Origin of the sequence: Phyllobacterium sp. 1468, assembly GCF_031455525.1 — a bacterium.
In the GTDB taxonomy this organism is placed as follows: Bacteria; Pseudomonadota; Alphaproteobacteria; order Rhizobiales; family Rhizobiaceae; genus Phyllobacterium.
Genome location: NZ_JAVDSX010000006.1, coordinates 287,015 through 344,685 on the forward strand (window position 1 = coordinate 287,015; position 57,671 = coordinate 344,685).

The window sequence follows — 57,671 nt, forward strand, 5'->3', positions numbered from 1 at the left end:
GATCGGACTCTTCGCCTCAGGTGATTTAGCCGGCTGTCTGGAAGCGCTGAAACCGCTTGCGTCACACAAAAAATTGATCGCGGTGCTCTTTGCCGACTACCGCGATACGTACAGCGAAAATCTGTTTGCGGAGCTCTCTTCCGCCGGGTTTCACGGCGTGATGATCGATACGGCCGACAAGTCGAAAGGGCGGTTACTCGACCACATGACCCCTGACCACATCGGCAAATTCATCAAGGATGGCCAGTCGCACGAATTGAGGGTCGGCGTAGCCGGATCGCTCGAAGCGCCGGATATTCCGCGCCTGCTGGCATATGCGCCGGATTTTCTCGGTTTCCGCGGTGCGCTGTGTTCCGGTCTCGATCGCACCGCGGCGATCGATGCGCAGGCAACAGCGAAGATTCGCGGCCTCATCCCCGAGGCTCTTGAAACAGCCGCCCCTCCCGGCGTCGACTACAAGTTGCTCGCCGCACGGGGCTACTTCCCGGATCCTGCTGAAGCGGGGCTTGGGACCGACAAGATATTCGTCCGCGATTTCGTTTTGCCCGTCCATATCGGCGCCTATAGTTTCGAGCATGGCAAGGCGCAGAAGGTGCGTTTCGATGTGTCAGCCGATGTCTTGCGGGTGACGCGCAACCCGGAAGACATGCGCCACGTCGTTTCCTACGATCTCATCATGGACGGCATTCGTGCCATTGTCGCGCGCGGTCATATCGAGCTTGCCGAGACGCTGGCTGAACAGGTGGCGGCTTTCGTTCTGGAAAATCCGCGGGTGACCCGCGTTGTCGTGCGGGCCGAAAAGCTGGAGCTTGGACCCGGCGGTGTCGGTGTAGAGATCGAGCGGAAAAACGATGTGAAGAATTCATCGGCCAAACCCCGGCCGATCCATGCGCATGGAGGCCGGAAATCCCCATGAAGCCCATCGTCGTCAAGCTTGGAGGCAGCACGGCGGGCCATGCGGAAATGCAGCGCTGGACCGACCTTCTGGCGAGCGCGACCTTTCCGCTGGTTATCGTGCCAGGCGGCGGTCCTTTCGCCGATCAGGTACGGACCTCACAGACGCGTCTCGGCTATTCCGACGTAGCGGCGCATGTGATGGCCATCCTTGCCATGGACCAGTTCGGCATCGCCATTGCCGAGCGGCATCTGCAATTGCGGGTGGCGCGGTCGACTTCGCAGATCGGCGAAGTGCTGGACGCCGGCGCAACGCCGGTCTGGCTTCCATCGACGATGACGCTCGGTGCGGCGGATATACCGTGTTCGTGGCAGATCACATCGGACAGTTTGAGTGCCTGGTTGGCCCGGCAATTGCACGCCGACGACTTGCTGCTGGTCAAGCAGACCGACGAACATAACGATTACGAAGGCCTGCGGGAACTTGCCGCCGCCGGCATCGTCGACAGCATGCTGCCGGATATGCTGGGCGAGGGAACAAGGCTCCATGTCGCCGGTCCCAGGATATTGAATACGCTCGATTTGCCCTTGGCATCCATCCCTGGTCGCAGGATCATGCGGCACAGACAGACCGAAGCCATGGGTGCGCAATGACGAGACTGCATACGCCGCGCTGGGCTTGGGCATTGACCGGTTCGGGCCATTTCTTTGTGGAAAGTTTCGAACTGATCCGCACGCTCGAGCACTGCGATGTGTTCGTCTCGAAGGCCGCGAACGAAGTGCTGCGCATGTACAAGCTTGAGCTGGATTTTCCCGAAACGACGCGAGTGCTGCATGACAAGACGGCAAGTTCCGTGCCCATTGGCGGGTTTTACACCGGGGTCTACCACACCGCCGTGATAGCACCGGCCACGTCCAACACAGTGGCGAAGTGTGTCGTCGGTATTTCGGATTCTCTTCCCACCAATGTCTATGCGCAGGCGGGGAAGTGCCTGGTGCCGTCCATCGTCTTTGCCTGCGATACGGCGCCCGAACTCGAGACCATGGCGCCGAGCGGCGTGGTCAAGGTCTATCCGCGCCCCATCGATCTGGAAAACACCGCAAAGCTCAAGACCTATGAACGCACCACGGTCGTCGAGTCGCTGGCCGAACTCATAGAAACGATCACCGCCCGCCAGAAGGTGATTTCAGGTGGCTGAGCATCTGCTCTTCTTGACCGGGCATCTTGCCCGTGCACGGCTGGAGCGGATTCTCGCCGATCTCGGCAAGACGGCGTTTACGCACGAGATTGTCGATATCGGTGTGAAGGTCGCGGCGCTGATGACCGAGGAGATCATTTCGCGCCGTCTGAAGCCGCCTGTTTTAGCAGACCGAGTCGTCCTGCCCGGGCGCTATCGAGGTGATCTCGACAGTCTGAGCCAGCGTTTCGGTATTCCATTCGTGCGTGGTCCTGATGAGGTCGCCGATCTCCCGGTCTTTCTCGGGCGTGTCGGCAAGCCCATCGATCTTTCAAAGCACGACATGCGCATCTTTGCCGAAATTGTCGATGCTTCGGCGTTGTCGCTCGATGGGCTCATGCAACGTGCAATACATCTTGCCGGTGCCGGCGCCGATGTCATCGACCTTGGCTGCCTGCCGGAAACCCCGTTTCCGCATCTGGCCGATGCCGTTCGCGCCCTGAAACGCCAGGGGCTCAAGGTCAGTGTCGACTCAGCCAATCTCGAAGAGCTCGAAACCGGCGCTGCGGCCGGTGCCGACTATCTTCTGAGCCTTACCGAGCACACCATCGGCCTCGCCATCCAATATGGCGTCACGCCCATTCTCATTCCTTCGAAGTCCGGCGATCTGGATTCGCTTGGCCGCGCCATCGCCGCAGCCAAAGCTGCCGATATTTCCTTCATCGCCGATCCGGTCCTCGACCCGATCCACTTCGGCTTTTCCATCTCGCTCGGGCGCTTTCTTGAAGCGCGCCGCCGCTGGCCGGATATCCCCATGATGATGGGCACCGGCAACCTGACCGAACTCACCGACGCCGACAGTTCCGGTGTCACCGCCCTGCTTGCGGGTATCTGCTCCGAGCTTTCGATCGGCAATGTGCTCGTCGTCAATGTCAGCCCCCATACGATTCGCACGGTGGAGGAGCACGATAGCGTACGACGTACCATGTTTGCAGCCAAAGAGGATCATGCCCTGCCGCGCGGCTACGATGCCGGTCTGCTGCAGGTGCACGACCGCAAGCCTTACCCCAACAGCGTCGAGGATATTGCCGCGCTTGCCGCTGACGTCCGCGATGCGAATTTCCGCATCATGACAGCGCCGGATGGCGTGCATATCTTCAACGCCAAGGGTCACAGCATCGCCCACGATGCGTTTGAACTTTTTCCTGGTCTCGGCGTTGAGAATGACGGCGCCCATGCCTTCTATCTGGGTGCGGAGCTGACCAAGGCGGAGATCGCGTGGAAACTCGGCAAGCGTTACACGCAGGATGAGCCGCTTTCCTGGGGCATGGCTGTTCCCGGCAAGCAACAGGACCGATTGCGTTTGGCAGAGGCGGGGCACACGTTCAAAGCGAAAAAGGATAGGCCGCAGTGACCTATATCAGGGAGACCATTGTTACCACGGTCGACAGCAGGGGGGTCGCGCACATTGCGCCGCTTGGTATCATCCAGCATGAGGATGGCTGGGTGATCGCGCCGTTCCGCCCGTCGAAAACGCTTGAAAATCTCGCCGCCATTCCGTTTGCGATCGCCAATTATACCGATGACATGCTGATCTTCGCCGGCTGTCTGACCGGCCGCAAGGAGTGGCCAACCGTTGCGGTCAAGAACTGCCCGGTGCCCCGATTGGAGGCAGCACTCAGCCACGCGGTGCTCAAGGTCGTCTCCGTCGATGAGGATGCCTTGCGTCCCCGCCATTATTGCAAGGTGGTTTCCGGGGCCACACACGCGCCATTTACCGGGCTCAATCGTGCCAAGGCAGCCGTGCTTGAACTTGCAATTCTCGTCAGTCGACTTTCCATGCTGCCACCGGAGAAGGTCGAGGCGGAGATCGCCTATCTCGCCATCGCTATCGAGAAGACGGCGGGACCCGATGAACATCAGGCCTGGTCCTGGTTAATGGAGAAGGTCAAGGATCATCAGGATGCCGCCGACGCGAAAGGCAAGGAAGCCCTGCATCATCATGACAGGCTCTAAGGCGGACAAGCTCTAAGCTTTCGTTTGGCGATCCAGGTACCCGAGCAACGCGACAGCCGCCGCCGGCGCTGCCTTGCTGGCATCGTCGCGCGCTTCTTCGATTGCAGGTATCAACGACCCGAAATCGAGGTAAGGGCGATCCATGCGTTTCGCCAGCCGCCTGATTTGCGGCCGCCCGATACCCGCGCCGACCACAGGCGCGGCGTGATCCAGCTTACGTGCCACCCGGAACGCACCGTCATGGATCATGCGCAGCTGGTGTTCGCTGAACCAGCGCGCAATATCGATCCATTCGTGCTCTTCGAGATCGCCGCTGTCGCGCCCGACCATGCGCGCTAGGCGTTGAATGGAACCCGCGACGGTCTTTGGCAGCCGGTCCGCCGAAGGATATTTGTCATCCACTTCGTCCAGCGTGCCGAGAATGCGGCCGAGATCAGCAGTATTGGCGAAATATTCGTTCATCAAAGGCGTCATGTGCCGACGCACGGGAACCAGCGCTGCGATGCCGATCAGCGCGGAACGGGCAAAACCCGTATAGACCAGCTCCCCGGACAAAAGCCGCTCGGCATCGGAATACCCATCATTCACCAGCGCGCCATCCCTGAACGCAAGGATGTCGGTGGTCGTCGAACCCATATCGACGAACAGGCCGGTGCCGGTCAGCTTCGCGCTCAGGCTTGCGGTCGCGTGCCAGTTGGCAGAGGCGATATCGCTGCCGAGGCTGCGCGCCGCACGGACATCGCAGAACCCAGCTCGACCCGCATAGATCAGTGTGTTCGCAACGCCGAATTCTTCCTCGATAAAGTCCAGCAAGCCGGCAATTCCCGCGTCGCGCGAGGCGAATGTATCGGACAACTCGCCGGTCATCGTGAAGACGTTGATATTGCCTTCACCCCGCAGCGGAGCGATCTCCCGCATTGCCTCGCGCGTCTGCTCCAGTCCGAGCCAGAGCGATGTCTTGAAGATTTTCGCCGCGATGATTTCGCCATCGCGGCACTGCGCCACCTTGAGATGAGCGCCGCCGATATCCCAACCGGTAATGAGAACGGAGGACATTTAAATGGAACCCATTGTGGAAGTTCTCCGCCCCCAGGGCTTTCCTTCGTTGGCAAATCGGGATTTCATGGCTGCATCAATCCGTAAGGTTACCCGTGCATATCATTCCGGTACTCGACATAAAAGATGGTCTCGTGGTGCGCGCGCGCCTCGGCGATCGCGATTCTTACCGGCCCATCGAAACCCCCCTTAGTGCAACTGCCGATATAGGCGATGTCGCGACTGGCTTGCGCAAAGTCTATCCCTTTTCGGCTTTCTATGTCGCTGATCTCGATGCGATAGAGCGCCGCCGGACAAGTTCCCTCGGCCAATTGCAGCCTTTATTGTCGAACGCGGATATCTGGCTAGACGCCGGCTTTAACGATCGGGAGCAACTGGAAAGCGCTCTCGCGACAGAGGGCATCTGGCCCGTTCTTGGCTCCGAATCCCAAGTCGATCCGTTGTTACTGGAGGCCTGCAATGCGAACCCGCGTCTCGTGCTCTCGCTGGATTTCCGGGGCGACGCGTTCCTTGGTCCCCCATCAATTCTTGAAAACGCAAACCATTGGCCATCGCGCATTATAGTGATGACGCTTGGCCGCGTCGGGGCCAATTCCGGTCCCGATTTCAAACTGCTGGCAGAGATCAAGCACCGTGCCGGACATCGTGCGGTGATCGCCGCCGGCGGGGTACGCGATGCGCATGATCTCGAACAATTGCAAGCTATCGGCATCTCGGCTGCGCTTGTGGCAACGGCGCTGCATAGCGGCGCACTGACATCAGCGACGATCCGGTCTCTGATGCGGTATGAAGATCGGGGATGAACCAGTGGAAGAAGGGGGTGTCCCCCTTCTTCATGTCTAGAAGCCCAGACTTTTTGCCAACCGGCGCAACAGACCCTCCGGTTCCACAGAGGGTTTGCTCTGTGCGGGGTTGTCTCGTGTCTAAGCGCTGAATGGATGCTTGACTGAATCGCGTTGCGCAGTTGCTTCGGCGGCAGTCGGCTTGCCCGTCACTGCGCGCTGAAGCGCTTCCTTCGTCGCACGATAGTTGAAGTCCTGGATCTTCGCGTCGTCTTCTGCTTCCCAATGGATGAAGACGCCGACGCAGATGAACAGATCGTCAGCCTCGTCCGCTGGAATGGTGCCATCGGCAACACTATCCTGAACCGCTTTAGCCACTGCATGCTGCGCAGGTCCGAACATCTGCACCGCCTGTTTGGCGCCCTTGATCGTGACCTTGTTGAACAAAATCGTATTCGGCTTGCACGCCATATTCGGCGCAATAACCGCAAGAAGGGAGGTGAACCCGTCCTTGTTGTTCGTCAATGCATTGCAGAATGCCGTCTCGACAGCGCTGCCACGCGGCCCGATCAGAAGATCGATATGCGCGACTTCATTTCCATCGCCCACCAGCGATTCGCCAACCATAACCTTATTGATTTTTGCCACGGCCAATTTCCTCCTAAACCGTTTTCCCAATGGTTTGTCCAAAGACGCCGCACCTCGAGACACGACTCTCGATGGACAGCTATCCTTGTTCACAGCACCCTTCGAGCGGGGTCGGTTGGCCAGATAGCAGCGGACGAAATCCGCTTGGGAAATTCAAGCATTTACCTCGCCATTATGCAAGAGAGAGTTGAGTCCAAATGCAAAAAGCGTCGCGACTGTCAGGTCCGCGGAGGTTCCGGGATTGATGTTGTCGGCCTTCAATTGCGCGTCGAAAGCAAGAAGCAGTTTTTCGCGCTCTTTTCCATCGTTGAGGACTTCGACCCGCGTCAGAATTTGTTGCGCTTGCTTTTGTGTTTTTCCGGCAATTGCATCGCCGTGCTTGCGGACGATATGGCTGTCGGGAAATGCCGAAAGGAAAAACAGATAGGTAAAAACCACTGGCCACATCGCGCGCTCGCCGCGTTTCGCAGCGGCTTCGTGAGCCCCGAGTCCACCATCGAAAATATCGGCAAATCCGGTGACATATTGCCGGGCGATCATATCGCGATCCGCGGCTTCCCCCATCGCTTCCAGCAGGGATACCTGCGGGATAGTCGACACATCATGTTTGGGCGCGGAGCCAAGGCCACCTGGCTGCGCTAGCATGATCGCCGAAAAAACATCGCGCGCATCGTCGACGCCGAGTTCTTGAAGGATCGTCGCAAGGCCGCTTTCAAGGTCTGGCCCGCCATTTGCCGCCGCTTTGGCCAAGGGAGCGCATAAAAGCAGGATACCGAGATTGGTATTGGTTCCGACCTTACGACGCGTCTCCCGAACCGCCGCGAGAATACGTTGTCCCGTGGAAAGGGCAGGGTCCGTCACCGCGTGCGATGAAGCCTGGGCGCTTTCGAAAAACTGTTCGGCGCTCATGCGATGACCGTCGGCAAAACGGTGCACATTGCCGGGTTTCAAGGCGTCGATCTCCTGATAACAGGCATCGATATAGGCGCGCCTTATCTGTTCGCGCGTCGCGGTCACGCCGCCGGTCTCTCGTCCAGTTCGTCCTCGATCCAAGCCGCAAGAGCATTGGCGATGCAATCGGCAATGCGCACGGGGACGACGGATTGTAGCCCGGTCCAGGCCGGCATGCTGTTGACCTCGAGAACAAGCAATTTGCCATCGGCCGCCGGGATTATGTCTATACCGGCGAAATCGGTGCCGATGGCTGCGGAGGCCGCGAGCGCGAGGCTCTCCAGCTTGGCGCGCAACGGGCCTTCGACAGCCTCCGCCTTCGCCCCTTTGGCAATATTGGTTATCCAGCCTTCAGCCCGCCGCGCCATCATGCCCAACACTTCGCCATCGCAAGTGAAAACGCGATAGTCGCTGTAAGGGGGCCCAGGGCGCGCCACGAAACGCTGCAGATAATACACGTCGTCGACCTCTTCCGGTTGCGGCAGGTCCTCGACGCTGCGAATCAGGCGAATACCTTTCCCCTGGGAGCCAAACAACGGCTTCAGCACCAGCGGACCGTGCACGAGCTCACGTTCGGCGACCAACCGGGCATTGGCAAGGCTTTCCACCGCGAAGGTTTCCGGCGTCGGCAGTCCTGCCTGTGCCAGCAGGAACGTGGTCGTGGATTTATCGACGCAGCGCTCGATCGCCTTGGCCGAGTTCCAGACCGGCACGCCAAGATGCGCAAAGGAATGCAGGATGCCGAGACGGCGGGTGATCGCCTCGAATGTGCCCGAGGAAATCGACCGCACGATCACTGCTGCGGGCAGGGCGCCATTCATGCGCGGGACCGCAATGCCGGAGGGATAGCGGCTGTCGAAGCCGATATCCACCAGCGGCAGCGCCAGGACGTTGAACCCGAGCTTTCGCAAAGAGGCGCGCAACTGTTTAACCTGGCGGTCGGGCCGGTCCGAAAGGATCAGTATCGTATCTGTCATGTCTGCGTCTCGGTGTCCGTGGTGAAGTCCGCTGCGGCGACTCAGCCTAAGGATTGTTCCAGCATTGCGTCGTGAATTCCGCCGTGGCGGAAGGTATCACCGGTTTCGATCGCTGTAACGATCACCTCGGCGGGGCTGAACAGACGCGGATCGATGGCATAGAAATCCCCTTTGAACTTCTTGAAAATATCGGCAAATGGCTGGCCATGGTCGCGAGACGTGTGGCTCGGAAGTTGCTCCGCCAGGTTGCGTGCCGCTTCCGCGCTGCCTTTTACGAAAAGCTGGACGGTTCCGCCGTAGATGATGGCATCATTGGTCCGCCCCATGGCTTGCAGAAAGTCAGGATGCGGCGCCGGGATCGGCGCTCGGCCCGCACCATCGACAATATCGGCCAGCGGGAATTTGAGGTCGTGTGCCTTGTGCAGCGCGACTTCGAGCACGCGCCCGACAATCTGCACTGCGCCCGTCAGGCTTTGCGTCGGAGCATAGATGAAAGTCAGCTTGTCAGGCGCTAGCCCTGTCGCCTTCGACACTTTATCGATGATTGCTGCCGGCGGGGGTGTCGCGGTCTCAAGCACGATCACCGATGATTGAGCTTTGGGTTCGCGGTAGGCGATTTCCTCGAAAAGCGGCTCCACCCGGGCCAGCGCGCGGACAGGACCGGACCCCATGGCGAAGTACTTTTCGTGCGAGAGATTCCATCCGGCATACTGGCTGGCGAGGCAGGCGAGAACCGGTTGCGACGAGCGTACATCGACCGAATAGGGCCACTTGCCCGAGCTCAGCCCTGCCGAAACGGTTCCAAGCCCGCCGAGGCAGATTTCGACGATGCGCAGCGCGGCTTCAATGCCGCCTGGACTGTTTGCGCCGGCATCGATCAAATGCTCGCCAAGGCTCCCGCGACTGTGACTGATGCCGAGCCGGTCCGCGTCCTCGATCATGCTGTCGGCTATGCGTTGCGCGTTTCTGTTCAGATAGGCATGACCGTCCCTCATGGAAAATCCCCCCTCCAGTTAACCGCGAGTTCCTTGACGCGGCTCTTCACGGCGCGCATCGCCGCAGCAGCGGAGGGCCCCGTGGCAAAAACCGTGCAGACAGGGTCGCCTGCTTCAAGTGTTGTTCCTGACATCTGATGATCCGCCGTCAGCGCCGGCCAATCGATTTTCGGAAAGGCGCTGATTGCTTTCGCCGTGTAGGCGATTGCCGAAGCGGTCGAGCCCTTATAGGCGGGCAAGGTTATGTTGGTTTCCATGACGGCGCGTAAGTGTTCGCGCAGCAGCGGGGTCTGATCGCAATCGAAAATGTCGAGTGTGGCGCCGGGGCGCGGATTGATTTCGATCAGATGAAGGCCTGCATCGCCATCGATGAAATCGGCACTGTTGAGCCCGGCAAGCTTGGTACGCTTCGTCAAAGCGGTCAGCCATCCCTCAATCTGTGCTGCCTTGACCTTGTCGTAGCGCCGCAGCCGCACCGCACCGCCATAGCGAAATGGTGTGTGTGCCGACGGCGATGACCATTGCCGGCTGAAGCCCACAATGTGCGCCTCCTGCCTGTCGGCGAGAAACAGCGCGGAAAGGTTCCTGCCTGGAATGAAGCGCTGGAAATAATGCTCGTGTCCGGACACATGGCCATTGGCGGTCTTCACATGCGAACCGCCTGCACCGCCGGCGAGCTTGGTCAGCCATTCCTGTGGACGTCCCGGCGCATCGAATCGAATATCGGGATGCGGTATCGAGAGCTCCGAACACAGCCGCGCCAAGCCGGACGGATCCTTCACCAGGCGGACCGTTTGTGCAGTATTGCCGGCGATCTGGAACTGGCGTGACATCGCCTCGATCATCTCCGGCCTGCGCTCGAAACCCGAGCCGTAGATCACAGCCACCGGCTGGTCATCGCTTGCAAGGTCAGCCAGCGCCCGGCTGATCCGTTCCTCGTCAATCCCACTCTGCAGGCTGCCGGAAAGTTTCAACGCGCGGTCCGCCAATGCCAGCGTATCGGCATCGTTGAAAAGGTCGGCGACCAGCGGCCGGAATCCGGCACGCCGCGCCGCCGCTGCCAGAGCGCGTCCGGAAATCGCGGCGATCAGGATCGCGGGATTATTTGGCGAGGTCGCGAGCAAGGGTAAATGCGTCCCGAAAATCAAAGATAACCGGCTTTTTCGCCTTGATCATCTGTTCGAACAAACCGGCTTGCGTCTTGTATTTGACGTTGCCAATGGAGAGTGGGCCAATGCCGACAGCCTGTGTCGCATCGAGCGGCTCGCCATTGGCATTGACTTTCAGGCCCTCGATACCCGCCGGCGGAACGGCATTCACATCAGCGGCAACGAGAAGCCCGCCCGCGGAGCCGAGCTGCGCCCGCGAAATCACTTGAATGCCGGCCTTTGCCGCCGCCAGCACGACTTCCGTACCCTCGACAATTGCGGCCTTTTTGGCTTCAGTCGAACCGTCGGCGGGCTCGACTGTTACGTCGAACCGCTGCTTGATCGACGCGGCAATCTCCTGCACGCGCTCGATACCGTCGTGACCCACAATCGTCACCCGTGCGCCCTGTTCGGCCGCGATGACTGCCGTGCAATAGCCGACGACACCCGTCGCACCGAAGACCGCCACCGAAGTTCCATTCAATTCGCGGTCGTGGTGCTTGATCAATGCCTTTTCCACCTTGGCGACCAATGCAGCCGCCGTGGTGAACGAGCCTGCCGGATCGGCAAAAACCGAAATTTCGAAGGGCGGCACCATGGCTTTCTTCGCCGCGTCGAGCATGTCGAGCGCCGTCGGGGCATCCTTGCCCGCGAGGAAGATGCCTGTCGCGACACCCGCATCCGGCGGGCGCGAAAAAATCGCGTCCTGGACGAGATTGCCCACATCGGCAAGGGTAACGTCCGTATAGGGGACCACGGCGTCGTAGCCTGCATCAAGCGCCATATTGACGTCGAACGGGCTCATTTGCCGAAGTGGTGTCAGCATGTGAAGGATGGTTTTGCGGCTCACTGTTTCCGCTCCTTTTGGTAATGGGCCTTAGGGTCCTGACCCTACGCTGTTGCGAAGTTCAACGCGGTGTGCGTGATATCCGCACCTGCATTTCTGCCCGCAACGATCTGGATGGTGGTGCCGGGCGACCGCCCGCCTATCGCATCAACAATGCGCGTCGCCTCCGACTGTGAGGCAGCAAAGGCGAAACCCGTTGGTCCCCATGAGCTCTGGCCGATGCCTACTGCACCTGCCTGTGCCAGCTGCCGTATAGCGGCTTCGACATGCTTGCTGGTGAAAACGCCGCCCTGCGCCGGTGCGAAATAGTTGCCGATCTCGGCCTGTATCGCCTCCACAGCGTGGCCGAATGACGGGAGATCCTGCTCGATCAGCGCCGGCATGATACCCATGAGCACATGGCGGCAGATTACAGCCGAGGTTTCGACCGGGAACGGCGGTAATGTCCGGAAGGCTTCGATCTCGGCCTCGCCATGGATGCCTTGCGTCGAGGCATCGAAGACGAGGATGATGCGCCAGGCTTCAGGAAACGGTATGCGCGAAATAACCGTGGGTGCCGCGCTGCCAGGGCCTTTGCCCGCATCGACGATCACGCCACCCTCGTCGAACGCAGCGATACCGATACCCGAGCGGGAGCCGCGTCCGAGCAGGACAGCGTCGTTGACGGCGTCGAGTGGCAGGCCATGCAGCGTGCGGATAGCAGCCGCGACAGCCAGGGCGATCTGCGTGCCGGAACCGAGGCCTATATGCCGCGGGATCGCTCGCTGCACATTGATGCGGTGTTGCGCCTTGATGCCGAGATGATTGCACAGTGTCGCGATATGCTGTTCGATGCGCGCCTGTTCTTCACCATGAACCTGTGTCTCGGCCGAACGGGAAATCGTCAGGACTGTCGCGATATCTTGCACAGGCAAGCCGACGCTGCCGAAGCGGTCGGTGCCGGAACGCGGTATGTCGAGAAAGCCGAGATGAAGGCGCGCCGGGACTTTAATGGTGACGGATTCCGACATTTGCTATTCTTTACACAATCTCAAAAATCGGGCCCTGCACTATGATATCGTCTTTCGACCGAGGTGCAAGCATCATCAATCAAGAAGTGGAGTATCGCCGATGACCGACGAGAAGAAGCCCAAGGAAAAGGTCTATTCCGAAAGCGAAATCAACGAAAAGCTCAAGGCGGATTTGCCGCACTGGCGCTATGAGAACGGCTGGATCCGCCGCAAGTACAAGACCCATGGCTGGAAGTCGACACTGATGGTGATCAACACCGTTGGCCATCTTGCCGAGGCTGCCTGGCATCATCCGGATCTGAAGGCCTCCTATGCCTGGGTAGAGGTGCTGCTGCAAAACCACGCCGCCAAGGGCATCACCGACAAGGATTTCGAGCTCGCCAAAAAAATCGAGAGCGTCGTACATTGGCAACCGGGCAAGGAGGCGGGATCGCTGGAAGGAACGCCGCAAACCGACCAGCGCTTCGCCTACGTTAAGTACGACGATTGATCTGAAATTTTTTGCATACCGACAGGGTTCACATTCGAAAAAAAGGTAGCTAAGTTTAAGCAGGCACCAGAAAGTTGCGGAATATGTCGGTTGCATGGATTGGCAGCCAGCCGGTACCTTTGATGGATGCTGTTCGGAATGCTGCAAAGCTTCTGGCATCCAGCCGCTGTCCAGTTTTTACCCTCGATGCGGATGTGCATGGTACGCGCAGTGCCATTGCGCTCGCCGAAAGGTTAGGTGGCGCTTACGATCATGCCGCAGGCGATTTACTTGCCAGAGAGGTCGCGCTATTCACCGATCACGGCGGCATGTTCACGACGCCGGGAGAAGCGCGCCGCCGCTCCAGCCTCATCGTCATCGTCGGGGAAATCCCTCCGGCCCATCACGAACTCCTGCAGGCCTGGGCGGATTCGCAGCCGGATCTTGGCGACAAGCACAAACGCAGCTGGTTCCATATCGACGGAACCGAAGCGGCCGAAGCTGGCAAGCTCGCCCGCAAGTTGAAAGCGACACCACTGCGCGGAGACCGGCTGTCCCTTCCTGCCGCACTTGGCGTGCTGCGCGCCGCGTTGCAGAATCAGCGCATTGCCACCTCCTTGACCAATGTCGACCGCTTGAAGAAGGCGCTGACCACGGCGCAATTCCCTGTTTTTGTCTTCTCGGGCACGTCGGGCGAAACCGCCGGCCTCGTTATGCTGCAGGGCTTGATCGCCGACCTCAACAAGACCGGGCGCGCCAGTAGTGTGTTTTTGCCCGCCGATGACGATGCGTGGGGCACCGTGCTCACCTCGCTATGGATGACGGGCTTTCCGCCCCGAACAGGTTTTTCGAATAGCCTCCCAAGCTATGACCCCGGGCGATGGGACATCCAGCGCATGATCCGCGACAAGGAAGCGGACCTTCATGTCTGGATGTCGACAAGGGGTGGTGAAACTCCCCCTCGGGGGGGAAAGATCCCGCTGATATCGCTGAGCAAAACGAATTCTCCGACGTCGGGCGCCAAAATTACGATATCCGTCGGCAAGGCCGGCATCGATCATGATGGTGTGTCGTACTCGAGCCGGACCGGCACATTCAGGGCGGTTGAGGCCGCCCGGCCTTCGCAACTGCCGAGCGTCTCGAACATCATAGGTCAACTCGCGCAAGCTCTTCCGGGCCAGAAGGCGCTGCCATGCTGATCCATCTTACCGGCGGAGAGGTCGTCGATCCCGTCAACGGCGCAACCGCAAAGCGCGACGTCTGGATCGGCGACGGCCTCGTTGTCGATGCGCCGAAGGGCGCGGCGGCGGATGAGACGCACGACGTCTCCGGCTGCATCGTCATGGCCGGAGCCATCGATATCCATTCGCATATCGGCGGCGGCAATGTGAACACGGCGCGCCTGCTTTTGCCCGAGAATCACCGCGCGCACCAGCCGCGCCCGGCCAATACGCCGCTGTCCAACGCCGGCTGGTCCACATTCCAGACCGGTACGCTCTACGCGCAGATGGGCTTCACAACCGTTGTCGAGCCAGCGATGGCGCCGTACACCGCGCTGCATACCCATCTGGAACTCGCCGACATCCCGATCATCGATAAGGCAACGCTTGCGATCCTCGGCAATGATGATTTTACCCTGTCGCTCCTTCGCAATGGCAAGTCTCCGGCAATGCTCGATGATTATGTCGCCTGGGTTATCGGATCGACCCGCGCCCTGGGCGTGAAGGTCATCAATGCCGGTGCAGCGGCGGCCTTCAAGGAGAATGTTCGCTCGTTCTCGCTCGATGATACCGTGCCGGAATATGGCGTCAGCTCGCGCAAGATCGTCAAGTCGCTGCAGGGTTCGGTGACACGGCTCGGTGTGCCGCATCCCTTGCACGTGCACGCCAACAATCTCGGCATTGCGGGCAGCGCGGATACGGCCGCCGCAACCATCGCCGCCACGGAAGGTGTGCCGCTGCATCTCGCTCACCTCCAGTTCTATGGCTATGGCACCGAAGGCAAGCGCAAGTTTTCCTCCGAGGCGGCGCGGCTGGCGGAAGCGGTCAATGGCAATCCCGATGTGACGATCGATATCGGCCAGGTGATGTTCGGCCAGACGGTGACCATCTCGTCCGACGTGATGCGTCAGTTTTCCGCTATCGGCAATGCCAGCCCGAAAAAGACCGTGATTCTCGATGGCGACGGCAATGGCGGTGGCGGCATCGTACCCTATCGCTACAAGCAGGACTATTACGGCTCGCTGCAATGGGCGGTGGGCCTCGAGCTTTTCCTGCTCATCACCGACCCATGGCGCGTATACTTCACCACCGATCATCCGAACGGCGCGCCCTTCACCGCCTATCCGGAACTCTTTGAACTTTTGATGAGCAGTGATGCCCGCGATGCGAAATCCACGGAGCTCAATGCAACGGCGCTCGGGCTGACGACACTTGCCTCGGTGCGCCGGGAATACACGCTGGAAGAGATCGCCATCATGACCCGTGCAGCTCCCGCCAAGCTCCTCGGCCTCAAGGATCGCGGTCATCTAGGGGCAGGGGCCATTGCCGATATAGCGGTCTATCGCAAGGGCAGGGACATCGCAAAAATGTTCCGCGAAGCGGCGCTGGTTTTCAAGAATGGCGATCTCGTCGTCAAGAACGGCAAGGTAACCCATTATCGCTGGGGCAAGACCCTGCACCTCAACCCGCCGCCGGACAAGGCGATGGTAAAACGCATGCAAGCTTACCATGAAGAGCGTTACGGTCTTTCGCTCGACTGGTTCACCTTCCCGGATTCCGCTATCCAGCGTCCGGAGCCATTTGCGGAGGTGATTTCATGAACGGGATGCATCAACTGAACCGCAATGGCGTTGTTATCGACGATACTTTCGCCGAAGCATTCGGCATGCGCGCCACTGCGATCATCATCACGGCCCCGACGTTGAAATGGGCGCGGCAGGCCGCGATCACCATGACGGGCTATGCGACCTCGGTCATCGGCTGCGGCTGCGAGGCGGCCATCGACAGGGATCTGCCGGCATCGAAAACCCCGGATGGCCGTCCGGGTTGCCGCGTCATGATTTTTGCCATGGGCACCGACGAGTTGCAGAAGCAGTTGAAGAATCGTCTCGGCCAATGCGTGCTGACATCGCCGGGCAGCGCCTGTTTTGCCGATCTTGAAGGAACGGCTCCGCTCGATCTCGGCAATGCGCTGCGCTACTTCGGCGACGGCTGGCAGATATCGAAGAAGTTTGGCGGCAAGCATTATTGGCGTGTGCCGGTGATGGATGGCGAGTTCCTGTGCGAGGCGACCACGGGACTGACCAAGCTTGCCGTCGGCGGCGGCAATCTTCTGCTCCTTGCCGCCGATAACGCCAAGGCCCTGCGCGCTGCGGAACGCGCCGTTGCCGCCATCGAAAAGGTGCCCGGCGCGATCATGCCATTCCCGGGCGGCATCGTCCGGTCGGGCTCGAAAGTCGGCGGCAAGTATAAGGGCATGATGGCTTCGACCAATGACGCCTTCGCACCGACCCTGCGCGGCGTTGTCAACTCCGCGCTGACGCCGGAGGTTAATGCGGTGCTGGAGATCGTCATCGATGGCGAGACCGACGACGCTGTGACGGCTGCCATGCGCGCGGGACTAAAGGCGGTCATCGAACTTGGGCCCAAGCGAGGTGCGGTTCGGATCAGCGCCGGCAATTATGGCGGCAAGCTCGGCAAGTTCCACTACCACCTGAAGGATCTGCTGCCATGAAAGCGCTGACCTTCTCGCTGCTTGCCGAACCGGAAGAACGGCTCGACCTGTCAGCTCTGACACATTCCGGGCTGGCAGGGCTGACGGATATGCAGATAAAGAAGCTGCGTATCGGAACCACCCGCAACCCTGCTTCCGTGGGCGATATTTTCAAGGTCACCGGCAACAATCCGCAAAGCATCATTTTCGAGGGCGGCAGCGCGCGATTCGACAAAATCGGTACCGGGTTGAGCAGTGGCGCCATTCGCGTCATCGGCAATGTCGGTCTTGAGGCGGGCAGGAAAATGTCCGGCGGTTCTTTGCTGGTTGACGGCAGTGCCGGCGATCACGCGGGTTCGGGTATGGTCGATGGCCGGCTTGAGATCAAGGGCAATGCCGGAGATTATCTTGGCGCGCCGCTTGCTGGTGAAATCACCGGCATGGAAGGGGGCCTGCTGATCGTTCGCGGCAGGGCCGGAAATTATGCAGGTGAGAGACTGCGTCGCGGCATCATTGCCATCCTCAAGGGCTGCGGTGACTATGCCGGCTACCGCATGATCGCCGGGTCGATTGTCGTTGCCGGCCGCGTCGGTGCGATGCCCGGTTACCTGATGAAACGCGGCTCCCTCTTCCTGGACCGCCGCCCGGAAAATCTTGCCCCGACCTTTGTCGACTGCGGCGAAACCGACATCGCTTTTTCGGGCGTGTTCGACAGGTTTCTTATCCACGAGAAAATCATGGACAAGCCGCTGCTCGGTCCAAGACCGGGCAAATTTGGCGGCGACGTTGCCGTGTCCGGCAAGGGCGAGATTCTGTTCCGGCGCGGCCGGTAGACCCAGCCAAAAAAATTAAAGAAACGCTCGTTCAATTAATTTGCCGACAAGTTGCCGACATCTGCCATTATCGAGGCTATGAAAGCTGCTTTAAAGACAGGCATCGCGCGTTGTCTTGCAATTTTCACACAGAAATGTCGGAATCTCACGCAAGAAACCTCGAATCTGGCGCAAGAATCTCAACCGGCGCGTTTAATCTAATTGTATGAAGTTGTGAGAAACCCGCGATCTGGCGGGAGGACGGAATTCGACGACTGGCAATCGGTGGAGTCTCGCTTATAACGGGATAGTAACGCCAATGTCTTCCAAAGTAGAAAGTTGACGAGGTGACAGACCGGGCATCGCCACTCGCGCCATTCAGACATGATATTTTCAGAACTGTCTGGCTCGCGAGTCTTTCCTCCAATTTCGGTTCCCTGATCCAGTCAGTCGGCGCGGCCTGGATGATGACAACCATCTCCGATTCCGTCGATATGGTTGCGCTGGTGCAGGCATCCACGGCACTGCCTATCATGTTGTTTTCGTTGATATCCGGCGCTCTTGCCGACAATTTCAACCGCCGCCGGGTGATGCTTGTCGCGCAGTGTTTCATGCTCGGCGTATCCGTTGTCCTCACCTTGTTTTCTCACTTCAACCTGATCACGCCGTGGCTGCTGCTTTGTTTCACCTTCTTGATCGGGTGCGGAACGGCACTGAACAACCCTTCATGGCAGGCTTCGGTGGGGGACATGGTGCCGCGCGATGATTTGCCGAATGCGGTCGCGTTGAACAGCATGGGCTTCAACATCACCCGCAGCGTCGGCCCTGCCATTGGCGGTGTGATTGTTGCTGTAGCAGGTGCCGCGGCAGCGTTTGCAGTCAATACTATAAGTTATTTGCCATTGATTTATGCATTGTTCCGCTGGCAGCCAAAATACGACGCGAATCCCTTGCCGCGCGAGACTTTGGGGCGGGCGATTTCCGCCGGTCTGCGTTACGTCGCGATGTCCCCGAACATCGGAAAGGTGATCTTCCGCAGTTTCATTTTCGGCCTCTCGGCCAGTGCCGTTCTCGCTCTTTTACCATTGGTGGCGCGTGATCTCGTCCATGGCGGCCCGCTGGTTTATGGCGTCATGCTCGGCTCCTTCGGCATCGGGGCGATCGCCGGCGCGTTGATCAGCGCGCGTCTGCGGGAATATCTGTCGAGCGAAGCCATTGTTCGCATTGCGTTTATTGGTTTCGCGGTCAGCGCGGGCCTCACCGCGGTCAGCAGCAATGTCTGGTCGACCAATGTCGCATTGCTTCTGTCCGGTGCATGCTGGGTGCTTGCGCTTTCGCTGTTCAACGTGACGGTGCAGCTCTCGACGCCGCGCTGGGTCGTCGGCCGCGCTTTGTCGCTTTATCAGACGACCACCTTTGGCGGCATCGCCGGCGGTAGCTGGTTATGGGGTGTCGCGGCGGGTCAGTATGGTGCGGACAGGGCGCTGCTCGCTTCAAGTATAGTTATGTTATTCGGCGCGGCGATTGGCCTGCGCTATGCTTTGCCAGAGTTTAAAACACTCAATCTCGATCCGCTCAATCGTTTCAGCGAGCCGTTGCTGAAACTAGACCTCAAACCGCGCAGCGGCCCCATCGTCATCATGATAGATTATGTCATTGCCGAGGACGATGTCCCTGATTTCCTTGAGGTTATGGCTGCGCGGCGGCGCGTCCGCATTCGCGACGGGGCAGGGCATTGGGCGCTGATGCGCGATCTCGAGAATCCCGAAATATGGACCGAAAGTTACCACACGCCGACCTGGGTCGAATATGTGCGCCACAATCAGCGGCGAACCCAGGCTGACGCCGCCATCGGCGATCGGATCCGCGCGTTGCATCGTGGTCTTTCGGAACCGCGCGTGCATCGCATGATCGAGCGTCAAACGATCCTGCCGCACGATATCGCCGCGCACAAAACACCGATTGACTTGTCCTGATAGCGCGGAATTGTCCAATACATTCATATTGTTGTCGCATGCGGAGCTTAGAAAGCCGCCAAACGATTTACGCAACAACAAGAGGCGCCAAATGAGCGAAAAGATGCTGGGGATTGTCCCGACAATTCACCCGACGGCTACCGTGCGGGATAGCACGCTGGGACAATATACCGAGGTTGGAGCACGCACGGCGATCGCCGAAACAGAGTTCGGCGACTACAGCTACATCGTGCACGATGGCTCGATTATTTACGCGAAGATCGGCAAGTTCTGCTCCATCGCAGCTTTTACCCGCATCAATCCGGGAAACCATGCAACGTGGCGCGCCAGTCAGCATCATTACAGTTATCGCTCGCGCCAGTTCGGTTTTGACGTTGGAGACGACGAAGAATTCTTCCAATGGCGCCGTGATCACAAGGTAAATATTGGCAATGATGTGTGGATCGGTCACGGAGCAGTCATTATGCCGGGTATTACCATCGGGGATGGCGCCGTCGTTGGCTCTTCTGCCGTCGTGACGAAGGATGTCGCGCCATATACGATTGTTGCTGGCGTGCCGGCAAAATTCATCAAGCGCCGTCATCCGGAAATACTTGCGGAGAAGTTGATCTCTCTCGCCTGGTGGAACTGGAGCCATGATAAGCTTGGAGAAACGCTTCCCGACATGCGTGCCTTGAGCGCAGAGGCCTTTGTCGAGAAGTATAGTGTTTAGTGATACTGGCGCGTCAGGAGACGCGCCTTCCTTCCCGCCATACGCTTAGTATGACCGGAACGCCATCTATCAGCCGGACTCTGCTGAAATCGGCCCGCTTGCCTATCTCAATAGCGCCACGGTCGTCCAGACCCACCATGCGAGCCGGATTGGCTGAAACGAACGATACTGCCTTCGCGAGGTCAATTCCCGCGCTCTGATTGAGCAAAAACACCGATTGCATCAGGCTTGAGGGCACATAGTCGGAAGAAAGCCCGTCAAGGATATCCTGCTGCACCAGATCGATCGCCGAGACGTTGCCTGAATGCGACCCGCCACGAACCACATTGGGCGCACCCATAACGACTTTCATGCCGCGCCGGTGGGCATGGGCTGCAGCATCTATACTTGTCGGAAACTCGGAAATGGAGATGCCGTCGTGCATGGCTTCGTCGACGTGCTCCGGCGTCGTGTCGTCATGACTGGCCAGTACGGTGCCGTGCTGGCGAGCAAGCTCGATCACGGCGGTGCGATAGCGGTTAACATATTGGGATTGTGCCGCGACTCGATCCGCGACCATCTGATCGAATTCGAGATCGGTCCATTTTTTGTCGCGATTGAACTGCCGCCATCTGTCGAGATCTGCCCATTGCCGCTGACCGGGTGTATGGTCCATCAATGACACGAGCTTGACGTAGGGATTGTCCGCAATCGGCGCATAAATATCGAGCACAGCCGGATCTGCGAGCTCGCAGCGCAAGTGCAACAGATGCTCGCTGCGAAGTACTTCTCGTACACGCGGATTGGCAACAGTTTCCACTGTAGTTGTGATCATCTGGCGGCGCGCACTTGCGGCAGAATATTCGCCGACTGCGACAGCATCGAATACTGTGGTAATTCCAGCGCCGGCAATCTGCACATCGTGTGCAACCACCGATGCGGCACTTGACGGCCACATGACCCCGGGCCGTGGCTGAAGATGCTTTTCGAGATTATCCGTGTGAAGCTCCACGAAGCCGGGAATGAGAAAATCACCTTCAAAATCAACGGCATCGGCAATGGAGCTTGGCCCTTCTCCGATGTCCCGGATCAGGCCGTCTCGAACGCCCACGGCCCCGTCAAGGATGCTATCCGCCAGAACCAGCCGAGCGTTGGTGACGAGCATTTCAGTCATGATTTTTCCATTTTTAGTTGACGAGCAGCCCTTGCCGCCACACCGAGCGGATGACGGGGATGTTGTCTGTCAGATGTACCCGAATAAGATCTGCACGCAAGCCCGGAAGAACTTCACCGCGGTCGTCAAGACCGCACACCCGCGCCGGAACGCTGGTCATCATGCGGACAGCCGCAGGCAGGTCAGTGTCCAATTCGGGCCGATTTGCCAGCAAAAAGGCGCAATCCAGCATGGAACGTGGCACATAATCCGAAGTCAGGATATCAACCAGTCCCTCGGCAAGCAGTTCGGTCACCGCCACATTGCCCGACTGTGACCCTCCACGGAGCACATTCGGTGCACCCGCCACAATCAACATCGATTGGGCTCGCGCCTCGCGCGCAGCCTCGATGCTGACCGGAAACTCTGCGACACGTACCCCTTCGGCATGCGCCATGCGAATATGTTCGACAGTCAGATCATCATGACTGAACATGGGCAAGCCGCGTGTCTTGGCAAATTCGACGACAAGGTGCCGTACTTCACTTGAACTTGCTTCGAGACTTTCCAGCAACTCCCGCGTCTCTTCTTCGACGGCTGCGCGATCCTTGCCTGTTTCCTTCATTCGCCGGTCAAGATAGTTCGACACATCATGACTTTGACGCTTGCCCGGGATGTGCTCCATGATCGAGATCACACGCACAATGTCCCGGTCGATGTTTTCAGCAATCAGCGCCGGCGTCATGTTATCGGTGATCTCACACCGCAGATGCACGAGATGTTCCGCCCGCATCATGCCCTTCGCACCGGCATATTCAAGCGCGTCGATCATCGGTCCAAGGATCTCACGGCGTTCGGGATTCTTGATGGTCGCGCCGACACAAAGGGAATCAAAAACCGTTGTGACACCGCCGCCGATGATTTGAGAATCGTGTGCCATGACCGCCCGCAACATATCCCATTTGACGTGCGCGCGAAGAAACACATGTTTTTCAAGGTGATCGGTGTGTGCATCGACGAGACCAGGCAGAATATAATCGCCGGCGACGTCGATCGAACCCGGCACCGCGGATCGGCCCATGTCTATACTTGCTATCGTGCCGTCAACGATCTGCACCGAACCATTGATGATCGCATCGTCAAGAACGAGGCGGGCGCCCGTAAGGATCAATTCGTTCATCGTGAGTTTCCTTCGAAAATGCAGTGGCCAGAAATGGCGGCAATGACGCCGCGCGCACCAATCAAAGTTGGCGATCTAAAGATTGAGTCCTTGGACAATCTGCCTTTGGGGAATCTGAAGTGGTTCTTATCCCACTTTTCATGACAGGGACGTGACAAAGTCACCGAAGCTAACGACGAAGTATTGCTTAAGCAAAAGTGTGTTCGCGCGATACATCCCTTGTTCGCGCGAACTCCGGGTAAGACGGGTGGGATTATGGCTTCAGATCGATGGCGGCCTTGAAGCTGCCATCCATGTAGAAAGGCACGGAGGCGTGTTCATGCGCAATTTTCCACGTACCATCCTGCCTGATCAAACCAATCGTCTGGCGGAACCAGAGGTCAGGCTTTTCGCCGTCGGTTTTCCGCCCCGTCATGCGGACGAGACTGGCTGCAAAAGCTACATCCCCGCCGACCCAAATCGCCGTGTCGCGCGATTCAATGCCGATGGGTCCTTCCCACGTATCGAACCAGCCTTGCAGGTCCTCAGCGCTTTTGCCCTGATATCGCAGCGGTGGAGCGAGCGTGAACTGTAAGACATCTTCGGCAAGATGAGACAAGACTTGCGCGGCATTCTTGTTGCCAATTGCTTTCGACCAGCCCTCTATTACAGCTGCGACTGCGGTCTTCTCGTCATGTGTGGTCATTTTATTCTCCTTTGTTACTCTGAACAAAGGACGAATGAACAACCGCCGATCCGACATGGCCGCGAAAATCATTTCTGTTGGTAGAATCAGTTCAGTCGGTGGAGTCAGTCTTGCGCAAGCCGATCGAGATGCATGCGGATGTGAGCGGCTTCTGCAGCAGTATTGGCAAGAGAGATTGCGCGATTGAATGCCTCCCGCGCTTCGCTGGTACGGCCTATCTTCATCAGGAGACCACCTTTGACACCGAAGAAATGAAAATACCCGGAGAGCCTCTCCTCTAGAGGCTCGATCAGAGCCAGCGCTTCGGAGGGACCTCGCACCTTTGCTACGGCGACCGCACGATTGAGCGTGATGACGGGCGAGGGGGTCAGCCTCTCAAGCGCTGCGTATAGCAGATCGATCTCGGCCCAATCCGTGTCCTCTGCGCGCTTGGCCCGTGCATGCAACGCTGCGATTGCCGCCTGAATCTGATAAGGACCGGGCGCTCTATGGCGCATCGCCTTGTCGATCAGCGCCAGCCCTTCGTTGATCATGCTCCGATTCCAGAGGTCGCGATCCTGGTTCTCCAGGAGTATCACCGAGCCGTCCGCGTCGAAGCGGGCATCAGAACGGGCACTTTGCAGAAGGAGGAGCGCGGTCAATCCCATAATCTCCGGCTCAGTCGGGAAGATTCGCAGGAGCAATCGCGACAGGCGAATTGCTTCGTCGCAAAGAGGTGATCGTGCTTGTGCCTCGGTACTACCTGTCGAATAGCCTTCGTTGAAGATCAGGTAGACCATGGCCGCGACCGCCGCGAGCCGTTCGGCCCGTTCGATCGGCCCAGGCGTTTCGAACGGTATTTCGCCAGCTCCAATACGACTCTTTGCGCGTGTTATCCGTTGCTCCATCGCACTTTCGCCGACGAGAAAGGCGCGGGCGATCTGCCGGACAGACAGGCCTGACACTATCCGAAGCGCCAGGGGGATTTGCTGTGTGGGAGGAAGTTCGGGGTGACAACAAATGAATAGCAGCCGCAGAATATCATCGCGATAGTCGGAACCGTCTATCTTCTCGACGATAGCGGTTTCCGCATCTTCCAGGTCAGACAGGAGTTCCTCGGGTGGCAGAGGCTGTTGCCTTGCCTGCCGCCGAACGACGTCGATCGCACTATTGCGCCCAACAAAGATCAACCACGCGGTAGGATCTCGCGGCGGGCCATTCTTTCCCCAACTTTTGAGGGCGCGAAGGCAGGCCTCCTGAAATGCCTCTTCCGCCGTATCGAGATTGCGGAAGTAGCGAAGCAATGCACCAACTGCCTGTGGGCGAGCGGCAAGGAGGGCTGCATCGATCCAGTTCGTGTCGTTCATGGAAAACTCGATCCTGGCCTGAAGATACCGACTGGCCTTATCTCGTAGGAGCCGGTGCCCGGGTTTGCGCGCGCAAGGTCTCGCGCTGTTTCAAGTGCCTCGTCCAGTGACTGACAATCGACAATGTAAAACCCGAGAAGCTGCTCTTTTGTCTCGGCAAACGGCCCGTCTATGACGACGGGGTCCTCGCGGCCTTTGCGAAGGGTGGTCGCAGCCGTGGTCGGAAGAAGCCTTGCGACAGGGCCAAGACGCCCCTGCTTGGTAAGCTTTTCCTGGACGACGGCAAGGCGCGCCATCACTGCGTCATCTTCTTCCTTGGTCCAGGAACTGACGACGTCTTCGGGGTTATAGCAAAGTATGGCGTAAAGCATGAATCCTTCCTTCTCATCTGAAGACGATCCACTATGGCTAATCCCGACATCGGGTCTAGAAAATTATGCATTCTCGAAAGGTGGCAGCGCCACGGCGGGACGAGCACCAACGGGCCATCCCGCCAATCCGCCACACAGCCCGATACTAATTAAAATGGCTGATGACGCCTTGCTAGACATTGGATCATCGACGCTTTGCATTCTGCCAATATTAGTGGCAACGGATGCAATTTCCGAAGTGTCGTCGAGAATATTTCCAGACAATGTCAGATTTTTCGTTCGGCCAAGTCGGTTTCTTGAACATTTTTTGGTTATATCAGAAGTGTAAGAGGGCGCATGATTCGTAGCCAACCATCTATTGCTCAATGAATTGCGACTGCGGAGGTTTGCGGGAGTAGAATTCAGCGGGACAATTCCGAATAGTGGTTGATGAGTTAAACAATTTATTGGCGAGGAAAATTTCTGTAGTTCACGAAATCGTCATTATTGTTAACGCGATAAATACATAATTCGGATTACCTTGAATGAAAGAATGGGTTATTCTCGGTACTGAAAGCTTCATTAAATTCGGGAGTATTGCGATCTGGCAACCCCGCCAAGCATTCGTTTTTTCCGACATTTAACGCGATCGGGCTTTCTCCAAAGTTGGCGGCATCTCGGGAGCTGCAGATGGCAACGCGGCTGTTTCCTTTCTTTCAACTTTTAGTTGTGAGCGGGTTGATATCGGCGCTTGTTCCGACATCCTTCAAAATCGCCCAAGCCGCCCCTGCGGCATGCGCAGGCTTGCAACGGCAACTGGTAGCGGTCTCAAACGGTAGGAGTGTTTCACAGAAGAACAGCCCTATGGTGCAGCGACAAGCGCTGCAGCTCCAGCAGATGCGGGCGAAAGCAGGCAGGGAAGGCTGCGGAGGCTTCCTGTTTTCCCGTGGGAATCCTGCACTGTGCAAGCGTTATGCTCAAACGATTGGTGCGATGTCAGCCAAACTGACAAAGCTTCAAAATTCAAGTGACAGATCTGGTTCGTGGCAGCCTTCGCGCCAGCAGATTCTGGCGTCAATGGAGGCCAAAGGCTGCAACGACAAAGTGGTATCGATTGGCACAAACAATGGTTCACCCAATGTCCGTCGCAAGACCCTGCTGGAAGTCCTGTTTGGCACAGATGAGGAGGAAAAGCCTGCCTCCAGAATAATGGTCGAACGGCAACTGGCAAACCGCCGGGCGTCTGCGGCGCCGGAGACGCTTGCGGCGACGTATGAAGGAACAGAGCCGAGCGTGAACGGCGTCGTCAAGAAAGGTTTTCGAACCGTTTGTGTGCGGACATGCGATGGATACTATTTCCCGATCTCGTTCTCGACCAAGCCCAAATATTTTGCGCGTGATCAAAATGCATGCAGTGCGATGTGTCCGGCCGGGAACGCGAAATTGTACTACCACGCGGTGTCCGAACAGGAATCGGATGCAATGATATCCGTCGTCGACAAGAAGCCCTATAGTGAGCTTCCCAATGCATTCAATTACCGCACGGCTGGGGTTGAAGCCGTGCCGGGTTGCACCTGCCATACGCAAACCGCGCCCGTTTCCCAATCCATGCCTACCATATCAGCGGTGAAAGAGACCGGAGAGCCAGATGTTGACACCCTGTCGGCAGCACCTGCTCAGGGAGATGTTGATGAAGGCGCGACGCTCCGCCAAAATGTAAGGACTGTTGGTCCTGCGTTTTTCCCGGACGAACCCAATCCTACAGATTTTTCTGCTCCGCCTCCCGAAAAGGAGATCCAGGAAAGCAAGGCCAGCATCCTCACACCTGAGAATATCGTCAAGACGATAGCCTCGGACATTATGCGACGAATCCAATAGAATATCCGTCCTCAATCAAGCTATGCATTCTATTGGGTTCGTTGGCGTGATAGCCAAGCATGAAAGCTCCAGGGCTTGATCTGGTGAAAGGGAGCATGAGTCGCATGAGACAAGCGGAGTGGTCGCCCGACCAGTATCTCAAATTCGAGGACGAACGAACCCGTGCGGCAAATGACCTGCTTTCTGCCGTTCCCAATCAGAATGTGAAATTTGCGGTGGACCTCGGCTGCGGGCCGGGTAATTCGACCGAACTGATTGTAAAGCGGTATCCACATGCTGAAGTCCTTGGGATCGATTCTTCTGCGGACATGACCGCCAAGGCAAAAGAGCGACTGCCGGGCTGCGAATTCGCTGTTGCCGACATTGGTGTGTGGCAGCCGCAAAGGAATGCCGACCTCCTCTACGCCAATGCCGTCATGCAGTGGCTTCCTGACCACGACAGGCTGTTCCCACGGCTGATGGGTTTCCTCAATAGAGGAGGTTCTCTGGCGATACAGATGCCAGATAATTTGCAGGAGGCGACACACGTTGCTATGCGGGAGGTGGCGGCCGACGCGCGCTGGGCGGCTAGGGTAACGCAAGCTGATGCCACCCGTAGCGAAATTGGCACAGCGTCATTCTACCATCAATTGCTACGACCCCATTGCCAACACGTCGACATTTGGCGCACGACCTATCATCATCCCTTGCAAGGGCTGGATGGCGTCATTGAGTGGTTCAAGGGTTCGGGGTTACGCCCGTATCTTTCTCTGCTCAACCACGATGAACGCGCAGATTTTCTCGACAGGTACAAGCAACGTTTGGCTCAATTCTACAAGCCTATGGATGACGGGATGGTGCTCTTGCCATTCCCTCGCATGTTCATCGTTGCGACGCGGTAAATCGATCATAAGCTCAAGAAAATATTGAAGGTGTTTCGCAAATGAATGCGGAATAGGTGCCTAGCATCGCCGCGGCGAAAATCGCACAATCCAATTTACAGTGACGACACTGAGGAGCAGCGGCATGCGGAGGAGTGTATGCCTGCCATCTCTTGATAGGAGAATTATCGAAAACTCAAAAGAGGCAGCCTCCATTGACGCGTAGCGCGCTTGCGAGGCAACCGGAGACTTAGGCTTTTGCCAAGGGGAGGAATTATGCTCGAAAAGCTTTTCAAGCTTAACGACCACGGCACATCAGTACGTACTGAAGTGTTGGCGGGACTGACGACGTTCCTGACGATGTCATATATCATTTTTGTGAATCCAGAGATCTTGTCCTCGACGGGGATGGATCGCAACGCTGTGTTTGTCGCGACCTGTATCGCCGCTGCACTCGGTTCGGGCGTGATGGCGCTGGTGGCCAATTGGCCGATCGGCATGGCGCCTGGCATGGGCCTCAACGCCTTCTTCGCCTTCACTGTCGTGGCTGCCATGGGCTTTTCCTGGCAGCAGGCGCTTGGAGCTGTTTTCATCTCGGGCTGCATCTTTCTGCTTCTGACAGTAACCGGGATACGTCGCTGGCTTGTGGCGGGCATTCCCAAATCATTGCGGAGTGCGATCGCGGCGGGTATCGGCCTCTTCCTCGCATTCATAGCGTTGAAAAATTCCGGCATTGTCGTGGCAAATCCCGCGACCTTCGTTGGGTTGGGTCACCTTGGAAGTACTGGGGCACTGCTGGCCATCCTAGGCTTCTTTGTCATCGCTGCGCTTGATGCGCTCAAGGTTCGCGGGGCCATTCTGATCGGCATTCTTGTTGTGACGATCCTGTCCATGATACTCGGGGTGAGCGAGTTCAAGGGCGTATTTTCAACGCCACCAAGTCTGGCGCCGACCTTTTTGCAGCTTGATATCATGGGCGCGCTGCATACCGGACTTCTGCAGGTCATCCTCGTATTCGTGCTTGTCGAGGTGTTCGATGCGACCGGTACCTTGATCGGTGTCAGCAAGCGTGCCGGGCTGATCGAAGAGGGAAAACCGAACAATCTGGGCCGCGCATTGTTTGCTGACAGTACGGCCATCGTGGCAGGCTCGTTGCTCGGGACCAGCAGCACGACCGCCTATGTCGAAAGTGCCTCGGGCGTTCAAGCTGGCGGGCGTACAGGTTTGACCGCGTTGACCATCGCTCTGCTGTTCTTGGCAGCGCTTTTCATCTCGCCGCTCGCGGCTTCGGTGCCGGGTTACGCAACCGCTCCAGCGTTGCTCTACGTGGCGGGGCTCATGATGCATGAACTCGTCGACATCGAGTGGAAAGATGTTACGGAATCGACACCGGCCGCAATCACCGCGTTGATGATCCCATTCACATATTCGATAGCCAATGGTCTTGCCTTTGGATTCATCAGCTATGTCGTGTTAAAGACCTTTACGGGCAAGGCAAGTGTTGTGCATCCCGCAACATGGCTCGTGGCTGCCCTCTTTGTGATAAAGTTCGCGCTGTTTCCGGGCTGACCTCACGAGCTGGCGCGGATGCGGCGGTTGCGTCGCATCCGCGCCATTGTTATTTTGGACATCAAACAACCCTTGATCAGAAAGCCATCGATGGAGCAGCAAACCGCGACGAACAATCTTGTTGAGGTACTGCTTGATACGATCGAGCGCCGGATTATTCCAAAAACCGAAAGCGGTGTAGCTGCCGGGAACAAGATCTTCGGCGCGGCGCTGCTGCGCAAATCGGATTTGTCGCTCGTGTTGGCAGAGACCAACAATGAGACGGAAAACCCGCTATGGCACGGCGAGGTGCATGCATTGAAGCGATTTTTCGAGATGGCGGAGGATACCCGTCCAGAACCGCGCGAACTGATTTTCGTGTCGACCCACGAACCTTGTTCCATGTGCCTTTCAGCTATCACCTGGGCAGGTTTTGACAATTTCTATTACTTCTTCAGCCACGAAGATTCGCGCGATGCATTTGCAATCCCGCATGATCTCAAAATCTTGAAGGAAGTTTTCACGTTGGAACCGGGCGGCTACAACAAGGAAAACGCGTTCTGGAAAAGCTATTCCATACACAAGTTGATTGCGCAGCTTCCGGAGCTGGATCGGGAAAGGTTGCAAAAGCGCGCCGCGGCAATCAGTGGGAAATATGCGGAACTCTCGGAGCAGTATCAGTCCAGCAAGGACGAGAACTCGATTCCCCTAAACTGAATGTCTCGACCTAGAAATGGCCGCCCTTCCAGAGAAGGGCGACCATTTCTGGCGCATGTCGGAGTTAGCGAATGAGAAACGCTTCGGGATAGAAATGCTCTTGCAGATTGACGCCATCGCCGCCCCGGTCGATGACAACAAAGTCTGACTGGCCCTCAAGCGGCGTCAGAATACCGTGCCACACATTGCGATGAATGTTCACACCCTGGCCGGGTCCCGTCAGAAAGGCGACAGGATCGGTTGGGCCATCCGGCTGGTCGTGAGCTGCAACCACGAGAAACGGATTACCCGACAGGGGCACGAAGGCCTGACTACCAAATGGATGCCGTTCGACCATTTCCAGCTTGAGAGGCAGCTCGTAAGGCTGGCCACGCAGCAGGCTGATCAAGGTGCGGGCATTGTCGCCCGTCGTCTCGACCTTGGCCAGATCATGGTAGCGTCTGCACATGCCATGATTGATCGGAAAGCTGCTGGCGCCCTCCATCTCAATGACATCCCCGAAAGGCGAAAACGTCTCTCGGGTCAACGGTTGAATGACGATCTCGCGCATTTGATTATCCGCGCGCGATTTTGCCGAACAGCCGCAACCTGCTCACGCCTCCATCCGGATAGATGTTGAAGCGGGCGTGTGTTACTGCGCCGTTTTGCTTGATCTGGTTGCCGCCATATTCATGGATGTTGTCCGCGGACAACTTTTGAACGGGCAGAATCTCTTCCCAGAACATGGACGAAGCGACGACCAACTCGTCGAGGCTCTCGCCAGCATCGCCAAGATCAGCGACCTGAATCGAGCAGGCGTCCGGATAGTTCCCCTTGAAGTGGGCAGTGTCCACAATGGCGCTTTCAATGGTTCCGTGCGCCGCAAGCTTGATGATGATCCAGTCATTACCTGGCTCGCGCCTGCGGCGTGTTTCCCAGCCGTCGCCCATATTGATGCCGCGACCCGGTGCGAGCAGGCGCTGATAGCCATAATGCGCATTCGACATGGCGACGACCCGGCCGCCGAGAAGCGAAGAAGCGAGATCGACTGCCTCACCATTGACGCTATCAAGGTCCAGCGATGGCTGACCGTAAACACGCAAGCGCGCAACGCCGCCATCCGGGTGTATGTGGAGGCGAACATGAGTCCAAACTTGCTTCGAGCTGCAAGTGAAGTAGTGGTGCGAACTAGCGCCGAGCTGGCTCAATCCGAGCACCTCCGTCCACAAGGTGGTTTCGTCAGGTTTGCCCGTTGTATTGCAAGCTTCGATGCGGCAGGCAGGAGGATAGTTCCCCGTGAAATGCGCTGTGTCGACATCGAAACCGGCGATGGTGCCGGGGGCGGCAAGCTGGACGACCGCATAGTCGTGCCCGCTGCTGCGGCGCCGGCGCGTTTCCCACCCGTCCATCCACTTGCCGTTGTCGTCGAATTTCTCAGGATAGAAAATTGCCGGCGCGTCGCTCAGCATGCGTTCCAGCGGTGCAAAAAATTCGTCGGTCGCGAAGATCGGCTTCGCCCCGAGGCCAGCCGATGCAAGATTGATAGCGTTACGGGCGAATACGGGGATATCTTCATTGGTATTTGACATTTTCATTCCTCAATTTGCCAACATGTCTTGAAGGCGCAGAAGAGCAATCTTCTCCACTTCCCGGCACGCTGTGTTGAATTCCATCTGGCGATTGTTGGCGATCCTGGTCTTGAAGCTGGAAAGGATATCGTCCTTGCTTCGGCCCTTCACGGCGATGATGAACGGGAATCCGAAGGTTTCGACATAGCGCGTATTGAGAGCGGTGAACTTCTCGCGCTCGTCGTCGGTTAGCTCATCCAAGCCTGCGGACGCCTGTTCCCGTGCAGAGCTTTCTGTGAGGCGTTTGGCTTGCGCCAGTTTCCCGGCAAGGTCTGGGTGAGCATTCAAGACGCCGAGACGTTCGTTGTCCGGCGAGGTGCGAAATGCCGTACAAAGCGCGGCGTGCAGACCCGTGACGTTATCGTGGGATGGTCCGAGCTCGGCAGCGTATGCCAGTCTTGCGATCCAGTCAGAGTGTTCGAACACTCCGCCAAAGCAGTAAACAAATGCGTCCTCGGACATTCTCGACGGCTGCACTCGCTGCGTTTTATACGGGTGGTTTGTGGCCCAGTGCTGCGCGACGTCGATGCGACGAGCGAGCCAGACCTTCTCGTGGCCTTGTATATATTCAATGAAGCGGGTGAGAGCTGCGATCCTACCTGGCCGTCCGATCAGGCGGCAATGGAGACCAATGCTCATCATCTTGGGCGAACCGGCTTCACCTTCCGCGTACAGGGTATCGAAACTGTCCTTCAGATAGGCAAAGAACTGATCCCCAGCATTGAAGCCTTGCGGTGTCGCGAACCGCATATCGTTGGCATCGAGCGTATAGGGAACAACGAGCTGCTGTTTGCCGCCGAACTCGTGCCAATAGGGCAGGTCGTCGGCATAGGAATCGGAAACATAATCGAATCCGCCTTCTTCGGCCATCAGATTGACTGTGTTCGCCGAGCACCGGCCCGTGTACCAGCCGCGGGGGCGTTTGCCGGTAACGGCAGTGTGGAGGCGGATCGCCTCGAGCATGTGTTCACGTTCGGCGTCAGGACTGTAATCCTTGTAGTCAATCCATTTCAAGCCGTGCGATGCGATCTCCCAGTCTGCATCGAGCATGGCCCGAACTTGCGAAGGCGACCGCTGTAAGGCTGTCGCCACGCCGAAGACCGTGACGGGGATGTTCTTGGATGTCAGCAGGCGGTGGAGGCGCCAAAACCCGGCGCGCGCTCCGTACTCGTAGATCGACTCCATGTTCCAGTGGCGCTGGTCGGGCCACGCCTGCGCCCCGACAATCTCAGACAGGAATGCTTCAGAGGCGGCATCGCCATGCAGAACGCAGTTTTCTCCCCCTTCCTCGTAATTTACGACGAATTGGACGGCGATGTGCGCATTATCAGGCCAATTGGCCGGCGGTGGGTTTGCGCCGTAGCCGTGCATGTCGCGGGAATATCTCGCCACTGTGGTCCCTCCTCTAATCGCTGTTCCACTCTGAATACTCAAATAATGGACGAGGCATTCCCCCAGAAAATTTTGAAAGTCCTGCACTGAGGCGCCGCCTACCCGGAACGGATGCCAAGGGGCACATTGAGAGATGGAAACTGAAGTACTCCGCGGGAGGGAGGAATACCCATGAGCCTTCACGATGAAGTTGCCGGCCGCCTGACGACCCATGTGCTCGATACAGCCAGCGGCAAGCCCGCCGCCAGCTTGCGGATCGATCTCTTTCGCGTCGATGGCGACCGCCTTCAGCCTTTGCACAGCACACGCACCAATGAAGATGGACGTTGCAACAAGCCGTTGTTGACCGGCGCTGATGTGCGCCCTGGCGCCTACGAGCTTCGCTTCCATGTAGGCGAATACTTCGGCGGCCGGGCCTCGAACGGCCAGACACCATTTCTCGACGTAGTCCCGATCCGCTTTGGCATCGATGATGAGAACGTGCATTATCACGTGCCACTGCTTGTCGCTCCCTTCGGCTATTCGACCTATCGGGGGAGCTGATTCCACATGGAACTTCAAATCCGCAATAGCATCCGGTTTCTTCTCAACGGCAAGGTTGTCGAGCGAACGGACGTTCCCCCGACGGAAACGCTTCTCGATTACCTCCGGCTCGACCGCAAACTGCGCGGCACCAAGGAAGGATGCGCGGAGGGCGACTGCGGCGCTTGCACTGTGCTCGTGGGGCGGTTGTCGAAAGGACAGCTCAAGTATGAATCGGTCAATGCCTGCATCCGCTTTGTTGGCTCACTCGACGGCTGTCACGTCGTAACAGTTGAAGCTCTGGCTGGATCGGATGGAAAATTGCATCCGGTGCAGCAAGCAATGGTCGATACCCACGCTTCGCAGTGCGGTTTCTGCACCCCCGGCTTCGTCATGTCGCTCTACGGCCTGTGGATGCAAAATCCGAAACCGAACATCCAGGAGATCGAAAAGGCACTGCAGGGTAATCTCTGCCGTTGTACTGGCTATGCCGCGATCATCCGCGCTGCAGAAAGCGTTACCGCCACTGGCGATCTGAACAGGGATCCGCTTGTCACCGAGCGGGCGCACGTTAGCGAGCAATTGCTTGCGTTGAAAGATGACAAGCGGGTTGTTCTCGGCGAGGGGAAGCAACAGCTTGTGCTTCCCGCCAATGTCGATGATTTCGCGGACGTGCTGGAACACAATCCCGGTGCCACGATTGTTGCGGGCTCGACCGATGTCGGCCTTTGGGTAACGAAGTTCATGCGCGAGATCGGACCGGTCGTTTTCCTTTCGCATCTGGATGACTTACGGGTGATAACGGAGGGCGACGATGGTCTGACACTCGGTGCAGGTGTCAGCTACACCGATGCATATCCTGTTATTGTCCGCCACTTTCCCCAACTGGAAGAGCTCTGGAACCGCATCGGCGGTGAGCAAGTCCGCAACATGGGGACTGTCGGTGGCAATGTCGCTAACGGCTCGCCAATCGGCGACACGCCGCCGGCCTTGATAGGCCTTGGTGCGACAGTTCGATTGCGCAGGGGTAAGAATCGGCGCTCCGTTCCAATTGAGAAATATTTCATCGAATACGGCAAACAGGATCGTGCGCCTGGCGAGTTCGTGGAAGCGATCCATATCCCTTATCTCGCCACCCGCGATCTTTACGGCGTCTACAAGATTTCGAAGCGGCTGGATGAGGACATTTCCTCGGTCTGCGGCGCATTCCGGATTTCTCTCGATGAACGAGGCCGGGTGGAAAACGCCATTGCCGCGTTTGGGGGCCTGGCTGGAACACCCAAACGTGCGACAGCGGTCGAAACATCGTTGACTGGCGCCGTTTGGGATGAGGGCGCAATCGAAAAGGCCGCCGCGGCATTCTCAGATGATTTCACACCACTGACGGATTGGCGTGCCTCCGCCGACTACCGCCTGCTGGTCGCGAAGAATCTTTTGCGGCGTTTCTACCTTGAAACAGGCGGCGAGCATGTCCGGTTGAACCGCTACGAATTGGCATTTGGGTGAGGAGCGCGCAATGAATTCAATTCAGCCGATTACCCGAATACGTGGTGGCGTCCATGAAAAGCAGCCGCACGAGTCGGGTCACAAGCACGTATCCGGTACCGCCGAGTATATCGATGATATGCCGGAGCCGTCCAACACGCTGCATGCCTATCTTGGCCTGTCACAGCGGGCACACGCGGAAATTGTGTCCATCGATTTCGAGGCGGTGAAAGCAAGCGCCGGCGTTATAGGCGTCCTGACTGTCGACGATATTCCAGGTCACAACGACGTTAGCCCCGCGGGCAAGAATGACGATCCCGTCTTCGCTATCGGCAAGGTCGAATTCCACGGCCAGCCCATCTTCGCGGTGATTGCAGAAACGCGCCAGATCGCGCGTCAGGCGGCATCGAAGGTAAAGATCGAGTACCGTGATCTCGATCACGTCACCGACATACTGGAAGCGGAAAAGGCCAACTATCCGCTGGTAATCGATCCCCTGAAGCTGGAACGGGGCGACATTGCGGCTGGCCTTGCCGGTGCAAAGAACCGTTTGAGCGGGGAAATGCGCATTGGTGGGCAAGACCACTTCTACCTCGAAGGCCATATCGCTTTTGCCATTCCCGGTGAGGATGACGAGGTGACGGTTTTTTCCTCAACCCAGCACCCGAGCGAAACGCAACACATGATCGGGCACGTTCTCGGTGTCCCCTCGAATGCCGTGACAGTTAATGTGAGACGCATGGGTGGCGGCTTCGGTGGCAAGGAAACACAGGCCAATCTCTTTGCGGCGGTCGCGGCAATTGCCGCCAAGAAGTACCATCGGGCCGTGAAAATCAGGCCCGATCGCGACGACGACATGATTGCTACAGGCAAGCGTCACGACTTTCATGTGGTCTATGATCTTGGCTTTGACGACGATGGGCGCATTGCAGCTGTCGATGCGACGTTTTCGGCGCGCTGCGGTTTCTCGGCAGACCTTTCCGGCCCTGTCACGGACCGCGCTCTCTTCCATGCCGACAATTGCTACTTCTATCCGAATGTTCGGTTGCGTTCGCGGCCGCTAAAAACCAACACCGTTTCCAACACGGCCTTTCGCGGGTTCGGTGGCCCGCAGGGCATGGTCGGCGGCGAGCGCATGATTGAAGAGATTGCCTATGCGCTTGGCAAGGATCCGCTGGAAATTCGCAAGGCCAATTTCTATGGCGGTGAAGGACGCAACCTTACGCCGTACCATCAGACAGTCGAAGATAACATCATCCCGCAAATCGTTGCGGAGCTTGAGGATTCATCTGGTTATGCGGCTCGGCGCGAGGCGATTATCAACTTCAATCGCCACAGCCGGATCATCAAGCGGGGCATTGCGCTGACACCGGTGAAGTTCGGTATCTCCTTCACCAAAACGGAATATAACCAGGCTGGCGCTCTCGTCCATGTCTACACCGACGGTTCAATCCACCTCAATCATGGTGGCACCGAGATGGGACAGGGGCTGAACACCAAGGTTGCGCAGATTGTCGCCGACGAATTCCAGGTCGATCTCGATTGCATCAGAATAACAGCAACGACAACCGCAAAGGTTCCGAATACCTCTGCGACGGCGGCTTCTTCCGGTTCTGATCTCAACGGCATGGCCGCAGCCAATGCCGCCCAACAGATCAAGGCGCGCCTTGTTCAATTTGCCGTCGAGCACTATGGTGTCGCGCAGGAACAGGTCTTTTTCGAAGCGAATACGGTCAGAGTAGCTGACAGATTCATTCCATTTCCCGAATTCATCAAATCCGCCTACGGCGCTCGTGTGCAGCTGTCGGCAGCAGGCTTTTACAAGACGCCAAAGATCCACTGGAGCCGGGCGGAGGGCAGGGGCCGCCCCTTCTACTATTTCGCCTATGGTGCTTCCGTGTCCGAGGTAAGTATCGACACGCTGACCGGCGAATATCAGGTCGATCGGACCGATATTCTCCATGATGTTGGCAGGTCGTTGAACCCGGCACTCGATCTTGGCCAGGTAGAAGGCGCCTTCGTGCAGGGCATGGGCTGGCTGACGACGGAAGAGTTGTGGTGGGATGCCAAGGGACGACTGCGCACGCATGCGCCGTCAACCTACAAGATTCCGCTGGCATCGGATCGCCCGCGCACGTTCAACGTCAATCTCGCGAACTGGTCGGTCAACCGCGAGGAAACGATCCGCCGCTCCAAGGCCGTCGGCGAGCCGCCATTCATGCTGGCAATCTCCGTGCTCGAGGCGATCTCGATGGCGGTTGCCAGCGTAGCGGACTATAGAATCTCGCCGCGTCTCGATGCCCCGGCCACACCAGAGCGGGTATTGATGGCGGTAGAACGTTTGCGGTCGGTGGGCAAGGAGCTGTGAAATCCCATGCCAACGAACCGCGACGATATCCGGAACTTTCTGAATAGACGCAGGCACGCCGTTCTCGTTGAGGTGGAAGCCGCAGACGGCTCCACTCCGCGCGAGGCCGGAGCTTGGATGCTGGTGGCGGCGGATCGCATTTTTGGCACCATAGGCGGTGGGCAGCTCGAATATATGGCAATTGATCACGCGCGCAGGGCGCTCCAACACGGCTGCCAAGTGGATGAAATGACGATCCCGCTCGGACCGGAGATCGGCCAATGCTGCGGTGGCCGTGTCTCCTTGGGCTTCAAACGGGTTGATCGAGCCGTGGCTATGACATTGATCGAGAAGGTCGACCTTGAGATCGCCCAGCGGCCGCATGTTTATGTTTTTGGTGCCGGCCATGTCGGTGATGCTTTGGCCATGGCGCTATCGCTTGTGCCATTGCGGACGATATTGGTCGACACACGCGAGGAGGAACTTTCCGCCACGCAGGTACCCGGCATCCAAACCTGCCTGACGGCCATGCCCGAAGCGGTTGTTCGTGATGCGCCGGCGGGAAGTGCATTCGTTGTCCTCACCCACGACCATGCGCTGGATTTCTTGATTACGGCCGAAGCGCTTGCCAGGAATGACGCGTCCTACGTGGGCATGATCGGGTCGAAGACCAAGCGGGCCACATTCCGCAATTGGTTGACCCGTGAGGTGGGTCGTCCTGAGGTTTTTGACAAGCTGGTCTGTCCAGTCGGCGGAACTGCCGTGAAAGACAAGCGGCCGACTGTCATTGCGGCTCTGGCGGCGGCTGAAATCATGATGTCGGCGTTGAATTATCGGCCTGCGGCAGTTGCTGGACCGAAAGAACGCAGGCGAGCCAACGCCTGAACCGTTTATTCCAACATTGCATTGACGAGGCGTTGACAGCGTTCGGTCATGAAATCGATGATGAGGCGGACCTTTGGATCCTGAAACCGCTTGTGCGGGTAGATCGCGGCAAGCTGAATGCTGGCTGGCGGCGTGTCTTCGAGGATCGGTTTCAGCGTTCCGTCATTGAAATGGCTTTTCACTTCAAACAACGGTTTGTTGATGATGCCGCGACCTTCTAGCGCCCATTGTGTAAGCACATCGCCATCATCGGAATCGTAAGGACCGCTGACTTCCAGCTTGCGAATACCTTCGGGCACTTGCAGCGTCCAGAAATATTCCTTGGAGCCTGGATAGCGTAGCAGCAGGCAATCGTGATGTTCGGCTATCAGATCATCGGGCGTTAAAGGAGTGCCGCGCCTTTGAAGATACTCGGGCGACGCGCAGATTACCCTTTCACAATTCATGATGCCGCGCATGCGCAGATTGGAGTCTTCGAGTATGCCGAGCTTGAAGGCCACGTCGACACCCTCGCTCATTATATCGACGTTGTGATCTGACAGTCGCAGCCGCACTTCGATATCCGGGTACTTGTCGTGAAACTCCGGAATGCCGGATGCGATCAGGCGCCGGCCAATGCCAAGGGGTGCGGTGATGCGAATTGCACCTTTGGGCTTTTTCGATAGATCGGCAATCGCCGCTTCGGCCTCATTGATTGCCTCGATAATCTTGACCGCGCCTTCATAGAATACGCGGCCGTGCTCGGTAGGAGTCAGTTTGCGCGTCGTGCGATTGAAAAGACGGACGCCAAGATGACGCTCGAGTTCCTTGATCCGATTGCTGGCGACAGCCGGAGAAGCGCGTTGGTCGCGTCCGGCGGCAGAAAGGTTTCCAAGTTCGACGACGCGAACAAAAACACGAAGGTTATCAAGGTACGACATTATTTTCGCCCGAAGCCTTACACTGTCTGGTGATCTAGCATTTTAAAGATTTTTTTGAAAGAGATGGGTCCATTACGGTGTTTCACATGAGCATAGGCTTTGGCACATACTCTCCCGCAATAAATGGGAGAGCCGCATGTACGAATTCGCTATTGCCTGGGACTGGATGAACTTCGCTGTTCGCTGGTTGCATGTGATCACCGGCATTGCCTGGATCGGCTCGTCCTTTTATTTCGTGGCGCTTGACCTCGGCTTGCGTCAGCGTCCGGACCTTCCAGCCGGTGCCCATGGTGAGGAGTGGCAAGTTCACGGCGGCGGCTTTTACCATATCCAGAAATATCTGGTGGCGCCGGAGCAGATGCCCGAACATCTGACATGGTTCAAATGGGAATCCTATGCGACGTGGCTTTCGGGCTTCGCCATGCTTTGCATCGTCTACTATGCAGGCGCTGATCTGTACCTGATCGATCCGCATGTACTCGACGTGTCGCGTCCAGTTGCTATCGCGATTTCTCTCGCATCGATTTTTGGCGGCTGGATCGTCTATGACACGATCTGCAAGTCGCCGCTCGGCAGGAACGATACGCAACTGATGGTGCTGCTGTATTTCGTGCTGGTCGGCATGGCATGGGGCTATACGCAGCTCTTTACGGGGCGTGCTGCGTTTCTTCATCTCGGCGCGTTTACAGCGACAATCATGTCCGCCAATGTGTTCATGATAATCATCCCGAACCAGAAGAAAGTCGTTGCCGACCTCATCGCAGGCAAGGTTCCGGATCCTGCGCTGGGCAAACAGGCCAAGCAGCGCTCGACCCACAACAATTATCTGACCCTGCCAGTGCTGTTCCTCATGTTGTCGAATCACTATCCGCTGGCATTCGCGACCAAGTACAACTGGATCATTGCTTCGCTGGTGTTCCTTATGGGGGTGACAATCCGCCATTGGTTCAACACCCGGCACGCCCGCAAGGGGGAACCGACGTGGACGTGGCTGGTTACCGCGATTCTCTTCGTCATCATAATGTGGCTGTCGACGGTGCCGAAGATCCTGTCAGGCGAAGGTGCAGAGGAGAAGGTTTCCGCTGTCGAGCAGTCGTTCGTTTCCGCCGAAACCTTCCCCAAGGTGAAGGACACTATCCTCGGACGCTGCTCGATGTGCCATGCCAAGGAACCCGGCTGGGAGGGCATCATCGTGCCGCCCAAGGGTGTCGTGCTGGAGACCGACAGCGAGATCGCAGCCCATGCGCGCGAGATCTATCTGCAGGCCGGACGCTCGCATGCAATGCCGCCGGCGAACGTCAGTGGTATCACCGACGAGGAACGCCGCCTGCTCGCCAGCTGGTATGAGACCACAGTTCAGGGAGGAACAGTCCAATGAGCCAATTGCTTTTGCGCGGCCGGGTGCTGACTTTCGTCGACGAGCCGACGAGCATCGACGATCAGTCAGCCTATAGCTATTTCGAAGATGGCGCGGTGCTGGTCGAGAACGGCAAGGTTGTCGAAGCTGGCGAATACGCGGCCTTGGCGTCGGTTGCGGGTCCGCAGACGCAGATCGTCGATCACCGGCCCCATTTGATCCTGCCGGGCTTCATCGACACCCATTTGCATTTCCCGCAGACGCAGGCGATTGCCTCTTATGGTGCACAGCTCATGGAATGGCTGAACACCTACATATTCGTAGAAGAACAGAAATTTTCCTCCACGGCGCATGCCGATTTCATCGCCGGCCGCTTCATGGACGAATTATTGCGCAACGGCACGACAACGGCCGCTGCCTATTGTTCGGTTCACCGGACCAGCGTCGATGCCTACTTTGCTGCCGCTGAGAAGCGCAACATGCTGATGATCGGCGGCAAGGTCATGATGGATCGCAACGCTCCCGAGGCGCTGCGCGATACGCCGCAATCGGGCTATGACGATACCAAGGCACTCATCGCCATGTGGCATGGCCGCGGCCGCGCACATTACGCGATCAGTCCGCGCTTCGCCATCACCTCGACACCGGAGCAGATGGATATGAGCCGTGCTTTGGTGCGCGAGCATCCCGAGTGCTATGTGCAGACGCATCTATCTGAAAACAAAGACGAAATTTCCTACGCGACTTCTCTCTATCCCTCGGCGAAGGATTATACCGACATCTATGCGAACTATGATCTTCTCGGATCCAAGACATTGCTCGGACACTGCATTTTCCTTTCGGACCGGGAAATCGCGACACTCGCCGATGCGAGGTCGGTGGCGGTCTTCTGTCCGACCTCCAATCTGTTCCTCGGCAGTGGCTTGTTTGACCAAGGCCGGTTCAAGGAGCTTGGTGCGCGCACGTCCGTTGCGACCGATGTGGGTGGCGGGACCAGCTTCTCAATGCTCGAGACGATGAGCGAGGCCTACAAGGTCTTGCATGTGCAGGGGCAGCGCCTCTCACCATTCACTTCCTACTACATGATGACGCTCGGCAATGCCCGAGCACTAGGTCTTGAGGATCGTATCGGTTCGCTGCGTGCGGGTGCCGATGCCGACATAACCATTCTCGACAGCCGTGCCAAGCCGGCGATGGAATTGCGCATGAGGACTGCCACGACCTTGGCGGAGGAGCTGTTCATCCTGCAGACCATGGGCGATGATCGTTCTGTTTCAGAGGTTTACGTCGCCGGCAAGCCCATGAAGAGCGGGCTCGATCAGGCTGCAGCGTCCGTTGGGGCTCGATCCTTGCCTGAATTGCAGCCGGCTTGATCAGTCAGGGGTAGTGGCGCGATTTTCGCGTCACTACACCAAAATTTAAACCTGTGATGGAAAAAACCATATCATTTTCGACATTTCTTGCATGAGAATCGGTCAGTCTTGCGCAAAAATCACGCCATCTTGCGCGAAAGCCGTCGAGCCTCTAAAAATTACCGGTCCTTTTCAATTGTGAGGACGATCTTGCCGATATTGGTATTCGCTTCCATCAATGTATGGGCCTGACTTGCCTCGGTAAATGGAAAGCACGCGTGGATAAGCGGCCGGCATTTTCCCTCGGCGAGCAGCGGCCAGACATTGGCTTCAAGCTCGGCGGCGATCCGCGCCTTTGCCTCGAGAGACTGCGCGCGCAGCGTTGAGCCGGTGTGCGTCAGGCGCTTCATCATCAGACGCATAAAATCGACATCGGCGCGCGAGCCTTGCAGGAACGCGATATTGACTATCCGTCCGCCGACCCCGGCCGCCTGGTAGTTTTTCTCGATATAAGGACCGCCGACCATGTCGAGGATGACGTGGGCGCCTTGCCGTTCGGTCACCTCCCTGACCTCTGCCAACCAATCCGCTGTGCGGTAATTGATCGCCGTATCCGCGCCGAGCTCGCGGCAGGCGGCGCATTTTTCGTCCGTCCCTGCGGTTACGATCACTGTCGCACCCAATGCCTTGGCAAGCATGATCGCGGTCGTTCCAATCCCTGATGCGCCACCATGGATCAGCAGGGTTTCACCCTGTTTCAAGGCGCCAAGCTCGAAGACGTTATGCCAAACGGTAAAGAAGGTTTCCGGCACAGCGGCTGCTTCAACAAACGAAAGCCCGCCGGGGATCGACAGCGCGCTCAAATTGTCGACAAGCGCATATTCGGCGTAACCGCCCCCCGGTGTCAGAGCGCAGACCTTGTCCCCCACCTTCCATCGCCGCACGCCCGTTCCCACGGCCGCTACCGTTCCCGCAACTTCGAGACCCGGCAGGTCGGAGGAGCCTTTCGGCGGCGGGTAGCTACCCGCGCGCTGGAACACGTCGGGGCGATTGACACCGGCGGCGGCGACACGAATGAGTATTTCGTTTGCCGCAGGGGCAGGAACAGGCCGCTGTTCCGCTTTGAGAACATCAGGGCCACCCGGTTCGCTGATGGCGATCACAGTCATGCTTTCGGGAAGGCCGATCATTGCCGTATCTCCGGATATGGGATCGAAGGAAGAAGTCGGGCCGAGCGGGCGGTCAGATACTCAATCGAAAATACCTTCGCTGTGCTTCTCCACGTAGGCGGCGAGGCCGAGCGTATGATCGCGGCAAAGCTTTTCGGCCGTTTCGGTATCGCGCTTTTCCAAAGCCGCAATGATGGCCAGATGATCTTTTATCGACTGGGATGCGCGGTCATCGCGTCCTATGGTTATCTTCCGGATGCCGCGAACGTGGAGGAGAATGTTCTCGGTCGTTTCCCGGAGAATTTTCGAATCCGTCATCTGGATCAGGGTCTGGTGAAACTGCAGATTGGCTTCGGAATATTCGCCCAGATAATCGGCCGGCTTGTGGCCCTCATGGAACTTTTCGAAGAGCGTCCTCAAGCGCGCAATATCCTTGCCGCTGGCATTGAGTGAGACGAGGCGGGCAGCCATGGCTTCCAAAGCAGCCCAGACCTGGATCATTTCGATTACTTCACGCTTTGTCTTGCGCAACACCATGATGCCGCGGCGAGGGATGGATTTCACAAACCCCTGTTGCTCCAGCATCGCGATTGCTTCGCGGATGGGTGTACGGCTAACACCAAGCCGATCGGCCAATTGCCGTTCGTCGAGCCAGGTATCTTCCGACGTGGCATAGATGTCCATATTGGCGATGGCCTGTTTCAACGTCGCATAGATTCGCGTTTTGAAGTTTGGCTCGGCCGCAAAGGGTTCAAGGACGAGGTCCGGGGTGACGTCATCGGCCAGCGGCCAACGCATGTGGGTTCTCGGGCTCACGTCGGGTCATCTCCATTTATATTTGGAATGTATAATACCATATTTAAGTCATTGAAGTCATTTTGCGAGTTTTTGCAACCATTTGCGTTACCCATGCGCGCCGAAATCCAGGGCCAGCGCTGTGCCGGCTTCAAGAATGGCGGTGTAGGTATCGGCAATCGGATCGATCAACCGTGCGCTGAGGTCGGCATAGTTCGAGGAACGTTCTCCTGGATAGGTGAATGGCTCGCTAAGGCGATAGTTCTTCATATCGACGGGGTCCCCAGGATAGGCACCGCGAAGCAATTCTACCGCTTCGGGTATGCGCAGGCTGAAGATCAGCTCCATGATGTCGTCGCGGGAAACATCGTTGCGCGTCGAGAATCGCGGAATACGCGCGGCCATCAAAAAGATGTGCTGCAATAGTGCGAGACGTATGGCCTGCAGCATATCGCTGCGTTCATGTTCTGACTCCCTTGGCTTGCCCGCAGGTAGTTCGACCGCATCCAGGATTCGATGAAGCCAGATGGCATCGATCCTTAGCTTGACGGCCAGCGCGCTTATGGCCGTCGCCCTTTCATCGCCTTCGAGGAGCTGCGTTATCGAAAGACAAGGTGCGGCGAGATGCGGCTCCGCGCCGGCATAGGGTCGCGACGACCAGAATGCGGGGTCGTAGATGGTCGCGAAAGCCGCAAGCGCCTTGATACTCGACTTCTGTTTCGTCGCAAAAACGTGCGACGTAAGCCGGCGCAGGCGATCCGATCCTTTATAGACCTCCACAAAGCGGTCCTCATCATCACGGACGGCCCTTCCGAAACCGGATACCACAGTCAGCGGGTAGCCGAGTTGCTGCAGGATGGCATTGTGAGGGATTGCGCGGATTTTCCTCACCTGATGGACTTCGGCGCCTGCGACATCGAACTGCCGCCGCGATTTGCGCGAACCCGTCTCGTTGAGAAGTCCTTGCGGAAACGAGCCGAGCGTCCTGTGATAGGCCCGGTCATTCAGGAGATGATCGTGAAAATTTGCAATATGCCGATAAAAGTCGAAGGAAAAGCTCGTCCTGGCGTAGAGCATATCTTCTTCGGGCGCCCCGCGTATCGGCACCGCACATTCGATAAGCCTCGTCAACGTGGCAAGGGCCAGCTCCGGCGTCTCGAAAAAGAGATATCCGTCGCCGCCTTGAAAACTCACCTCATGTTTCAGAGCAATGCCGGCATTGCGGTATTGGTGGCGGATCCATGGGCTGAGCACGTAGAAAACCCGGTCCATGAATGAACGCTGGTGGGCGCCGCGGCCGGCGGATTCGCCATGCGTGTTGAAAATGAGGACTTCGACATCCGTGAGGTCGTGGCGAATACATGCGCGCGCCAATTGTCCCTGGACGCGTTCAATGGCGAGAGCCGCCGGAATCTGACCCATGAAGCGACCGGAATCGGAAAAGCCGGTTTGTATCGCTATACGCCCGCGGGCACGCACCATGTCCCGGTATTCAGGAATGGCGAAAAGCACGTCGAAGAAGCGGGCTGCGCTCTCCAGCGCTGTGGGCGTTTCGAACAGCGGCGATATATCGAGCCTGTGATCGACTCCGAACAGCCGCGCGAAGCACATCGCGGCAAGCACAGTTGCAGGAGTTTCGCACTCGGCAATCAACAGGCGAATGGAGGAATCGCTATCGACGTGCTTGAGAATCTGGGCGGCAAGCAGGAACTGACGCAACGCAGTTTTTTGCTCGATATCGAGCGATGCGAAGTTGACCTGATACTTATCGGCATCGCGCATGAGTTCGCCAAGCATTTCGAGAATGGATCGGCTGCCGATCTGTTCTTCGGAATCAAGGTCCAGATAATGCATGATGGCGTTATGAAGCTGTGTCGCATTGATACGCAGGTGAACTTCACCCACGCCAAAGCTCAGCGCTGCCATCTCGCTGCGAAGAACGAGTAGCTCCAGCGCGATCTCATCGGAGGCATCCGCGATCGCTTCGTCCAGCATGGTGAGCAAGATATCTATGCTGACGATCCGGTCGGGATGATCGGCCGTCAATATCTCCGAAGCGGCCTCAAGCGCTGACGGATCGAGCGGCATTTGTGAAAAGGCTTCCAGCACAAGACCGCTCCATGCGTGGAGCCGCTCGAGCTTGAGGGCCATCTCGGCAAGTTTGCTACCGGTGGTGAATTCGCATCCAGGCATTGCGCGTATCCGGGTGATGGCTGTTTCATAGCGACAGATCTGCCGCGATTTTTCAGCGAGCCTGAAGCGAAACATATCGATCCAGGCTATGTCTGTACGTCCATCCAGATCGTATCCGACCCAGGTGCCGACGCCGGCGAAACCGATCCGCGCCTCCCGCCATCTCTCTCCGTGGCGCTTGCGCAGAGTTTCAATCGCCAGCCGCGAAAATTCGGCGATCGCATCGCTGGCTCTGCCAACCGCCATAAGCACCGCGTCATGCTCGTCATTCAGCGTAATCGGGCGATCTGGACCGTAACCGGTTTCATCGTCTTCGATGATTTCGCCATTGGCGAGGCGGGCGAGCATGTTGCGCTGGCGGCGCGACAGGAGAAAGGTTGGATGTGCCGTGAACACCAGGCCAAGCTGGCAACGACGAAGGGCGGCAAGATCCTCCTCGAATGTGCCGCCATCGCCGAGCAGGCATTCGATGGCGAATGTCAGACGCTTGCGATTCTCATCCATATCGAGCGGGCCGACATAACCCGCGAGGGCGACGGCGCGCCCCCGAAAGCTTGCCTTGCCGAGAGAATGAATAAGGCGGGCCAACTCCTGCCTGCTGAGCGTGCCCGCTTCGAGATCACGCGACAGTTCGAAGGAGAGCTGCGCGACCGGATTATAGCGCGGTTCGTCGGTCAGCCGCGCGCGAAAGGCGGCAAGCCTTTCGCGGCAGTGATCTTCAAGCGACATGGCCGTCTGATCCGGTGCTCGGTCCATCAACCGGTTGCCGACAGACGTGGAGATACCGAGCGCTCATTCAGAAGCTCGACAAGCGTGGTGCCAAGACGCGCCGGTGTAGAGGCGATCCGGATGCCAGCCGCTTCCATGGCGCTGATTTTATCTTCTGCGCCACCTTTGCCGCCGGATATGATGGCTCCGGCATGGCCCATTCGCCGGCCAGGAGGTGCTGTCCGCCCCGCAATGAATCCGACCGTTGGCTTCGAACGTCCGCGTCTTGCCTCGTCGGCGAGGAACTGCGCGGCTTCTTCTTCAGCCGAACCGCCGATTTCGCCAATCATCACCATTGATTCCGTCGCCGGATCGGCGAGGAACATTTCGAGCACGTCGATGAATTCGGTGCCCTTGATGGGATCGCCGCCGATGCCGACCGCCGTGGTCTGGCCAAGACCCTGCTGCGAGGTCTGGAATACGGCTTCATAGGTCAACGTTCCCGAGCGCGACACGATGCCGACGGATCCTTTGCGGAAGATGGAGCCGGGCATAATCCCGATCTTGCATTCATCAACGGTCATGATGCCGGGACAATTGGGGCCGATCAGTCGGGATTTCGAACCGCTCAATGCACGTTTGACACGCTGCATGTCGAGGACCGGAATACCTTCCGTGATGCACACGATCAGCGGAATTTCCGCCTGGATCGCCTCGCAGATAGCATCGGCCGCGCTGAAAGGCGGCACATAAATAACCGAGGCGTCAGCTCCGGTCGCTTCACGTGCTTCCGCCACCGTGTCGAAGACGGGCAGACCGAGATGTGACGTTCCGCCTTTGCCGGGGGAGGTGCCTCCTACCATGCGGGTACCATATTTGATCGCCTGTTCGCTGTGGAAGGTGCCCGTCTTGCCAGTGAAGCCCTGACAGAGGAGACGCGTGTTTTTGTTGATCAGTATCGACATCAGCTCAAGCCTCCGACTGCGTTGACGATCTTCTGGGCAGCATCGTCGAGATCGTCAGCAGGAATGACGTTCAACCCCGATGCTGCAATGATGTGCTTTCCCTCGTTGACATTGGTGCCTTCGAGGCGAACGACGAGCGGTACCGTCAGTCCCACTTCCTTGACGGCGGTGATCACGCCTTCTGCGATCACGTCGCAGCGCATAATGCCGCCGAAGATGTTGATGAGAATGCCTTTTACATTCGGATCCGCGGTTATGATCTTGAATGCCGCTGCAACCTTCTCGGCAGTGGCGCCGCCGCCGACATCGAGAAAGTTGGCCGGTTCTGCGCCGTAGAACTTGATGATGTCCATTGTCGCCATGGCAAGGCCGGCGCCGTTGACCATGCAGCCGATGCTGCCGTCGAGCGTGATGTAGGAGAGGTCATATTTCGACGCCTCTATCTCCTTGGCGTCCTCTTCGGTCTCATCGCGCATCTCGAAAATGTCGGGATGGCGGGCGAGCGCGTTGGAATCGAAGCTGACCTTGGCGTCGAGACATTTCAGCTGGCCGTCCTTCGAGACGATCAATGGGTTGATCTCGAGCATCTCCATGTCTTTGGCCGTGAAAGCAGTATAAAGTTTTGCGACGAGCGTATGAGCTTGTTTCGCAAGATCGCCGTCAAGTTCGAGCGCTTTGGCAACGGCGCGGCCATGATGAGGCAGGATGCCCGTTGCCGGATCCACCGAGAACGTCAGGATCTTTTCCGGTGTGTCATGCGCGATGGTTTCGATGTCCATGCCGCCCTCGGTGGAGACAACGAACGAAACGCGGCTGGTTGCGCGGTCGACAAGAAGCGAGAGGTAGAATTCCTTCTCGATCTGCGATCCATCCTCGACATAAAGGCGGTTGACCTGCTTGCCTGAAGGGCCGGTCTGGATTGTCACCAGTGTATTGCCGAGCATTTCAGCCGCATGTTCGCGAACCTCCGCAAGGGAACGGGCAAGGCGGACGCCGCCCTTTGCACCTTCGCCCAGTTCCATGAACGAACCCTTGCCGCGGCCGCCCGCATGAATTTGCGATTTGACGACAAAGACCGGACCAGGGAGTCTTGCGGCCATTTCACCAGCCTCTTCGACGTCCACAGCCAGATAACCTTCCGGTACAGGCACGCCAAAGGACTTCAGTACACCCTTGGCCTGATACTCATGAATATGCATTGAGGAAAACCTCCCCTTAAAATTTACGGATTTTGTGAAGGGCACCAGACCCTGACTTGCGCCAGGGTCCGGCGGGGAGGGCTAAAGCAAACCTGCGCCTCTGGCCCATTTGTACTTCGCTCCCAGCACCTCGACTGGTAGCTCGGTCGAATAGGCATAGGCAGGAATGCCATGCTGGTAGAGATACTCGGCCGCTTCTTCGACTTCGACATCGCCAGCAAGCGAGGCAACCATCGGCTTCTCGATACCCCTGGCGGCCATCTCCTCCTTCACCTCGACCATCAGCTTGGCAAAGACCATCGGCGGGGTGACGATCGTGTGCCAGTAACCGAGGATCAGCGCGTGGATGCGATCGTCCTCGAGGCCGAGTTTGACCGTATTCTTGTAGGTGAGGGGCGGTTCGCCACCGGTGATGTCGACGGGATTGCCCGCGGCGCCGAAGGGCGGAATGAACTTGCGGAAAGCCGCATCCAGATCGTCCGGCATTCCCATGAGACTGAGGCCGTTGTCGACGCAGGCATCGGAGAGGAGCACGCCCGAGCCGCCAGCGCCGGTAATGATAACGACATTTTCTCCCTTCGGCGTCGGCATGACAGGAATGCCGCGGGCGAATTCGAGGAGTTGGCGCAGCGAGCGGGCGCGGATGACACCGACTTGCTTGAAGACGTCCTCGTAGATTTTGTCGTTACCGGCGAGCGCGCCCGTATGAGAGGAGGCCGCTTTGGCGCCGGCGGAGGTGCGTCCCGCCTTGAGAACGACGATAGGCTTCTTCTGGGAGACGCGTTTTGCCGCTTCGGCAAAGGCGCGCCCGTCTTTCAGATCCTCCAGATGCTGGGCGATGATGCGCGTATTGTCATCCTGCTCGAAGAAGGTGAGCAGGTCGTCCTCATCGATGTCCGACTTGTTGCCGAGACCGACAATTGCCGATACGCCCATCTTGGCCGAGCGCGAGAAGCCGATGATCGCCATGCCGATGCCGCCGGACTGTGACGACAATGCCGCCGAGCCCTTGACGTCGTAGGCCGTGCAGAATGTTGCGCAAAGATTTTCCGGCGTGTAGTAGAAGCCGTAAATGTTCGGGCCCATCAGGCGGATATTGTATTTGCGGCCGATCTTGACGATCTCGTCCTGCAGTTCCGGTTCTCCGGCTTCGGCAAAGCCCGAGGGTATGAGGACTGCCCCAGGAATTTTCTTCTCGCCGCATTCGGCAAGAGCGCCGGCAACCAGTTTGGCGGGAATGGCAAAGACCGCCGTATCGATATTGCCCGGAACATCCTTGACGCTTTTGTAGGTCTTGTAGCCGAGGATTTCTTCGGCTTTCGGATGGATTGGATAGATTTGGCCTTTGTAGCCGCCATTGATGAGGTTCTTCATCACGGAATTGCCGATCTTGCCATCCTCTGCCGAAGCGCCGATCACGGCGACCGCCTTCGGACGCATGATGCGGTTCATCGATTTTAGGATTTCGTCCTGGCTCGGGCGATGGCGCGGCTTCGCCTGGTCGTAATCGATGACGATGCGGACGTCGGCGGCAATGGCGCCTTCCTTGGTGGCGAAAACCGGGTTGAGATCGAGTTCGGAGATTTCCGGATAGTCGTCAACAAGCTTGGAGACCTGCACAATCATATCGGCAAGCGCAATACGATTGACCGGCTCACCGCCGCGCACGCCCTTCAACATTTCCGCCGCCTGAATGCTGTCGAGCATCGACAGGGCTTCGTCGTGTGTCACCGGTGCAAGGCGGAAGGTGATGTCCTTCAGGACTTCGACGAGAACGCCGCCAAGGCCAAAGGCAACGAGCTTGCCGAAACTGTCGTCGGTGACCGCGCCGATGATGACTTCGAGGCCGCCAGTCAGCATTTGCTGAACCTGCACACCGACGATTTCCGCATCCGCCTTATAGGCTTGGGCATTGGCAATGATCTTGTCGAAACTGGCCTTGGCTTCCTCGGCAGATTTGACGCCGACGATAACGCCGCCTGCTTCCGTCTTGTGCAGGATATCCGGGGAGACGATTTTCATGACCACGGGAAAGCCCATGGCCGACGCAAGCGACGCGGCTTCCCCGGCACTGCCTGCAACACCTTCCTGCGGAACTCCTATGCCATAAGCATCGCAGATAAGCTTGCCTTCGGGTGCGGTGAGTGCCTGGCGGCCCTCGGCCCGCGCCGCTTCCAGTACGTTACGGACAACGGTTTTGTCGAGCATGATTTCCTCCGTGATGGCCGCGTGCACTCCCGGTGACGGCGGCATTGATGTGGCTTGGTTTGCCAGCGGCGCGACTGGCTAGATCGTCTTTAGCGCCCGTATTGGTATATTGTATACCAGAAAAAAGACTGTCAAGTCCTGATCCCTGGCCGTTAGCTGTTTGCTTCAATCGTGATTGAGTGTCTGGTTGTTTCAATGCCTGGGCTGGAACGACCCAGCCCAGGCGAGCTCTATCGTGATGCTATTATTGGGCGGGCTGCAGGACGTTCTCTTCCGTCCTGCGGATGATACCTGCGCGCCATGGTTTGAGTACGAACAGTGCCAAGAGGGAGGCGCCCGCATTCAGGATGACGCCGATGATAAATACCGCACCCCAATCACCGTCCGCCGCCAGGGCCGTACCAAATGGCACCAGAAGTGCGGCCGTACCTTTGGCCGTATAAAGCAGGCCGGCATTGGTAGCAGCGAATTTGGAGCCGAAGGTATCCGTGCAGGTGGAAGGAAAGAGCGAATAGATCTCGCCCCAGGCGAAAAACACCAGACTGCTCAAGATCACGAACATCATCGGGTCATGGGCGAAGAGGTAAAGCAGGTATATGCCGATCGCCTCGATGCCGAAGGCGAAGAACATGGTGTTTTCGCGTCCGATCTTATCCGAAATCCAGCCGCAGAGCGGCCGGGTCACGCCGTTGAGAAGGCGGTCCAGCGTAGCAGCGAGGGTGAGGGCTGGAATGCCAAGCCATACCGGAATATCCGCAACGCCGTAGTCCTTGGCCATCGGCGCAAGGTTGGCGGTTACAACAAGGCCACCGGCGCCCACTGCCACAAACATGAGATACATGAGCCAGAAAATCGGGTGTTTCACCACTTCGGAAGGCAAATACTGCCGGCGGCTCTGAATGATCGGGCCTTTGTTGCTGACTTCAGGAGTTTGACCCGGCTTCGGGGCAAAGAGGAAGAAAGAAAGCACCACGATAATAATACCTTGCCCCAGCCCGAAGGTGAGGAAGGTGTGTGCGAAGCCGAAATGAGCGATGGTTGCCTGGATCGGCCAGACCGTCAGGGCGGAACCCGCGCCAAAACCCGCTGCCGTGATACCCGCAGCAAGTCCACGCCGGTCCGGGAACCATTTCAACGCGTTGCCTACACAGGTGCCATAGACTGCGCCCGCACCGATACCGGCGATAGCCTGGCCAACGCAGAATAGAAACAGCGTATCGGCTTGCGAGTTGATGACCCATCCAATAGCGCATAGCACGCCGCCGAACATAATGACGATCTTGGGACCGTATTTGTCGACGAACCAGCCCTCTATCGGAACCAGCCATGTTTCGAACAGGACGAAGAGCGTGAAGGCCCATTGAATTTCCGCACGCCCCCAACCGAACTGTTTGGTAATTTCGGGAACAAAGAATGTCCAGCCATATTGAAGATTGGCGATGGTAACCATACAGATCACGCCAATTGCCAACTGTCCCCATCTGAATCCGTCGCTGACCTGATGCGAGCGGAACTCCTCTTTTACCGCTTGAGTCATGTTCATCCCTTTCTACGCCTTTTATGTAGCTATAATGCCATGCGCTGATAGGGACATACTGGTATCTGTTATACCAAAAGACAAGAGCCAAGCTGGTATTGCCATACAACTTTTATAAAAACTGAATGTATTCAAAATGTTAAGCGGCGGCCGGAGGGGATCCGGCAGCCGCTTAAGAGGTCTAAAAGTAATTTTTCAGTGATTAGAGACCGAAAGGCTCGCTATTCTTGTTGCGCGCATTGATGCGTGCAACGCTGTCAAGAAAGGCAAGAATCGTCTCGATGATACCGCGACGGGCGGTGCGATCGGTTGAATTGGCTATTTCTGCACGTGCCGGCATGATTTGACACTCCTGTTTACCGTTTAAGATAGCGTCTATCTGGCATACCATATCCCAGTTCACAACGGCGCCAGACGCATATCAGCATCCCATTTTTGCATAGGTTGTGCACCGCACACTCTTACAACGTTTCGGGTGGGCCTTTTGTTTCGATGTTTTTTGGGCGTCTCAACTGGTTTTGACTGCTCCGGGATTATCTTCACCAAGAGTGTTTGACTTATGGTATTTATTATGCCAGAGATTCAGCAAGAGCACTTCAGCTGACCCGGCACTCGGGTGAGGAAGCGCCGCGGACTTTGTAAATCCGGCTCAGCTCTTTCGACTGTCTCCGCCGCTTCCGTCTTTGAGGTGGCAATCCGAGGCAGGGGGAGACAGGGCCTATCGATCTCAACGAGCGTTTTCGCATGCAAAATCTCTATAGAGCCGAGCCACTTGGCTTCCTGAATAAGACACTGCTGGAGCAGCAACCGCATGTAGGGCTGCATGCCAGGAACAGGTGGGCAGCCAACCGCCAACGATAAGAGACGACAAAAATTCAATAGGAGGAAAGACGTTCATGACAATCGTCACAAAGGTTGAGAAGGCCACATCAACGGCTGAAGATACATTGAAGCGGAAGGTACGCGACGGGAGTGTGGTGTCCGGTGGCCATCTGGTGGCGCGGGCGCTCAGGAATGAAGGTGTCGACACGATTTTCACGCTTTGCGGCGGTCACATCATCGATATCTATGACGGCTGCATCGATGAAGGCATCCGCATTATCGATGTGCGCCACGAGCAGGTCGCGGCTCATGCGGCCGATGGTTATGCGCGCCAGACGGGCAAGATGGGCTGCGTTGTGACGACCGCCGGTCCAGGCTGCACCAATGCGGTCACAGGTATTGCCACGGCATTCCGCTCGGAAAGCCCGGTGCTCCATATTGGCGGGCAGGGCGCCTTGACCCAGCACAAAATGGGCTCCCTGCAGGATCTGCCGCATGTCGACATGATGACGCCGATCACCAAATTTGCTGCCTGTGTTTCCTCGACCGAACGTATTGCCGATATGATTTCCATGGCTGCGCGCGAGTGTTTCTCGGGTGCGTCCGGACCTTCCTACCTGGAAATTCCGCGTGACGTCCTGGATCGCGAAATTCCTATTGAAAAGGCGGTCATACCGCAGCCGGGCAAATACAGGGCGTCGACCTATTCAATTGGCGATCCGGCGGATATCGAAAAGTTGGCTGATGTTCTGGTGAATGCCGAACGCCCGGCAGTTCTATTCGGCCAGCAGGTCTTCACGTCGGGCAGCACGCAGGCTGCAGTCGAGTTGCTACGTGGGCTGGATATTCCCGGCTACTTCAACGGCGCAAGCCGCGGTACGCTGCCGATTGGTGACCCTCATCACTTCGACCGCACACGCGGCTTTGCATTCAACAATGCCGACGTGATCATGGTCATTGGCACGCCGTTCGACTTCCGCATGGGCTATGGCAAGCGGATTTCCAAGGACCTTACCCTGGTACAGATCGATCAGGATTACCGCACAGTCGGCAAGAACCGCGATATCGATCTGGGTCTCGTTGGCCATCCAGGCGCCATACTTTCGGCGGTCCTGCAGGCAGCATCCGCCCGAATCGACAAGGGTAAGCGGCAGGCACGCCGTGAGTGGATGAAAACTCTCGAGCAGCAGGAAGTTATTGCCTATGACAAGGTGCTGCCGCTTCTCAAGTCGGACCAAAGCCCGATCCATCCCTACCGTGTTGCATACGAGCTCAACGAGTTCCTCGGCGAGGATACGATCTACATCGGCGACGGTGGCGATGTAGTGACCATCTCGGCTCAAGCGGTGCGCCCGCGCAATCCGGGTCAATGGATGGATCCCGGCGCGCTTGGTTCGCTGGGCGTCGGGACCGGCTTCGCGCTTGGAGCGAAGCTGGCCCATCCGCAAAAGGAAGTGCTTTGCTATTATGGCGATGGCGCCTTCTCGATGACTGCCTTCGACATGGAAACCTGTGACCGGTTCAACGCGCCTTATCTTGCGGTTATCGGCAACAACTCTTCGATGAACCAGATCCGTTATGGCCAGGTTGCAAAATATGGCGAGGAACGCGGCAATGTCGGCAACAAGCTTGGCGACGTCGAGTTTTCCAAATTCGCGCACATGCTCGGCAATCACGGCGAAGAAGTTCGCGAAGCGTCCGAAATTCGGCCGGCGCTGCTGCGGGCTCGCGAGGCCATAGCCAAGACGGGCAGGTCGGCGGTGGTCAACATCTGGGTCGATCCGAATGAGTATGCGCCCGGGACCAAAAACCAGACGATGTACAAGTAACGAAAAAGCCCGGCGGTCATAAAGGCCGCCGGCTCAAATCGACAGAAAGCAGAACGAAGGAACAAGTTCCGCGCCAGAAAAAGGGAAGAAAAGAATGACGAAAGCTTTGGAGGGTGTTCGCATCCTGGATTTCACCCATGTTCAGTCTGGGCCCACATGCACACAGCTTCTTGCCTGGTTTGGTGCAGATGTCATCAAGGTAGAGCGCCCCGGTGTTGGAGATATCACGCGCGGCCAGCTGCGCGACGTCCCCGAGGCAGATAGTCTCTATTTCACCATGCTCAATCACAACAAACGTTCGATCACGCTCGATACCAAGAATCAGAGCGGGAAGGCGGTTCTCGAAGAACTGATCAAAAATTGCGATGTGCTGGTGGAGAATTTCGCCCCGGGCGCGCTCGATCGCATGGGGTTCACGTGGGAGCGTGTCCAGGAGCTCAATCCGGCAATGATCGTCGCCTCGATCAAGGGATTCGGCCCCGGTCCCTATCAGGACTGCAAGGTCTACGAAAACGTCGCACAATGCACTGGCGGTGCGGCATCGACGACAGGCTTCCGCGATGGTCTGCCACTGGTTACAGGAGCGCAGATCGGTGATTCCGGCACAGGTCTGCATCTGTGCCTCGGCATCGTCACAGCCCTTTTCCAACGCACCAAAACAGGGCGCGGCCAGAAAGTTTCGGCAGCAATGCAGGATGGCGTGCTCAACCTGTGCCGCGTCAAGCTGCGGGACCAGCAACGCCTGGCGCACGGACCCTTGAACGAATACAGCCAATATGGCGAGGGTATTGAGTTCGGCGAAAGCGTGCCGCGCGCGGGCAATGACTCCGGCGGCGGCCAGCCCGGGCGCATCCTGAAATGCAAAGGCTGGGAGACGGACCCCAACGCCTATATCTACTTCATCACCCAGGCGCCCGTATGGGAGGCGATTTGCGACGTGATTGGCGAGCCGGAATGGAAGACACACCCCGACTACGCAAAACCCGTAGCCCGCCTGCCGCGCCTCAATGCGATTTTTGCCCGCATCGAGGAGTGGACAATGACGAAGGACAAGTTCGAGGCGATGGCGATCCTCAACGACAGGGACATTCCGTGCGGTCCCATCCTGTCGATGAAAGAGATCGCCGAAGACCAATCGCTGAGGGCTACGGGCACGATCGTCGAGGTGGAGCATCCGGAGCGCGGCAGCTATCTTTCCGTCGGCAATCCTATCAAGCTTTCCGACAGCCCGACAGACGTTACGCGTTCCCCGCTGTTGGGAGAGCACACGGACGAAATTCTGCGCGACGTCTTGAGATTCGATGAGCGGGCGATCGACGAACTGCAGAAAAGCGGTGCACTCGGAACCCCGCAGAAAATCGCGGCCGAATAATCCTTATCGAGAAAACGGCGGCACCGGGGGTTGGAGCCTTTCATGCCTGGATGGAAACAGCTCTGTTTCACGGATGGCGAGACAATCCACGCGGAAGGTGGCGAGGTCGATGTCTTCGTCCGATGGATAGACATCGGCCTCGCCAAATCCCTCGACCTTGAACGAAATTCCCTCCGGCAGAACATTCCCATCCAGACATGAAAGGCTCTAACCCCCGGTGCCGCCGTTTTCTTCCTCCGAAAAACATACGTGCGTGATGTTGTCCGTGCGGCGATCTCAATCCGGCTACGGATTGACAGCACGTGCTTTGGTTGGTATTATGTATTCCAATAGCTTGACGACAGGTGCGACCTGCGGGAGAAGCCCGTCGCACATCAGCCCAATCGCTTCAGGGAGGAGGCGGCCATGAAGCTTCATGAGTTTCAGTCGAAGGCACTCTTGTCTGCCAGAGGCGTCAACGTACCCGAAGGCCGTGTCGCGCTGACCCCCGGCGAGGCCCGCGAAGCGGCAGAGGCGTTGGGCGCGGACAGCATCGCCGTAAAATCGCAGGTTCTGGCGGGAGGCCGCGGCCTCGCAGGCGGCGTCCGTCTAGTCTCATCGCCACGCGACGTCGAAGCCGCTGCAGCCGCGATGCTTGGGCGCACGCTCATTACCGAACAGACGGGACCAGCCGGTTGCCCTGTCAACAGAGTTTTGATCGAAACGGCCGTTCGCCCCCTCCGCAGCCTCTATTTGTCGTTGCTCATTGATGCGGCAAGGGCTGAAATCGCCATCCTTGCCGGTGCTGAAGGGAGCGAGGATATCGAGCAGCGGCTTCAAACGGGTGAAACCCGACTGGAACGGCTTTCCCTCGGTACCGGAGATGCACCCGAGAAAGCGGCCGTGACTGACTTGGCTCAGCGTCTTGGCCTTGGTTCCGGTCTTCACTCCGCCTTTGCTTCGCTTCTCGACCAGTTGCGCTTGGCCTTCATCGAGCTCGATGCAACACTCATCGAGCTTAATCCATTGGTTGTGACACAGGAGGGCAGGTTCGTTGCGGTCGATGTCAAGATGATTATCGACGACAACGCGCTGTTCAGGCATCCCGAACTGGTCGCCCTGCGCGAAGAGCATGACGGCGATGAAA

52 protein-coding genes (2 of these 52 running past the window's edge) are annotated in these 57,671 nt (G+C 57.7%); 27 read left to right on the forward strand and 25 right to left on the reverse strand.

The annotated features are described in order from the left end of the window. The 5 genes in view from J2X72_RS18045 to J2X72_RS18065 are tightly spaced (each overlapping or abutting the next) and all read left to right on the forward strand, a layout consistent with a single transcriptional unit that may run on beyond the window. Nucleotides 1-916: the 3' portion of a (5-formylfuran-3-yl)methyl phosphate synthase gene (locus tag J2X72_RS18045; protein ID WP_310074104.1), read on the forward strand. It extends 257 nt beyond the left edge of the window; 916 of the gene's 1,173 nt are visible here — the last part of the coding sequence; the start codon falls outside the window, past its left edge; it ends in the stop codon at nt 914-916. Continuing rightward, complete coding sequence (locus J2X72_RS18050; RefSeq protein WP_310074107.1) at nt 913-1,548, forward strand: dihydroneopterin aldolase; 636 nt, start codon at nt 913-915, stop codon at nt 1,546-1,548. The genes J2X72_RS18045 and J2X72_RS18050 overlap by 4 nt, the downstream gene beginning before the upstream one ends. Then, on the forward strand, nt 1,545-2,093 hold the full coding sequence (locus J2X72_RS18055) for a flavoprotein (protein ID WP_310074108.1): 549 nt from the start codon (nt 1,545-1,547) through the stop codon (nt 2,091-2,093). The genes J2X72_RS18050 and J2X72_RS18055 overlap by 4 nt, the downstream gene beginning before the upstream one ends. Next, nucleotides 2,086-3,486, forward strand: a complete 1,401-nt coding sequence (locus tag J2X72_RS18060; RefSeq protein ID WP_310074110.1) for a DUF6513 domain-containing protein — start codon at nt 2,086-2,088, stop codon at nt 3,484-3,486. Before J2X72_RS18055 ends, J2X72_RS18060 begins: the two co-directional genes overlap by 8 nt. Further along, on the forward strand, nt 3,483-4,088 hold the full coding sequence (locus J2X72_RS18065) for a DUF447 domain-containing protein (protein ID WP_310074113.1): 606 nt from the start codon (nt 3,483-3,485) through the stop codon (nt 4,086-4,088). Before J2X72_RS18060 ends, J2X72_RS18065 begins: the two co-directional genes overlap by 4 nt. Before the next feature lie 12 nt (nt 4,089-4,100). Here J2X72_RS18065 and J2X72_RS18070 read toward each other — a convergent pair whose 3' ends face one another. Beyond that, on the reverse strand, nt 4,101-5,144 hold the full coding sequence (locus J2X72_RS18070) for a hydantoinase/oxoprolinase family protein (protein WP_310074116.1): 1,044 nt from the start codon (nt 5,142-5,144) through the stop codon (nt 4,101-4,103). Nucleotides 5,145-5,239: 95 nt separating this feature from the next. Here J2X72_RS18070 and J2X72_RS18075 point away from each other — a divergent pair, with 95 nt between their 5' ends. Further along, nucleotides 5,240-5,947, forward strand: a complete 708-nt coding sequence (locus J2X72_RS18075; protein WP_310074119.1) for a HisA/HisF-related TIM barrel protein — start codon at nt 5,240-5,242, stop codon at nt 5,945-5,947. 120 nt (nt 5,948-6,067) lie between these two features. On the opposite strand, the gene fae is transcribed toward J2X72_RS18075, so the two are convergent. The 7 genes from fae to J2X72_RS18110 all read right to left on the reverse strand — a co-directional run bounded on the left by fae (nt 6,068) and on the right by J2X72_RS18110 (nt 12,502). Further along, nucleotides 6,068-6,574 (reverse strand): formaldehyde-activating enzyme, encoded by a 507-nt coding sequence (gene fae / locus J2X72_RS18080; RefSeq protein ID WP_210002979.1) that lies wholly within the window; start codon nt 6,572-6,574, stop codon nt 6,068-6,070. Nucleotides 6,575-6,727: 153 nt separating this feature from the next. Further along, nucleotides 6,728-7,591 (reverse strand): triphosphoribosyl-dephospho-CoA synthase, encoded by an 864-nt coding sequence (locus J2X72_RS18085; protein WP_210002980.1) that lies wholly within the window; start codon nt 7,589-7,591, stop codon nt 6,728-6,730. Next, nucleotides 7,588-8,502, reverse strand: coding sequence for a RimK family alpha-L-glutamate ligase (locus J2X72_RS18090; protein ID WP_310074124.1), 915 nt, complete (start codon nt 8,500-8,502; stop codon nt 7,588-7,590). Before J2X72_RS18090 ends, J2X72_RS18085 begins: the two co-directional genes overlap by 4 nt. A 41-nt stretch (nt 8,503-8,543) precedes the next feature. Next, nucleotides 8,544-9,497 (reverse strand): methenyltetrahydromethanopterin cyclohydrolase, encoded by a 954-nt coding sequence (gene mch / locus J2X72_RS18095; RefSeq protein WP_210002982.1) that lies wholly within the window; start codon nt 9,495-9,497, stop codon nt 8,544-8,546. Further along, nucleotides 9,494-10,621 (reverse strand): ATP-grasp domain-containing protein, encoded by a 1,128-nt coding sequence (locus J2X72_RS18100; RefSeq protein WP_310074128.1) that lies wholly within the window; start codon nt 10,619-10,621, stop codon nt 9,494-9,496. The genes mch and J2X72_RS18100 overlap by 4 nt, the downstream gene beginning before the upstream one ends. Continuing rightward, on the reverse strand, nt 10,599-11,495 hold the full coding sequence (locus J2X72_RS18105) for a methylenetetrahydromethanopterin dehydrogenase (protein ID WP_310074130.1): 897 nt from the start codon (nt 11,493-11,495) through the stop codon (nt 10,599-10,601). The genes J2X72_RS18100 and J2X72_RS18105 overlap by 23 nt, the downstream gene beginning before the upstream one ends. 41 nt (nt 11,496-11,536) lie before the next feature. Then, nucleotides 11,537-12,502 carry a beta-ribofuranosylaminobenzene 5'-phosphate synthase family protein gene (locus tag J2X72_RS18110; protein WP_310074132.1) on the reverse strand — a complete coding sequence of 322 codons (966 nt, stop codon included), beginning with the start codon at nt 12,500-12,502 and terminating at the stop codon, nt 11,537-11,539. 100 nt (nt 12,503-12,602) lie between these two features. On the opposite strand from J2X72_RS18110, the gene J2X72_RS18115 reads away from it, so the two are divergent. From J2X72_RS18115 to J2X72_RS18145, 7 genes are all read left to right on the forward strand, one after another. Further along, on the forward strand, nt 12,603-12,992 hold the full coding sequence (locus J2X72_RS18115) for a 4a-hydroxytetrahydrobiopterin dehydratase (RefSeq protein WP_114431955.1): 390 nt from the start codon (nt 12,603-12,605) through the stop codon (nt 12,990-12,992). Between the two features lie 83 nt (nt 12,993-13,075). Continuing rightward, nucleotides 13,076-14,170: a tungsten formylmethanofuran dehydrogenase gene (locus tag J2X72_RS18120; RefSeq protein WP_310074134.1), complete on the forward strand. Its 1,095-nt coding sequence runs from the start codon at nt 13,076-13,078 to the stop codon at nt 14,168-14,170. Then, on the forward strand, nt 14,164-15,792 hold the full coding sequence (locus J2X72_RS18125; protein WP_310074136.1) for a formylmethanofuran dehydrogenase subunit A: 1,629 nt from the start codon (nt 14,164-14,166) through the stop codon (nt 15,790-15,792). Before J2X72_RS18120 ends, J2X72_RS18125 begins: the two co-directional genes overlap by 7 nt. Nucleotides 15,793-15,797: 5 nt before the next feature. Then, a complete protein-coding gene (fhcD, locus tag J2X72_RS18130) occupies nt 15,798-16,706 on the forward strand; it encodes a formylmethanofuran--tetrahydromethanopterin N-formyltransferase (RefSeq protein WP_210003043.1) in 909 nt (302 codons plus the stop codon). Beyond that, on the forward strand, nt 16,703-17,518 hold the full coding sequence (locus tag J2X72_RS18135) for a formylmethanofuran dehydrogenase subunit C (RefSeq protein ID WP_310074138.1): 816 nt from the start codon (nt 16,703-16,705) through the stop codon (nt 17,516-17,518). The genes fhcD and J2X72_RS18135 overlap by 4 nt, the downstream gene beginning before the upstream one ends. A 326-nt stretch (nt 17,519-17,844) precedes the next feature. Further along, nucleotides 17,845-19,473 carry an MFS transporter gene (locus J2X72_RS18140; protein ID WP_210002988.1) on the forward strand — a complete coding sequence of 543 codons (1,629 nt, stop codon included), beginning with the start codon at nt 17,845-17,847 and terminating at the stop codon, nt 19,471-19,473. Nucleotides 19,474-19,564: 91 nt separating this feature from the next. Continuing rightward, complete coding sequence (locus tag J2X72_RS18145) at nt 19,565-20,185, forward strand: DapH/DapD/GlmU-related protein (protein ID WP_210002989.1); 621 nt, start codon at nt 19,565-19,567, stop codon at nt 20,183-20,185. Between the two features lie 13 nt (nt 20,186-20,198). Here J2X72_RS18145 and J2X72_RS18150 read toward each other — a convergent pair whose 3' ends face one another. The 5 genes from J2X72_RS18150 to J2X72_RS18170 all read right to left on the reverse strand — a co-directional run bounded on the left by J2X72_RS18150 (nt 20,199) and on the right by J2X72_RS18170 (nt 24,899). Further along, entirely contained in the window at nt 20,199-21,338 is a 1,140-nt protein-coding gene (locus J2X72_RS18150) for an alpha-D-ribose 1-methylphosphonate 5-triphosphate diphosphatase (protein WP_210002990.1), read from the reverse strand. 13 nt (nt 21,339-21,351) lie between these two features. Then, nucleotides 21,352-22,497 carry an alpha-D-ribose 1-methylphosphonate 5-triphosphate diphosphatase gene (locus tag J2X72_RS18155; protein WP_310074143.1) on the reverse strand — a complete coding sequence of 382 codons (1,146 nt, stop codon included), beginning with the start codon at nt 22,495-22,497 and terminating at the stop codon, nt 21,352-21,354. Nucleotides 22,498-22,750: 253 nt separating this feature from the next. Then, the gene (locus J2X72_RS18160; RefSeq protein WP_310074145.1) at nt 22,751-23,182 is read right to left on the reverse strand and encodes a nuclear transport factor 2 family protein; all 432 of its coding nucleotides are present in this window, start codon (nt 23,180-23,182) and stop codon (nt 22,751-22,753) included. 104 nt (nt 23,183-23,286) lie between these two features. Continuing rightward, nucleotides 23,287-24,528 carry an RNA polymerase sigma factor gene (locus tag J2X72_RS18165; RefSeq protein ID WP_310074147.1) on the reverse strand — a complete coding sequence of 414 codons (1,242 nt, stop codon included), beginning with the start codon at nt 24,526-24,528 and terminating at the stop codon, nt 23,287-23,289. Beyond that, entirely contained in the window at nt 24,525-24,899 is a 375-nt protein-coding gene (locus J2X72_RS18170; protein ID WP_210002994.1) for a YciI family protein, read from the reverse strand. Before J2X72_RS18170 ends, J2X72_RS18165 begins: the two co-directional genes overlap by 4 nt. A gap of 669 nt (nt 24,900-25,568) precedes the next feature. On the opposite strand from J2X72_RS18170, the gene J2X72_RS18175 reads away from it, so the two are divergent. From J2X72_RS18175 to J2X72_RS18190, 4 genes are all read left to right on the forward strand, one after another. Then, nucleotides 25,569-26,756, forward strand: a complete 1,188-nt coding sequence (locus J2X72_RS18175) for a DUF2865 domain-containing protein (protein WP_310074150.1) — start codon at nt 25,569-25,571, stop codon at nt 26,754-26,756. A gap of 104 nt (nt 26,757-26,860) precedes the next feature. Continuing rightward, complete coding sequence (gene tam, locus J2X72_RS18180; protein ID WP_310074154.1) at nt 26,861-27,637, forward strand: trans-aconitate 2-methyltransferase; 777 nt, start codon at nt 26,861-26,863, stop codon at nt 27,635-27,637. Nucleotides 27,638-27,892: 255 nt separating this feature from the next. Beyond that, nucleotides 27,893-29,185 carry an NCS2 family permease gene (locus tag J2X72_RS18185; protein ID WP_310074156.1) on the forward strand — a complete coding sequence of 431 codons (1,293 nt, stop codon included), beginning with the start codon at nt 27,893-27,895 and terminating at the stop codon, nt 29,183-29,185. A gap of 90 nt (nt 29,186-29,275) precedes the next feature. Continuing rightward, complete coding sequence (locus J2X72_RS18190; RefSeq protein ID WP_310074158.1) at nt 29,276-29,881, forward strand: nucleoside deaminase; 606 nt, start codon at nt 29,276-29,278, stop codon at nt 29,879-29,881. Nucleotides 29,882-29,945: 64 nt separating this feature from the next. Here J2X72_RS18190 and J2X72_RS18195 read toward each other — a convergent pair whose 3' ends face one another. From J2X72_RS18195 to puuE, 3 genes are read right to left on the reverse strand one after another with little or no spacing between them, the layout of a single operon-like run. Beyond that, complete coding sequence (locus tag J2X72_RS18195) at nt 29,946-30,431, reverse strand: ureidoglycolate lyase (RefSeq protein ID WP_310074161.1); 486 nt, start codon at nt 30,429-30,431, stop codon at nt 29,946-29,948. Nucleotides 30,432-30,435: 4 nt separating this feature from the next. After that, nucleotides 30,436-31,449, reverse strand: a complete 1,014-nt coding sequence (alc, locus tag J2X72_RS18200; protein ID WP_310074162.1) for an allantoicase — start codon at nt 31,447-31,449, stop codon at nt 30,436-30,438. 9 nt (nt 31,450-31,458) lie between these two features. Beyond that, nucleotides 31,459-32,859, reverse strand: coding sequence for an allantoinase PuuE (gene puuE / locus J2X72_RS18205; protein WP_310074241.1), 1,401 nt, complete (start codon nt 32,857-32,859; stop codon nt 31,459-31,461). A 192-nt stretch (nt 32,860-33,051) separates the two neighbouring features. On the opposite strand from puuE, the gene uraH reads away from it, so the two are divergent. From uraH to xdhC, 4 genes are read left to right on the forward strand one after another with little or no spacing between them, the layout of a single operon-like run. Beyond that, nucleotides 33,052-33,423 carry a hydroxyisourate hydrolase gene (gene uraH, locus J2X72_RS18210; protein ID WP_310074165.1) on the forward strand — a complete coding sequence of 124 codons (372 nt, stop codon included), beginning with the start codon at nt 33,052-33,054 and terminating at the stop codon, nt 33,421-33,423. Nucleotides 33,424-33,429: 6 nt separating this feature from the next. Continuing rightward, nucleotides 33,430-34,908 (forward strand): xanthine dehydrogenase small subunit, encoded by a 1,479-nt coding sequence (gene xdhA, locus J2X72_RS18215; protein ID WP_310074168.1) that lies wholly within the window; start codon nt 33,430-33,432, stop codon nt 34,906-34,908. A 10-nt stretch (nt 34,909-34,918) separates the two neighbouring features. Continuing rightward, entirely contained in the window at nt 34,919-37,255 is a 2,337-nt protein-coding gene (xdhB, locus tag J2X72_RS18220) for a xanthine dehydrogenase molybdopterin binding subunit (RefSeq protein WP_310074171.1), read from the forward strand. A gap of 6 nt (nt 37,256-37,261) precedes the next feature. After that, a complete protein-coding gene (xdhC, locus tag J2X72_RS18225; RefSeq protein WP_310074174.1) occupies nt 37,262-38,119 on the forward strand; it encodes a xanthine dehydrogenase accessory protein XdhC in 858 nt (285 codons plus the stop codon). Between the two features lie 5 nt (nt 38,120-38,124). On the opposite strand, the gene J2X72_RS18230 is transcribed toward xdhC, so the two are convergent. Next, nucleotides 38,125-39,039, reverse strand: a complete 915-nt coding sequence (locus J2X72_RS18230; protein WP_210003005.1) for a LysR family transcriptional regulator — start codon at nt 39,037-39,039, stop codon at nt 38,125-38,127. A 136-nt stretch (nt 39,040-39,175) separates the two neighbouring features. Here J2X72_RS18230 and J2X72_RS18235 point away from each other — a divergent pair, with 136 nt between their 5' ends. Continuing rightward, nucleotides 39,176-40,417 carry a urate hydroxylase PuuD gene (locus tag J2X72_RS18235; protein WP_310074178.1) on the forward strand — a complete coding sequence of 414 codons (1,242 nt, stop codon included), beginning with the start codon at nt 39,176-39,178 and terminating at the stop codon, nt 40,415-40,417. Further along, nucleotides 40,414-41,769 carry a guanine deaminase gene (gene guaD / locus J2X72_RS18240; RefSeq protein WP_310074180.1) on the forward strand — a complete coding sequence of 452 codons (1,356 nt, stop codon included), beginning with the start codon at nt 40,414-40,416 and terminating at the stop codon, nt 41,767-41,769. The genes J2X72_RS18235 and guaD overlap by 4 nt, the downstream gene beginning before the upstream one ends. 158 nt (nt 41,770-41,927) lie before the next feature. Here the strand turns inward: guaD and J2X72_RS18245 are convergent, their stop codons facing one another. From J2X72_RS18245 to J2X72_RS18280, 8 genes are all read right to left on the reverse strand, one after another. Beyond that, nucleotides 41,928-42,938: an NAD(P)H-quinone oxidoreductase gene (locus tag J2X72_RS18245; RefSeq protein ID WP_310074183.1), complete on the reverse strand. Its 1,011-nt coding sequence runs from the start codon at nt 42,936-42,938 to the stop codon at nt 41,928-41,930. A gap of 60 nt (nt 42,939-42,998) precedes the next feature. Next, on the reverse strand, nt 42,999-43,715 hold the full coding sequence (locus J2X72_RS18250; protein ID WP_112532300.1) for a GntR family transcriptional regulator: 717 nt from the start codon (nt 43,713-43,715) through the stop codon (nt 42,999-43,001). A gap of 105 nt (nt 43,716-43,820) precedes the next feature. Continuing rightward, nucleotides 43,821-46,661 carry a phosphoenolpyruvate carboxylase gene (locus J2X72_RS18255; RefSeq protein WP_310074187.1) on the reverse strand — a complete coding sequence of 947 codons (2,841 nt, stop codon included), beginning with the start codon at nt 46,659-46,661 and terminating at the stop codon, nt 43,821-43,823. After that, entirely contained in the window at nt 46,661-47,578 is a 918-nt protein-coding gene (gene sucD / locus J2X72_RS18260) for a succinate--CoA ligase subunit alpha (protein WP_310074189.1), read from the reverse strand. Before sucD ends, J2X72_RS18255 begins: the two co-directional genes overlap by 1 nt. Then, the gene (gene sucC, locus J2X72_RS18265) at nt 47,578-48,777 is read right to left on the reverse strand and encodes an ADP-forming succinate--CoA ligase subunit beta (RefSeq protein ID WP_210003011.1); all 1,200 of its coding nucleotides are present in this window, start codon (nt 48,775-48,777) and stop codon (nt 47,578-47,580) included. Before sucC (J2X72_RS18265) ends, sucD begins: the two co-directional genes overlap by 1 nt. Before the next feature lie 81 nt (nt 48,778-48,858). Continuing rightward, complete coding sequence (locus J2X72_RS18270) at nt 48,859-50,985, reverse strand: acetate--CoA ligase family protein (protein WP_210003012.1); 2,127 nt, start codon at nt 50,983-50,985, stop codon at nt 48,859-48,861. Between the two features lie 244 nt (nt 50,986-51,229). Further along, entirely contained in the window at nt 51,230-52,522 is a 1,293-nt protein-coding gene (gene oxlT / locus J2X72_RS18275) for an oxalate/formate MFS antiporter (RefSeq protein WP_210003045.1), read from the reverse strand. Between the two features lie 202 nt (nt 52,523-52,724). Then, a complete protein-coding gene (locus tag J2X72_RS18280) occupies nt 52,725-52,862 on the reverse strand; it encodes a hypothetical protein (RefSeq protein ID WP_310074197.1) in 138 nt (45 codons plus the stop codon). 556 nt (nt 52,863-53,418) lie between these two features. On the opposite strand from J2X72_RS18280, the gene J2X72_RS18285 reads away from it, so the two are divergent. From J2X72_RS18285 to sucC (J2X72_RS18300), 4 genes are all read left to right on the forward strand, one after another. Then, entirely contained in the window at nt 53,419-55,173 is a 1,755-nt protein-coding gene (locus tag J2X72_RS18285) for a thiamine pyrophosphate-binding protein (protein ID WP_310074200.1), read from the forward strand. Nucleotides 55,174-55,267: 94 nt separating this feature from the next. Then, nucleotides 55,268-56,545: a formyl-CoA transferase gene (gene frc, locus J2X72_RS18290; RefSeq protein WP_210003015.1), complete on the forward strand. Its 1,278-nt coding sequence runs from the start codon at nt 55,268-55,270 to the stop codon at nt 56,543-56,545. A gap of 42 nt (nt 56,546-56,587) precedes the next feature. Continuing rightward, a complete protein-coding gene (locus J2X72_RS18295; RefSeq protein WP_310074205.1) occupies nt 56,588-56,746 on the forward strand; it encodes a hypothetical protein in 159 nt (52 codons plus the stop codon). A gap of 204 nt (nt 56,747-56,950) precedes the next feature. Continuing rightward, on the forward strand, nt 56,951-57,671 hold the 5' portion of the coding sequence (gene sucC / locus J2X72_RS18300) for an ADP-forming succinate--CoA ligase subunit beta (protein ID WP_310074208.1). It continues 455 nt past the right edge of the window; the window shows 721 of its 1,176 coding nt (coding positions 1-721); the start codon lies at nt 56,951-56,953; its stop codon lies beyond the right edge, outside the window.

Coding starts and splice junctions, on each gene's coding strand:
- J2X72_RS18195 (WP_310074161.1), bottom strand. CDS start 30,431: ATGCGCGAGATCGTCATTCAACCGTTGACCCGAGAGACGTTTTCGCCT.
- uraH (WP_310074165.1), top strand. CDS start 33,052: ATGAGCCTTCACGATGAAGTTGCCGGCCGCCTGACGACCCATGTGCTC.
- J2X72_RS18280 (WP_310074197.1), bottom strand. CDS start 52,862: ATGCCGGCACGTGCAGAAATAGCCAATTCAACCGATCGCACCGCCCGT.
- xdhA (WP_310074168.1), top strand. CDS start 33,430: ATGGAACTTCAAATCCGCAATAGCATCCGGTTTCTTCTCAACGGCAAG.
- J2X72_RS18255 (WP_310074187.1), bottom strand. CDS start 46,661: ATGGACCGAGCACCGGATCAGACGGCCATGTCGCTTGAAGATCACTGC.
- J2X72_RS18145 (WP_210002989.1), top strand. CDS start 19,565: ATGAGCGAAAAGATGCTGGGGATTGTCCCGACAATTCACCCGACGGCT.
- J2X72_RS18245 (WP_310074183.1), bottom strand. CDS start 42,938: ATGATCGGCCTTCCCGAAAGCATGACTGTGATCGCCATCAGCGAACCG.
- oxlT (WP_210003045.1), bottom strand. CDS start 52,522: ATGACTCAAGCGGTAAAAGAGGAGTTCCGCTCGCATCAGGTCAGCGAC.
- J2X72_RS18055 (WP_310074108.1), top strand. CDS start 1,545: ATGACGAGACTGCATACGCCGCGCTGGGCTTGGGCATTGACCGGTTCG.
- J2X72_RS18285 (WP_310074200.1), top strand. CDS start 53,419: ATGACAATCGTCACAAAGGTTGAGAAGGCCACATCAACGGCTGAAGAT.
- J2X72_RS18170 (WP_210002994.1), bottom strand. CDS start 24,899: ATGCTTTACGCCATACTTTGCTATAACCCCGAAGACGTCGTCAGTTCC.
- xdhC (WP_310074174.1), top strand. CDS start 37,262: ATGCCAACGAACCGCGACGATATCCGGAACTTTCTGAATAGACGCAGG.
- guaD (WP_310074180.1), top strand. CDS start 40,414: ATGAGCCAATTGCTTTTGCGCGGCCGGGTGCTGACTTTCGTCGACGAG.
- J2X72_RS18270 (WP_210003012.1), bottom strand. CDS start 50,985: ATGCTCGACAAAACCGTTGTCCGTAACGTACTGGAAGCGGCGCGGGCC.
- J2X72_RS18250 (WP_112532300.1), bottom strand. CDS start 43,715: ATGCGTTGGCCGCTGGCCGATGACGTCACCCCGGACCTCGTCCTTGAA.
- J2X72_RS18185 (WP_310074156.1), top strand. CDS start 27,893: ATGCTCGAAAAGCTTTTCAAGCTTAACGACCACGGCACATCAGTACGT.
- tam (WP_310074154.1), top strand. CDS start 26,861: ATGAGACAAGCGGAGTGGTCGCCCGACCAGTATCTCAAATTCGAGGAC.
- J2X72_RS18090 (WP_310074124.1), bottom strand. CDS start 8,502: ATGACAGATACGATACTGATCCTTTCGGACCGGCCCGACCGCCAGGTT.
- puuE (WP_310074241.1), bottom strand. CDS start 32,859: ATGCACGGCTACGGCGCAAACCCACCGCCGGCCAATTGGCCTGATAAT.
- frc (WP_210003015.1), top strand. CDS start 55,268: ATGACGAAAGCTTTGGAGGGTGTTCGCATCCTGGATTTCACCCATGTT.
- J2X72_RS18120 (WP_310074134.1), top strand. CDS start 13,076: ATGTCGGTTGCATGGATTGGCAGCCAGCCGGTACCTTTGATGGATGCT.
- J2X72_RS18110 (WP_310074132.1), bottom strand. CDS start 12,502: ATGTCGGAATCCGTCACCATTAAAGTCCCGGCGCGCCTTCATCTCGGC.
- J2X72_RS18050 (WP_310074107.1), top strand. CDS start 913: ATGAAGCCCATCGTCGTCAAGCTTGGAGGCAGCACGGCGGGCCATGCG.
- J2X72_RS18295 (WP_310074205.1), top strand. CDS start 56,588: ATGCCTGGATGGAAACAGCTCTGTTTCACGGATGGCGAGACAATCCAC.
- J2X72_RS18160 (WP_310074145.1), bottom strand. CDS start 23,182: ATGACCACACATGACGAGAAGACCGCAGTCGCAGCTGTAATAGAGGGC.
- mch (WP_210002982.1), bottom strand. CDS start 9,497: ATGAGGGACGGTCATGCCTATCTGAACAGAAACGCGCAACGCATAGCC.
- J2X72_RS18235 (WP_310074178.1), top strand. CDS start 39,176: ATGTACGAATTCGCTATTGCCTGGGACTGGATGAACTTCGCTGTTCGC.
- J2X72_RS18150 (WP_210002990.1), bottom strand. CDS start 21,338: ATGACTGAAATGCTCGTCACCAACGCTCGGCTGGTTCTGGCGGATAGC.
- J2X72_RS18155 (WP_310074143.1), bottom strand. CDS start 22,497: ATGAACGAATTGATCCTTACGGGCGCCCGCCTCGTTCTTGACGATGCG.
- J2X72_RS18165 (WP_310074147.1), bottom strand. CDS start 24,528: ATGAACGACACGAACTGGATCGATGCAGCCCTCCTTGCCGCTCGCCCA.
- fhcD (WP_210003043.1), top strand. CDS start 15,798: ATGCATCAACTGAACCGCAATGGCGTTGTTATCGACGATACTTTCGCC.
- J2X72_RS18115 (WP_114431955.1), top strand. CDS start 12,603: ATGACCGACGAGAAGAAGCCCAAGGAAAAGGTCTATTCCGAAAGCGAA.
- J2X72_RS18175 (WP_310074150.1), top strand. CDS start 25,569: ATGGCAACGCGGCTGTTTCCTTTCTTTCAACTTTTAGTTGTGAGCGGG.
- alc (WP_310074162.1), bottom strand. CDS start 31,449: ATGTCAAATACCAATGAAGATATCCCCGTATTCGCCCGTAACGCTATC.
- xdhB (WP_310074171.1), top strand. CDS start 34,919: ATGAATTCAATTCAGCCGATTACCCGAATACGTGGTGGCGTCCATGAA.
- J2X72_RS18190 (WP_310074158.1), top strand. CDS start 29,276: ATGGAGCAGCAAACCGCGACGAACAATCTTGTTGAGGTACTGCTTGAT.
- sucD (WP_310074189.1), bottom strand. CDS start 47,578: ATGTCGATACTGATCAACAAAAACACGCGTCTCCTCTGTCAGGGCTTC.
- J2X72_RS18135 (WP_310074138.1), top strand. CDS start 16,703: ATGAAAGCGCTGACCTTCTCGCTGCTTGCCGAACCGGAAGAACGGCTC.
- J2X72_RS18070 (WP_310074116.1), bottom strand. CDS start 5,144: ATGTCCTCCGTTCTCATTACCGGTTGGGATATCGGCGGCGCTCATCTC.
- J2X72_RS18125 (WP_310074136.1), top strand. CDS start 14,164: ATGCTGATCCATCTTACCGGCGGAGAGGTCGTCGATCCCGTCAACGGC.
- J2X72_RS18230 (WP_210003005.1), bottom strand. CDS start 39,039: ATGTCGTACCTTGATAACCTTCGTGTTTTTGTTCGCGTCGTCGAACTT.
- sucC (WP_210003011.1), bottom strand. CDS start 48,777: ATGCATATTCATGAGTATCAGGCCAAGGGTGTACTGAAGTCCTTTGGC.